The sequence below is a fragment of the Flavobacterium coralii genome, from assembly GCF_019891545.1.
GTDB classification, from domain to species: domain Bacteria; phylum Bacteroidota; class Bacteroidia; order Flavobacteriales; family Flavobacteriaceae; genus Flavobacterium; species Flavobacterium coralii.
Map to the genome: position 1 here is coordinate 402165 of NZ_JAHDIU010000001.1, position 57671 is coordinate 459835.

The following is a 57671-nucleotide window of genomic DNA, read 5'->3' on the forward strand; positions in this document are numbered from 1 at the left end:
CTTTGAGGGCCTAACCGCTAAAACCTGTTTTACCACATGAATCCGGTCCAGTTTTACCAGATACTCCGCCGTAATTTTCCGTTTGAACCCACGCTTAAACAAGATATATTCCTGCAAAAAATAAGCGCGTTCATTAACAGCGACAGCAAAGATGAGATTTTTGTGCTGAAGGGGTATGCGGGCACGGGTAAAACAACCATCATCTCTACACTGGTTAACCACCTTAAGGAAGCCAACAAAAAATATGTACTGCTGGCACCAACAGGCCGTGCAGCTAAGGTAATATCAGGGTATTCGCAAAAGCCGGCTTATACCATACACAAGCGTATTTATTTCCCGAAAAAGGGCAGTGGCGGTACTATGGGCTTTACACTACAGCCCAACAAGTTTACCAACACCATTTTTATAGTGGATGAGGCTTCGATGATATCGGACACGGCAAATGAGTCGAAAATGTATGAGAACGGTTCACTGCTGGATGACCTTATGCAGTATGTGTACAGCGGCAATAACTGCAAGTTGGTACTGATAGGCGACACGGCACAGTTGCCGCCTGTAAACTCTGATATCAGCCCGGCACTTGATGTGCAGATGTTAAGCACCAACTATTTTAAGGAAACGCAGCAAATAGAGCTTGATGAGGTAATGCGCCAGGATATCGACTCGGGCATATTGTATAATGCAACAGAACTGAGGGAGGTGCTTAAATCGGCATTTGTAGATACGTTTAAATTCCGGGTAAAAGGATTTAAGGATATTGTCCGCCTTATAGATGGCTTTGAGATAGAAGATGCCATTAATCAGGCTTACAGCAATTACAGCGTAGAAGACACTGCATTTATAGTGCGCAGCAACAAGCGTGCTAACCAGTACAACAAACAGATACGCTTTAAGATACTGGGACGCGAGAGCGAACTCTCGGCAGGCGACCTGCTTATGGTGGTTAAGAACAACTATTTTTGGCTGAATGAAAAATCAGAAGCAGGCTTTATAGCCAATGGCGATATTATCGAGGTACTGGAAATTTTCCGTATAGAAGAATTATACGGTTTTAAATTTGCCCGTGTAAAAGTGCGGATGGTTGATTACCCCAACCAGGCAGCGTTTGAGACAGTATTGCTTTTGGATACCATAGATAGTGAATCGGCATCGCTTACGTATGAAGAATCGAACCGCCTGTATAATGAGGTGATGCTGGATTATGAAAATGAAACCGGCTACCGTAAATTTTTAAAAGTAAAGAACAATCCGCATTTTAATGCATTGCAGGTAAAATTCAGCTATGCGGTTACCTGCCACAAATCGCAGGGAGGGCAGTGGCACACGGTGTTTGTAGAGCAGCCTTACCTGCCGCAGGGTATAGATAAAGATTACATCCGCTGGCTCTACACAGCCGTTACCCGTGCAAAAGATAAACTCTACCTTATCGGGTTTAAGGATGAGAGTTTTGAAGGGTAAGACAAGCCCCCCGGCCCCCAAAGGGGAAGTTTTTACCCATAATTACCGAATCTTTTATTCCGACCGTAGTAGAGGAATCTAAAAAAAATAAGATTTCTCGGCTCCGCTCGAACAACACCTTCTTGGAATGATGGCTTTTTTATGTTTAGTTTTCCATTCCGACCGTAGCAGAGGAATCTAAGAATCTGTAATAAGATTGCTCGGCTTTACTCGAAATGGAAGAATCGTGCTTACGTAATTTTTTTCTATGAGATTAAAATTCCCCCTTTGGGGGTTAGGGGGCTAAATAAATATTATTTTTACACCATGAAAATTATTGCTGTAATACCCGCCCGCTATGCCAGTACCCGTTTCCCCGCCAAGCTCATGCAGGATTTAGGGGGCAAGGCCGTTATCGTCCGTACCTATGAAGCTGCTGTAAAAACAGGCTTGTTTGACGATGTTTTTGTGGTTACCGATTCTGATATAATTTATGATGAGGTTGTTCGTAATGGAGGCAAGGCCATTATGAGCAAAAAAGAGCATGAAAGCGGCAGCGACCGTATTGCCGAAGCGGTAGAGCACATGGACGTGGATATTGTGGTAAATGTGCAGGGTGACGAGCCTTTTATAAACAAAGAACCGCTTGCCGATGTGCTTCAGGTGTTTAAAAGTGACTTTGCAAGGGAAACAGACCTTGCCTCGTTAATGATGCACATTACAGATGAAGAAGATATAAATAACCCCAACAATGTAAAAGTGGTGGTTGACCAAAAGAATTTTGCGTTATATTTTTCGCGTTCGGTAATACCATACCCACGTAATAAGGAAGCGGGGGTTAGGTATTTTAAGCATATCGGTATTTATGCATTCCGCAAGCATGCGCTCCTCGATTTTTATAACCTGCCCATGCAAAAGCTGGAAGCCAGCGAAAAACTGGAACAGCTACGCTATCTTGAATATGGCAAAAAAATAAAAATGGTAGAGACAAGCCACGCAGGCATTGGTATAGACACCCCCGAAGATTTAGAAAAGGCGAGGAAACTGCTGTAAAAGAAAACGATATAGCATAATACCTGTTAAATATTTACTAATATTTGTTTGGCTGTAATTTATTCTTTATCTAATTTTGTTCCCTGAATGAAGAAGTTACAACTAAAAATCTTTCTTTCCCTTATCGCTGTCCTTTTGGGCTCGGTTGGTAACCTTCATGCTTATGCAGGAAAAGAATTTTCTTTAGATACTTCATTAAAACTACTGCAACTGCAGGCCTATGGCGAGGATTTTTGTATTGAGGGTGAAGCCGAAAGCATATACTACAAAGAATCACTTACTGCTGCCGAAGGCCATCACGACAAGATTACTCCCTCAGATACCGAAATAGAGGAAGACAGGGCCGAATCGTTTACCAAAACCCCGGATGCCCTTACTTATTTTACTTTTGCATTTCATGATGAAATATCTCCCGGATATTTCTACCGCTGTATAAAGAGCTACACCTGCTCTCACTACTTTAACTACTTCCCTGTCCTGAAGCGCCATATCGTTTTCAGGGTATTCAGGATTTGATTTTTCTTTTCCGCAAGGGCTTTTAACACTGCCCTGCACTTCTTTAATATCTGCCCGCAGCTATAGCTGTTCAGGGTTAAGATATACTGCGTTTACGCATTTTACTTAGAAAAGCAATCACAAAATCATATCGTTAAACAAGCAAAATTATCATGAAGAAAATCCTCATGTTCGTTAGCCTGTGCGCATTATTGTGCAATACAGGCTGCAAAAAAGAAGAAGAAGAAAAGGAACAAGAAGCACAGTTCCTGGTTACCAATCCGGTAAAAAAAGATACCACAATTACTAAAGACTATGTTGCCCAGATACGCTCAATACAACACATTGAGCTGCGTGCGCAGGAAAGGGGTTACCTGCAGCAGATTCTGGTAGATGAAGGCCAGTTTGTAAAGCAGGGACAGTTGTTGTTCCGCATTATGCCTAACCTTTACCAAGCCGAAATGCAGAAAGCTAAAGCGGAAGCTAACTTCGCAGAAATAGAATACCAGAACACTAAAAAACTTGCCGAAAGCAATGTAGTGGCACCAAATGAACTGGCTATGGCTAAGGCTAAATTTGACAAGGCAAAAGCAGAATTACAGCTTGCACAGGTGCATTTGCAATTTACAGAGATACGCGCGCCATTTGATGGTATTATAGACCGCTTTATGGTTAGGCAGGGTAGCCTTGTAGATGAAGGAGACCTGCTCACCAATCTTTCTGATAATACCAAAATGTGGGTATATTTTAATGTACCTGAAGCGGAATACCTGGACTATAAACAAAATCTTGACAGCAACAGGCAGGATAATAAAGTAAGCCTGCTTATGGCAAACAACAAATATTTTGATTATCCCGGTAAAATAGAAACCATAGAGGCCGACTTTAATAACGAAACCGGTAATATTCCTTTTAGGGCCACTTTTCCTAACCCTAAAGGCCTTTTAAGGCACGGAGAGACCGGTAATATACATATCACCACACCATTAACTAACGCGCTGTTAATTCCGCAAAAGGCAACTTTTGAAGTACTCGACAAAAAGTATGTATATGTAATCAGCAAGAATAATACAGCACAGTCACGCGAAATAACCGTAGCACACGAACTGCCCCATATTTATGTAGTGAGCAGTGGCCTTTCTGAAGGCGATAAAATACTGCTGGAAGGTTTACGCCTTGTAAAAGAAAACCAAAAAATAGAATACAAAACCCTGAAGCCCGAAGCCGTATTAGCCGACCTTGAGCTATACGCAGAATAATAATGGCCATTTAAACAACAGATACTATGTTTAGTAAATTTATACACAGGCCCGTTTTTGCAATTGTAATTTCTATTATGATTGTTTTTGTGGGCTCGCTGGCAATAAAGCAACTACCAATATCGCAGTTTCCGCAAATTGCCCCAACAACAGTAAATATTTTTATTGCTTATCCCGGTGCCAGTGCCGATGTATTGGTAAAATCGACGCTTATAACACTTGAAAACTCTATAAACGGGGTAGAGGGGATGCGTTATATGGCAACCGATGCCACCAGTGCGGGCGAAGCCACATTACGGATAATTTTTGAACCGGGCACAGACCCCAACCAGGCGGTTGTAAGGGTTAAAACCCGTGTTGACCAGGTTATGCCGTTGCTGCCTGAGCTGGTGCAGCGCGAAGGGGTTGTTATTACCCCAATTCAGCCGAGTATGCTTATGTATGTAAACCTGTATGGTACAGGCAAAAACATGGATGAAAAGTTTCTGTATAATTATGCCAACGTTAAGATGATTCCTGAAATAAACAGGATAAAAGGCGTGGCAAGAACACAGATACTGGGTAGCCGTACTTATGCCATGCGGGTATGGCTTAATCCTGACAGGATGAGGGCCTATAACATTTCTGTAGAAGAAGTTATGGATGCCCTCGCCGAGCAGAGTATAATAGGCCGCCCTGGGCGTATCGGGCAAAGCTCGGGTATAGAGGCGCAGTCGTTAGAATATGTACTAACCTACAAAGGCAGGTTTAACGAACCTGAAGAGTATAACAATATTGTTATACGTGCCAATGCAAACGGAGAATCCATACACCTTAAAGACATTGCCACGGTTGAGCTGGGCAGTGAGTTCTTTGATATTTACTCAAACCTTGACGGCCATCCTTCAGCAGCTATAGTACTGAAACAGAATTATGGCAGTAATGCAAGTGATGTTATTGCAGAGGTTAAAGCTAAGCTTGAGGAAATGAAAGAAAGCTTTCCTCCGGGAATTGATTATAAGATCAGTTATGACGTATCACAATTCCTTGATGCCTCTATAGAACAGGTTATTGATACTTTAAGAGATGCCTTTATACTGGTGGCACTTGTAGTATTTATCTTTTTGGGCGACTGGCGTTCTACGCTTATCCCCATTCTTGCGGTACCGGTATCGCTTGTTGGGGCGTTTTTCGTGATTCAGTTCTTCGGGCTCTCTATCAACCTGGTAACACTGTTTGCATTGGTGCTTGCCATTGGTATTGTGGTAGATGATGCCATAGTCGTCGTCGAGGCAGTACATGCCAAGTTTGACGAGTTCCCAAACATATCGCCCTACATGGCTGTAAGAAAAGTGCTTGGCGAAATCAGCGGCGCTATTATAGCTATTACTGCGGTTATGGTTTCGGTATTCCTGCCTATATCATTTATGTCGGGCCCTGTGGGTACTTTCTACAGGCAGTTCTCCATCACTATGGCAAGTTCTATAGTTATATCGGCAATCATTGCGCTAACGCTTACACCTGTATTGTGTGCCATGCTGCTTAAAAACCACCACGGGCATCCTAAAAAAGGAAACCTGTTTACAAAAGCAATGGACAAGTTTAACAGCGGGTTTGAAAAGCTTACAGGCAAATATGTGGGTGTATTAAGGCGTATTGTAAACAGGCGCTGGCTAACCTTTGGCATTTTGCTTGCGTTTTGCGTGGGTATTTATTTCGAGAACGAGGTGCTTCCGGCAGGGTTTATACCAAGTGAAGACCAGGGTACTATATATGCTATTATACAAACACCTCCGGGTGCAACACTGGAGCGTACCAATAAAGTTTCGCAGCAGCTACAGAAAATTTGCGAAAAGGTAGATGGGGTAGAGTCGGTATCATCACTCGCGGGTTATGAAATTATGACCGAGGGCCGAGGCAGTAACGCCGGTACCTGCCTTATTAACCTTAAACCGTGGCACGACCGCGACCACACGGTTACCGAAATTATGGAGGAGCTTGAACATAAAACCAAAGGGCTGGGTGCCGTTATTGAGTTTTTTGAGCCACCCGCCATACCCGGTTTTGGTTCTTCAGGTGGTTTCTCTATGCGATTGTTGGATAAAAACGGTACCAGCGATTACCAGGATTTCGACAGGATTCAGAAGAAGTTCCTTGATGATCTGGGCAAGCGCAAAGAAGTTACAGGGTTATTCAGCTTTTTCGCGGCAAATTACCCGCAATATGAGTTGGTAATGGATAACGACCTTGCCATGCAAAAAGGTGTTTCTATAGGCAAAGCAATGGATAACCTTAACATCATGATAGGCAGTACCTATGAGCAGGGCTTTATTAAGTTTGACAGGTTCTTTAAGGTATATGTGCAGAGTGACCCTAAGTACAGGAGATTGCCATCTGACATCCTGAATATGTTCGTTAAGAATGAAGAGGGCGAGATGGTTCCGTACTCTGCATTTATGAAGCTGAAGAAAACACAGGGGCCAAACGAAATTACCCGTTACAATATGTACAACTCAGCCGCTATACAGGGGCTTCCGGCCAAAGGCTACACCACAGCCGATGCTATTGCCGCCATTAGGGAAGTAGCTAAGGAAAGCCTGCCAAAAGGATATGACATTGCGTGGGAAGGTTTATCGTATGACGAAGCCGGCAGGGGTAACGAATCACTTTACATTTTTCTTATCGTGCTGGCGTTCGTTTACTTTGTGCTTGCAGCTCAATATGAAAGTTTTATTATCCCGCTGGCAGTAGTATTTTCACTTCCTGTAGGTGTCTTCGGCTCATTCATGTTGCTCAAGATGATGGGGCTGCAAAATGATATTTATGCGCAGATAGGGCTTATCATGCTTGTGGGGCTCCTCGGTAAAAACGCGGTGCTTATAGTAGAGTTTGCCGTATTGAAGCATAAAGAGGGCTCAACCATACTCGAAGCCGCCATAGAAGGCGCAAAGGTTCGTTTCCGTCCTATCCTTATGACATCATTTGCTTTCATAGCAGGGCTTATACCACTTATCCTGGCTACAGGTGCCGGTGCCATTGGTAACCGTACTATTGGTGCCTCTGCGCTTGGCGGTATGCTTTTCGGTACCATTTTCGGGGTAATAATAGTGCCGGGGCTTTACTACATATTCGGCACGCTTGCCGACGGACGCAAACTCATTAAGTATGAAGATGACGGTTCTTTATCTGAAGAGTTTATCCACATGATTGATAATTTCCCTAACAATACAGAAAATGATGAAGATACTAAATAGCCGTAAATTAATAATAGCCATAACAGCCTGTACTGTTATCACTTTTACAGGCTGTAAACTGCCCTCTGTAGCGCAACGAGCAGAAAATAAAGAAGTACCTGCTGCCTATGCGGGTACTACTGCCGATACCCTTAATTCCGCAAAGCTGAAGTGGAAGGAGTATTTTACCGACCCAAACCTTGTTGCCCTGATTGAGGAAGCCCTTAAAAATAACCAAGAACTTAATATTACCCTTCAGGAAATAGAAATTTCCCGTAACGAAGTAAGAGCCCGTAAAGGGGAGTACCTGCCATTTGCAGGGATACGTGCCGGGGCAGGGGTAGATAAGGTTGCCCGTTATACTAATATAGGTGCAATGGAGGCGACTACCGATATCAGGCCCGGCGTGGAAATGCCGGAGCCGTTACAGGATTATTCGCTTGGTTTATATGCCAACTGGGAGGTAGATATCTGGAAAAAACTGCGCAACGCTAAAAAAGCTGCTCTTAGCCGCTATCTTTCATCTGTAGAAGGCAGAAACTTTATGGTGACTAATATCATAGCTGAAATTGCCAATTCCTATTATGAACTGCTAGCATTAGATAACCAGCTTGCAATTGTTCAGCAGAATATAGGCATACAGGCGAATGCCTATGAGATTGTTAAACTACAAAAAGAAGCAGCGCGTGTTAATGAACTGGCTGTTAAGCGTTTTGAAGCTCAGGTACTCAATACAAAAAGCCTTGAATTTACCATACAGCAGCAGATAACGGAAACTGAGAACAGGATCAATTTTCTTACAGGTCGTTTCCCTCAGCATGTAGAAAGAAGCGCGGTATTGATTACAGATATAGTGCCGCAAACGGTTCAGGCGGGCATCCCGGCACAACTGCTGGAAAACAGGCCCGATATCAGGCAGGCCGAAATGGACCTTGCAGCGGCAAAGCTTGATGTTAAGGTCGCCAGGGCAAGGTTTTACCCATCGCTTGGCATATCGGGCGGGGTAGGTTTCGGGGCATTCGACCCAAGCTTCCTGTTCAGGTCTCCTGAGTCGTTGCTTTACTCTCTCGCGGGAGATATAGCCGCACCTTTAATAAACAGGAATTCTATTAAAGCTGCATACAGCACTGCCGGCGCAAAACAAATGCAGGCGGTTTATAATTACGAACGTACATTGCTTAATGCATACATAGAGGTTACCAATCAACTGGCTATGATTAGCAATATGCAGAAAGCCTATAACCTTAAATCGCAACAGGTAGATGCGCTAAACCAGTCAATAGATATATCAAACAATTTGTTTCGCTCGGCAAGGGCCGATTATATGGAGGTACTTATGACGCAGCGTGATGCGCTGGAAAGTAAATTCGACCTGATAGAAGCCAAGCTGAAACAAATGAATGCAAGTGTAAATATTTACCGTGCCCTGGGCGGCGGATGGAATTAATATTGTTTTGTTAAGTTTGGATTGATTTTGTGTTGCCCCTGCACCGCTGTTGCAGGGGCTTTTTTATTGCAGGTGTTTGCATAATTTCCGCTTAGTGTTACATCATTTTGCAGTTAAGAAAATCTTTGTAAAGCTTTAACTGTAAAAGGGATATGGTAAGGGTAACTTTACTGTAAACCAAAAGATAGAAATTATGCTGGCAATGAATTACAGAGGGCCTTTTCGCGTGCGGGCCGATAAAAATATGCCGATGCCGGAGATAGAACATCCGGAAGATGCTATTGTGCGCGTGTTACGTTCGTGTATTTGCGGTTCTGACCTGCACCTGTACCACGGCCTTGTACCCGACACAAGGGTAGGCAGTACCTTTGGGCATGAGTTCATTGGTGAAGTGGTAGAGGTAGGCTCATCTGTGCAAAAGCTTAAAGTGGGCGACAGGGTTATGGTGCCATTTAATATTGCCTGTGGCAAATGTGCTTTTTGCAGGCAGGAGCTTTATGGCAACTGCCATGAAAGTAACCCTGAAGCGACTGCGGCGGGAGGTATTTTCGGCTACTCACATACCGCGGGAGGCTACCACGGCGGACAGGCAGAGTATGTAAGGGTGCCCTATGCAGATGTTAGCCCTACTGTTATACCTGACTGGATGGATCCGGACGATGCGGTACTGCTTACCGATGTGGTGCCAACAGGTTACCAGGCAGCCGAAATGGGCGGCATACAGACAGGTGATACGGTTGTAGTTTTTGGCGCAGGGCCCATAGGTATTATGGCCGCAAAATGTGCATGGCTGTTTGGGGCAGGACGTGTAATACTGATAGATCAGCTTGATTACAGGCTTGAGTTTGCTGAAAAATTTGCACAGTGCGAAGTATATAATTTCAATTTTATTGGAGACCCTGTTGTATTTATCAAAACACAAACGGATTCTCTTGGGGCAGATGTTTGTATAGATGCAGTAGGATGCGAAGCCGCAGGCAGCCTTGCCAACACCTTATTAGGGCGTAAGCTGCTATTACAGGGAGGTTCTACCACTGCGCTGCACTGGGCTATTAATTCCGTTAAAAAAGGTGGGATAGTGTCTATAGTGGGCGTTTACGGCCCAACAGACGCACTGGTGCCTATCGGTAATGTGCTTAATAAGGGTATAACCATCCGTGCCAACCAGGCCTCAGTTAAGCGTACTTTACCACGGCTGATAGAGCATGTTAAGAATGGTGTATTAAACCCAAAGGAAATGATAACACACCGTGTGCCGCTGGAAGAAGTGGCAGAAGCCTACCATATATTTTCTGCCAAAAGGGATAACTGCATTAAGCCGGTGCTGATACCGCCTTCGGCATAAATTACTAACGCTTAAAAACTAAGTTATGACAGACAAAACAAAACCATCAGATTTTAAAAATATTAGGGGAGCTGACTATAGCCACATCAAGGGATGGGGGATAGATGCCGACCCTAAAAACGACCCGACTTACCCTATAAAAAAACGTACGGATGAGGAGATATTGGGCTACACCTGGCAACGCCCTGCGCAACAGCCTGAAACCGTTGAAATACTAAAATCGGTAGAGCGGCCTAATATTACTGCTGTTTTTGGTACTGCGGCACCTCCGTCGGGCCTTAGCGGTATGATAAGGAGAATGGCCTATAAATACAGCGAATCGGATTTAAGGCGATGGATGCCGCTTATTTTAGCGGATCGTGTTAATATGGTGGAAGGTCTTATAGAAGACGCCGGTAAAGGGTACCTTCCAAACGTTTTTGCCGAGCGTGGCTGGAATGCCGAATTAAAATATAATAAAAAGGATTTTGTAATTAAAGTTGCAGCGGGTGCCGCGCTTACTGCGGCGGTTACAGCATTTTTAATATACAGGAGCAGGAGCAAAAAAGCTGCCGCACAATAATATAGTTCCCGGTTTTTTAGCCAAGGCAGCCTGATTGTACGGGCTGCTTTTTTTTTATGGCTGCCTGTACTGGTTAGCCCGCTTGTTTTCGGCTGCCATAGATACGGTTTCCTCAATTCTTTTCTGGCGGGTTTCAGGTTTTTTGGCATTTAATATCCATTCAAGAATTCCGCGTTTGACAGATCGCGGAAAGCTTTCCCAGTTTTTTAGTGCAGCTTTATTTTTATCCAGTAATTCCTGCATGTCGGTTGGCACAACAAGGTTTTCAACATCATCAAGGGCATTCCAGGTTCCGTTTTCTTTGGCAATCTCAACCATTTTAAGCCCTGCTTCCGCCATGCGTCCTTCAGCAGAAAGCTTTTCTATTTTTTCCTTGTTAATCCTGCTCCAGTTGCTTTTGGGATTTCGTTTAGCAAAAGACTGGTAATAACTGTTCTCATCATTCTTATTGCCTTTGCTGTCTATCCAGCCAAAGCACAACGCCTCATCTACAGCCTCGGGGTAATAAATGCTGGGTGTACCGCTTTCTTTTTTATAGATTTTCAGCCAGACCGACTTTTCTTTTTCATGATTTGCCTGTAGCCATTCACGCCATGCTTCACGGGTAGGGGCATAAAATATTTTTACGCCATCTTTCAGTTGTTCATCATCGTGCCCTACATTTTTGTTATTAGCTTTTTTAGTTGTCATAGCCTGATAGTTTGTTGTTTATCAGTAATAAAAGTAAAAATTATTTTGATAAATGTATGTCTTCAGGATGCATACAAGAGGCTTACTCTCGTGCCAACGCCTTCATGGCTGGTGATTTTTATTTCTATCGCTAATATTTCGCAAAGCCTTTTCACGATAGAGAGTCCTATGCCCGTACCTTTAACTTCTTTGTGCGCCTCTGATTTTGAGCGATAGAACGGGTTAAATATTTTTTCAAAATCCTTTTCGGGTATTCCGGTACCGTTGTCTTCTATAATAATTTCAGTTGCGCCCGCCTGTTGTGCTGCGGTAATTTTTATAGTGGTATTATCCTGCGAGTACTTTATGGCATTTCCTATAAGATTATCTAATATGGTGGAGAACAAGTATTCATCGGTATCAATATAAATATCATCATCAGCATTATATAGTATATGCAATGTTTTTTGCTTTATGTCAGCCGAGTGCCTTGCTGCAGCATCATATAGCAGCGGATTTATATTTACAGGTGCTTTCTTTACAAGCTGTTTCTGGCTTTCAAACCTTGCCAGCAACAGGAGCTGGTCTACAATGGCGTTAATGCGGTTTACTTCGGTAATACAAAAGCCTATTTTTTCTTCATACTCTTCACGGCTCCTGGGTTTGCGAACCAGCACCTCAAGCGTACCTTTAACTACAGCGAGAGGCGTACGCAGTTCGTGCGAGGCATCAGATGTGAATTGCTTTTCACGCACAACGGCTTTTTCAATCCTGTCGAGCAATGCATTTATGGTTTCAGACAGCGTATAAAGCTCATCTTTATTATCGGGCAGTATAATGCGGCTGCCTAAGTTCTCGCGAGATATTTTGCCCGCTGTGTCAATAATATCTTTTACAGGGCGCAGGCTTCTTCCTGCCAGCAGGCGGGCTACCGAGAAAAGCACGAGTAAAATAGCGGGGTAGGTAATCATCAATATATTCCTTAAGTTTTGAAGTAGCTGAACTGCATCTTTCATGGGTGTGGCAACAATGATGTAGCCAACTTTTTTATTGTCATATAATACAGGCATCTGGTATTGCCTGATTGCTGCCCCGTTGAGGCTGCTGTTAAAATAAAGTTCCTTTTTATCTTGTTGTTCCTGAAAGCTCAGGTTTGCTTTTTTAAGGTTCGGCGATTTAATAAATGTATTGCCTGATGTATCTGCAAACTGTATAAATACAGGATTAATATCGAGTGTGTTATGTTCCTTTTCCTGCCATTCTTCCTCAGCAATACTAAATCCGTCACTTTGAACCGTGATCTCGAGGACAAGATTATCAGCTTCGGTATTAAGGTCATTATCAAGATCGCTGTAAACACCTGTCCTTACGGTTAAATATATTACCACAAATACAATAAACACCAGTAACGCTGTACTGATGCTGAAGTATAATGCTATGCGGTTTTTAAAGGAAACCCGGTTCATGTTAATTCTCTATTATATAACCCACACCGCGCACGGTTTTTATCAGTTCGTCATCTTTTGTTAAGCCCATTTTTTTGCGGATTGTATTCATAAATACATCAATAACGCTGGTATCATAATCAAAATGTATGTCCCAAACATCATTAATTATATCTTTGCGCGTACAAACCCTGCCACGGTTTTTAATAAGGTAGTGCAGCAATTCAAATTCACGTTGTGTAAGGTATATTTCAGTTCCGTTTTTTGTTACTTTATGTGCGGAAGGATATATTACAAAATGCCCGAGTTTTACTTCTTCTGTAACTGCAGCACTCCGCAACTGGACTTTAATACGCTCCAGCAATTCTTCAAAACTGAAAGGTTTTTTTATATAGTCGTTAGCACCCGCACGCAGCCCTTCAATAGTTTCCTGCACAGTATCCTTTGCCGTTAAAAATAGTATGGGCATGCCGGCACCGCTCTCTCTTAATTGCCTGCAAACATCTATGCCACTTGTGCCGGGCAGCATCCAGTCGAGTAAAATAAGGTCGGGTTTTTCCTGTGCAGCCATTTCCAGCCCTGCATTACCGTTATCGGCAGTTGTAACAGTATAACCTTCTTCCTGCAATCCCTGCTGCAGGAAGTTAGTAATACCGTGTTCATCCTCTACAATCAGGATTTTCATATTCATTTTTATTTCGGAATAAAAGTAATAAAACTGCATTTGCTACTATAACCAAAGTATTAAACTAAAGTTGGTTAATTAAACCTTATGATGAACGTTATATAAAAGTTCCTTTATAATAATATAAACCCCCATAATAAGAACAAAATAGCCAAAACCTGTTTTAAGTTTTGCGCCTTCAATTTTTTTTGAAGCCGCTATGCCAATAAAAATTCCGGCTACAGATACAGCGGTGAAGGGAAGAAGAAACTGCCAGTCCACCGTTCTGCCAAATGCATCGCCTGCAAACCCTGCTAACGACTGTATGGCTATAATGAATAAAGAAGTGCCAACCGCTTTTTTCATTGGCATTCCTGCCAGGAATATTAATGCGGGGATAATAAGAAAACCGCCGCCTGCACCTACAGCTCCTGCAAGCAGCCCTGTACCAATACCACTGATTATCAATTTTCCTTTGGAGAATGTTGCATTACCTGCATTTGCAGGTACAGCGCGTATCATTTTCAGGGCCGCTATTAGCATTATTATTGCAAAAAGCAGCATTAATAATAATGCTTTGGTAATGGTATGGCCGGCTATAGTTACTATAACATTGGGTAGTACAGATATTACAAAAGCCCTGACAATATAAGCTGTAATTAGAGAAGGCAGCCCGAATAGCATTACAACGCTGAAATCAACATTTTTGAGAATGGCATTACGAACACCGCCCACAAATGCTGTACTACCCACCACAAATAATGAATATCCGGTTGCGGTAACGGAATCAAAACCTAGTATATATACCAGTATAGGCACTGTAAGTATAGAGCCGCCACTACCAACTAACCCAAGAGATATGCCAACCAAAAGCGCAAGTATATAACCTGATACGTGTAAAAAATCCATGTAGTTTATCTAAGTTTCATATCGGCTAAATTACTATTGCCTTGAGTTGTTAGCAGTAACAAAAGTTACAGTAATACTATTGTTTAAGCAGTTCTATATTATTGCGGTTTAATTTAATAAGCTTTTCATTTTCAAGTGCTTTAAGCAGTCTTGACACTACAACGCGCGATGTGTTAAGTTCATAGGCTATTTCCTGGTGGGTATTTACAATTACAGCAGACTTATTGACTTTTGCCTTTTCTTTCAGGAAGTTCAGCAGCCTTTCGTCCATCTTCATAAAAGCCAGATTATCAATTGCCGACAGCATTTCGCTCAGCCTTTTGTTGTAGCTTGTAAAAACGAAATTACGCCAGCTTTTATACCTGCCAAGCCATTCTTCCATTTTGCCTATGGGTATCATTGCCAGTGTACCTTGTGTTTCGGCTATGGCGCGAATTTCACTTTTGGTTTGGCCCATGCAGCAGGCCAGTGTCATGGCACATGTATCGCCTTTTTCAAGAAAGTACAGCAGGAGTTCGCCTTCCACTTTATCTTCACGCAGTATTTTTATGGCTCCGGTTATCAGTAAAGGCATCTGCCTTATGTATTGCCCTATTTCTATAAGGCGGTCACCTTCCTCAAAATCATTTATGTTTGCCACAGCCGAGATTTCCTCTATGAGTGCGGGTTCAAATATTCCGGCGTAGGCATCTGTAAGAAGTTCTTCCATAAATTTATAGCTGCGGGTAAATATACAAATTAATGAGGCAGATTATTTTTTAGCATTCCGTACGTCCATGTTCCTGCTACAGCACCTGCTATAACTACTATGACCGGCAAAAATCCTGCACCCAGCAGCGTGAACATCGGCCCGGGGCAGGCTCCTGCAAGCGCCCATCCTAACCCGAACAGTATGCCACCCAGCATATAACGGTAAAAGCCTTTTTCTTTAGGGATAAATTCTATCCTGCTGCCGCCAATATGATTAAGCCTTTTATATTTTATTACCTGTACCAATACTATACCTGACGTTAGCGCCGAGCCGATAATGCCAAACATGTGGAACGACTTGAATTGGAACATCTCATAAATGCGGAACCATGAAGCGGCTTCCGATTTAAACATCACGATACCAAAAAAGATCCCTATAAGCAGGAAAAGTAAGTTTCTCATTATTGTTTTAATTAAAGATTATTGGGAACAGCAGGTGTACCATAATTAACCCGCCAATAAAAAATCCGGCAACAGCTATAAGAGAAGGCAGTTGCAGGTTGCTTAACCCTGATATAGCATGGCCCGAAGTACAGCCACCCGCATAGCGGGCACCAAAGCCTATAAGAAAACCGCCTGTTAGCAACAGGACGATCGTTTTGACAGAGGTAAAAGCAGTATTGCCGAATAATTCGGCAGGGAGGTAGCTGCTGCCTGCGCTGCTGAAGCCCCTTTGCTTTAGTGATGCAACAACTTCAGGATTAATTTGCGGTACAGGATTATCTGATAAAAAATGTATGGCAATAAAGCCCCCTGCTATTGCCCCGGCAATAACCCATAAATTCCAACGCTGTCCGCGCCAGTCAAAGCAAAAAAAATCGCAGTGTTTTCCTGCCCCGAAAGCCGAGCAAAGGGTTCGCAGGTTAGAAGACATACCAAAGTTTTTACCTGCAAACAATAATGCTGCCATAGTAGCGGCTATAAGTGGCCCGGCAACATACCACGGCCAGGGTTCAAAAATCCATTTCATTTATTTTGGTGTTAGTGTGGAGCAAAATAAAGCTACCGAAACTAAACGGTCAGTATCTTTTGTTACAAAGCACAGGAATATCTATACTGTTAATTACCATATAATTATGATAAAATGAAGAGTGCTTTTACATATTAACAGCTAACTTCCATAAATCAAAAATGATTATTACTTCATTAAAATCCACTTATTAAAAATAAATTATTGATTATGTCAGAAAAAAGAAATTATGCCCTTATAACCGGGGCTACGGAAGGGATAGGTTATGAACTTACAAAACTTTTTGCAGCAGATAGCTACAACCTTATAATTGTGGCAAGGCATGCAGATGAACTTGAATCTAAAGCCGCTGAATTCAGGCAGCAGGGGGTTGAGGTAATTACAATTGCAAAAGATTTGTTTAAGAGGGAAGAAGTATTTGCTTTATGCCACGAAGTGCAGGCAAAAAACCTGCAGGTTGATGTGCTTGTTAATAACGCAGGGCAGGGGGTATATGGACTGTTTAAAGACACTGATATTGAGCGTGAATTGAACATAGTGGAGTTAAATATAGCTGCCACAATAATCCTGACGAAGCATTTTGTAAAACAAATGCTCGTGCGCAATGAAGGTAAAATTTTAAATCTTGCCTCAATAGCAAGCAAGGCACCGGGGCCGTGGCAATCGGTTTATCATGGTACTAAAGCATTTGTATATTCTTTTTCGGAAGGAATACGTTATGAGCTTAAAGACAGTGGCATTACAGTTACTGCACTTTTGCCCGGAGCCACAGATACCGACTTTTTCAACAAGGCTGATATGGAAGAAAGCACAATCGTACAGGACAAGTCATCTTTATCTGATCCTGCCGATGTGGCAAAAGACGGTTATGATGCACTAATGTCGGGCAAAGACAAAGTCATTTCCGGTTTCAAGAACAAAGCAATGGTTGGTATGGGTAATGTAATGCCCGATACAGCGGTTGCTGCAATGATGGACAAGCAGCAAAAACCTGCCGAAGATAAAGAAGATAAATCTTAATTAGTAACCGTTTTTGATTAAAAGGAAGCATTATGATTAAAGATAATACCATAAGCCGCCGTGCGGCTATAACAGGATTGGGGGCAGTATTTGCCAGTGCAGCAATAAGCCCTGCCATTGCAGGAAATTTTCAGGGAGAAGCAATATACCCTGCACTGCCCGAAGACCCAAGGACAAAATACCCGCAACCACCTTTTAAGGAACAGAAGCAGCCGTGGCCCGGCCTCGCATCTGAAATGGAACCAAAACCTGATCACGGAGAAAAAAGTTATAAAGGTTCAGGGCGGCTAAAGGGGCGTAAGGCTCTTATTACAGGTGGCGATTCGGGTATGGGCAGGGCGGCAGCCATTGCCTATGCAAGAGAGGGTGCTGATGTAGCCATTAACTACCTGCCGGCAGAAGAGCAGGATGCTAAAGAGGTTATTGCCCTTATAAAAGCGGAAGGCCGAAAAGCGGTAGCAATTCCGGGAGACCTGCGTGATGAGCAGTTTTGTAAAAGACTGGTAGAACAAGCTGTAACAGCTTTGGGCGGGCTTGATATATTGGTTAACAATGCAGCGAGGCAGCAGACAAAGAAATCGATACTTGATATTACTACGGAGGATTTTGACGCTACCATGAAAACTAACATATATGCGCCATTTTGGGTAACGAAAGCTGCATTGCCGCATTTAAAGCCCGGTGCATCTATAATAGGCACAACCTCGGTTCAGGCCACAGACCCAAGTGAGGACCTGTATGACTACGCACAAACAAAAGCTGCAACAACCAATTATATAAAATCACTTGCCAAGCAGCTTGGGCCTAAGGGTATCAGGGTTAATGGTGTAGCGCCGGGCCCTATATGGACACCGCTTCAGGTAAGCGGGGGCGCTACTATGGAGAAGCTAAGAGAGTTTGGCAGTGACACACCTTTAGGCAGGCCGGGACAACCGGCAGAGCTTGCCTCAATATATGTGCAACTTGCCGCCAATGATGCGAGTTATTCTACAGGTCAGATATATGGCGCAAGCGGCGGTACAGGTAATCCGTAATTCATACAATATTTTAAATAATTAATGCTTATCGTTAAAATGGTAAGCATTTTTTTATTTATAATACGGGCAAAATTATAGTGAACTCACTGCCTTCACCCAATTCACTTTTTGCACTTATTGCTCCGCCCATAGCTTCTATAAATTCCTTACTTATGGCAAGCCCAAGGCCGGTTCCTTCTTTCTCGGTGCCCGGCACCCTGAAGTATTTATCAAAAATGCGCGGCAGGTATTTAGGGTCTATGCCTATACCGTTGTCTTTCACGGTTATTTTCAGTTTGTTTCCTGTTGTTACTACAGCTACAATAATAACCGTGTTATCATACGAATAGCGTATGGCATTAGAAATAAGATTGGAAATTACCCATGTAGCCTTTTCGCTGTCTGCTGAAACCACAGGCAGGTTTTGCAGGCTTTCAAAATTTATTGTAATTGCTTTCTGCTCTGCCAGTTTACGGTTATTTTCTATTGCATCATGTATAACAGTATTTACTTCAACTGCTTCTGCCTTAACTTTGGTTATACCTGTTTCTACCTGAGATATATTCAGTAATTCTCCGGTAGTACGTAAAAGCCTGTCAGTATCTTCTTTTATGCTTTCAACAAGATCTTTCTGTTCTTCGTTCAGGTTTCCTGTCTGTTCGTTGCCAAGCAGTTGCAGGCTCATTTTCATTGATGCAATTGGCGTTTTAAATTCGTGTGACACCGTAGCTATAAAATTGGTTTTAGCAGCGTCAAGTTCTTTGTAAGCAGTAACATTGCGTAGTATTATAAAAGAGCCAATTTGCTTCTTTATTTCTTCACCAGTAGGTACAATACTTATGGGTACGAGCTGCTTCTCAAAATAACTTTCTTTGTTGTCGGCATAAATTTTTAGCGCAGGGTCTTTGGTGTTGAGTGCCATTTTTTGCAGGAGCGAGCGCATCAGGTCGTTGGTTACAGCAACCTGTTCTGCCTGCCTGCCAATGGCTTCCTCTTTTTTCAATCCTGAGATTTTTAGTGCCTGTTCATTAATAAAAAGTATTTTGTTCTGTTCATCCAAACCAATAACAGGGTCAGATAGGTTATTAATCAGCGTTTCCACCCGCTTTTTCTCCATCATAAGCCTGTCAAGGTTGCTATTACTGTATTCCTGGAGCTTTTCTGCCATAGTATTAAATGATTTTGCAAGAGATGCAAACTCATCATGTCCTTTAAAATAAATGCGCTGCGAGTAGTTTTTAGCGGCAATCTGCTTTATGCTTTCGGTAAGGTTTTTTATGGGGTTTGCTATATAGCCCGGCAGGTTAATCAATAATGTGAAACCCATTATAAAGCAGAACGCACTCGTAACCGATATCCACAATATAGAATTATCAGCAGTATTGCCTGCTGTATTGCTCTTGCGGAGTATGGCATCCATATTTAGTTTCATAATATCGTTCAGATCTTTCCTGATATTAGATATAAGTTGTACATTGTCAGGTTCTTGTTTAAGTTTGCTAAAGTGGCTTATAAGGTCTTGTGTCAGTTCTTCTTCGCCAATTTCGGTAATATTGGTGCTTTGTTTTTCCAGCAGCTTTTCAAAATCTGTTATATCTTCTTTATTCATAACGGCATCATCAAGCAGCTTGTGCATGTTGCGCGTATAATCGAGCGATATATAGTTGGCTTCCAGTATGTTTTTTGTATCGTCGGACAGCAGGTGCACCTGTCGTATTGCCAAAGCCGAAAGCAATGCAATAAAAAAGAAAAGTATGCCTACCGCAATGGTTAATTTGGTTTTAATTTTCATACAAATTATGAAAGTATAATAAGGTCAATATTGCTCGAAGTTAGCTTATTTAACAACGACTTGAATATGTTAGTTGATAAAATTACTTTAAAGAGTGTGATATGCGGCTTGCCTATGCATATCGTGGTAATTTTACGTGCTTCTGCCTGTTCGGTAATGGCAGAGGCAATATTACCGCTTTTACCACGGATAATCTCTGCACCTAATTCTGTAGCCATCCTGAAGTTATTTATCAGGTGGCGTTGCTTATCAAGCGCAATTTTATCATTACTTTCTTTAGGAGTTTCCACATACAACAAGTACCATTTGCTGTGGTAATAGTTAGCCAGCCTTGCAGTTTTGCGAATTACCGTTTTTGCCGTTTGGTGATTGCTGCTTATGCATGCCATAAAACGCTCCTGCCGGAGATTGCTGCCGGTAACTTCGGTTTCTACCTTTCGCTCTACCTGGCTGGCAACTTCTTTAAGTGCAAGTTCCCTTAATTGTAAAATATGCTCCGCTTTAAAAAAATTACCCAGTGCCGACTGGATTTTATCAGCAGTATATATCTTTCCTTCTTTAAGCCGTGTAATCAGTTCATCGGCAGTAAGGTCTATATTAACTACTTCATCGGCAGCTTTCAGCACACTGTCAGGAATACGCTCTTTAACCTCAATGCCCGTAATTTCTTTTATATCATCGTTCAGGCTTTCAATATGCTGAATGTTTACGGCACTTATCACGTTTATACCGGCATCCAGTATATCCATTACATCCTGCCAGCGCTTTTCGTTTTTGCTTCCTTCAATATTGGTATGTGCCAGCTCATCAACAATAACTACCTCCGGGCGCAGGTTAATTATAGCCTGCACATCCATCTCTTCAAGCTGTTTTCCTTTGTAAAATAAAGAACGTTTAGGTATTACAGGCAATCCTTCAAGAAGCTCATGGGTTTCTTTTCGGTTATGGGTTTCTATAAAACCTATTTTAACATCAATACCATTGCGGAGCAGGGTATGGGCTTCCTGCAGCATACGAAACGTTTTGCCTACACCGGCACTCATGCCGATGTAGACTTTAAACTTGCCTTTCCTTGATTTTTGGATAAGGTCAAGAAAACGTTTTGCATTTATATCTTTTTCTGTCATTAAAACGAAATTGCAAGTGCTGTAGTAACAAATGTATTGTTTGCGGTAGCATCTTCACCATCAATAAAAATGTCGTCTTTGCTGTTAAGGCTCCTTGCCTCAACACGCCAAACCACATTGCTGTAAATGTTATAGTCGAAGTTGGCAGAATACCCAAAAGTTTTAAATCCATTTTCGGTACCTGTAGCTATTATAACACCATTTTCATCGCTATAATACTCCCCGCGAACGGCAACAGCTATTTTATCAGACAGACGGTATTGAGCAATAAGTACTGGTGAGTACCAGGCATTGTAGCTTTCGCTTCCTTTCGCTTTCTGTTCCGCGCCAATATCAAAACCTGCAATCAGCCCGAATTTATCGCTAAGCTGAAACTGCCCGTAAAAATTATGAAAGTAACGCATGCGCTTATCTGCTTCCGGCTTATCATTACCTACAAACGAACTGCTGTTAAGTGTAACTTTAGCGTTTGGCCTATAGGTTAGCTGGTGCCCGAATGCAATTGTTTTATTACCATCAGGCCTTTGTATGCGCTGCCATCCGTTTAGCACGAGTCCGCTTACAAACCATTCGCCGGAAGGTGATGTATAAGATATTTTTGCCCCTGCCTCATAATAAGGCGAATTATCGGCAAGTATGCTACGGGTTAGTGTCCAGCAGTCTTTACCTATAGCACTTTCAAAACCAATATGCGATGCAAAAATACCCGCATCTATCCACAGGTTAGCATCTTTGGCAAGCTTAACACCGGCATTGGCTTCAAATACATTTTTAAGCACACCTTCTTCGGCAGCAAGGTTGGCATTGGCATAAGTACCTGCCATTAGTGCCAGGTTGCTCCTTACTTTGCCGTTATCATAAGCCGCTTTTATAAAACCCAGGTTCAGGGCGACCTCATTGTGGCGGTTGTGCGAATAAAAGAAAGGCGGGCGCGTATTATTTTCAGGCTCATTAAAATCATAAGCATAGTAAGTTTCTATATACCCGGTTATTTTAAGGTTAGGGTTTATTTGTAACGGAAGCATTTTAAGAGAATCTTCCTGTGCAAAAGCCCCGAAACTTACTACTGATAGTAAAGCTGTTATTTTTAGTTTTGTGTTCATTATAGTTTATTTAATGCTAAGTTAAGTTTTAATACATTTACTTTCTCTGTTCCTAAAAGCCCTAAAAACGGCTTTTCGGTGTTAGCGGCTATAACTGCTGAAACCTTATTCTCGGGCAGGTTACGTGCTTGTGCAACACGCTTAACCTGCACAAGTGCCGATGCCACGCTGATATGAGGGTCAAGCCCGCTACCGGAAGCGGTAACCAGCTCGGCAGGGACATCTTTACGCGACACACCGGGGTTTCTTAGCAGGAAGGTGTCAATACGCGCTTCTACTTCTGCAAGGTAATCAGGGTTAGAAGTGCCTTTATTACTGCCCCCGGAGCCGGCACCGTTATAATCTACGGCAGAAGGGCGGGGCCAGAAATATTTATCTTCAGTAAAAGCCTGTGCCACATTTACATGATAGGTTTTTCGGTTTTCGGTTATTATTTCGCCTTTGCCGCTGTTGGATGCAAGCTGTGCAATACCGAGGACACTGAGTGTATAAAATCCGCAGAAGAAAACTGCGCAGAATAATGTGAGCCTTATGGCAGGGATGATATTTGTTTTCATCTGAATATAATTTTTAAATGAATAATGCTACAAGCAGGTCTATCAGTTTTATACCGATAAATGGTACTATAATACCGCCTATACCATATATGAACAGGTTACGCCTTAGCAGCGCCGAAGCACCTATAGGTTTGTAAGCTACACCCTTTAAAGCCAACGGAATGAGTAGCGGTATAATAATGGCATTAAATATTACTGCTGAAAGTATAGCGCTTTCCGGGCTGTGCAGGTTCATAACATTTAGCCCCTGTAACGCTGGTATTGCGGTTATAAAAAGTGCGGGAATTATGGCAAAATACTTGGCTACATCATTCGCGATACTAAAGGTGGTTAGCGTTCCCCTTGTCATTAAAAGCTGCTTGCCAATTTCTACAATTTCAATAAGTTTGGTGGGGTCGTTATCAAGGTCAACCATGTTGCCTGCCTCTTTTGCTGCCTGTGTGCCGCTGTTCATGGCAACGCCCACATCCGCCTGGGCAAGGGCAGGGGCATCATTGGTGCCGTCACCCATCATGGCTACCAGCTTACCCTGCTGCTGCTCGTTTTTAATGTAGTTCATTTTATCTTCTGGCTTAGCCTCTGCAATAAAATCATCTACACCTGCTTTTTCGGCTATGTATTTTGCGGTTAGCGGGTTATCCCCTGTAACCATTACGGTTTTAACCCCCATTTTTCGTAAGCGTTCAAAGCGTTCTTTTATCCCGGTTTTAATGATGTCCTGAAGCTCTATAACGCCTAATACTTTTTCATTTTCGCAGACAACGAGTGGCGTACCGCCGTTCGCCGATATTTTATGTACTATCTCGGTAATATGCTCAGGAAAATTATTTCCCGATTTCTCTACAAGGTTTTTCATGGCATCATAAGCGCCTTTCCTTATGCGGGTACCGCCAAAGTCTATACCCGAACTTCTGGTTTCAGCTGTAAATTTTATAAACCTTGGGTTGTCAATCTTTACCGAATGTGAGTCGGTTCCTGATAGCTCAATGATCGATTTTCCTTCTGGCGTTTCATCTGCCAGGGAGCTTAAAACAGCTGCTTTTACAAAATGCTTTTCGTCAACCCCGTTTGCAGTATGAAAGTGGGTAGCTTTTCGATTACCGATAGTAATAGTACCTGTTTTATCTAACAGCAGCACATCAATATCGCCCGCGGTCTCAACTGCTTTTCCTGATTTGGTAATTACATTGGCACGCAGGGCCCTGTCCATACCCGCAATACCTATCGCAGAAAGTAAGCCCCCAATTGTGGTAGGAATAAGGCAGATAAACAATGATATAAAAGAAGCTATGGTAATGGTTATATTGGCATAATCTGCAAAGGGTTTAAGCGTTACACATACAATAATGAATACCAGTGTAAACCCTGCAAGGAGAATAGTAAGCGCAATTTCATTAGGAGTTTTTTGTCGCGATGCACCTTCAACCAACGCAATCATTTTATCAAGGAAACTTTCGCCCGGTTGTGTGGTAACTTCTACAACTATCCTGTCCGATAGTACTTTTGTACCTCCTGTCACCGAACTTTTATCGCCGCCCGCCTCACGTATTACAGGGGCGCTTTCGCCGGTAATGGCACTTTCATCTATTGTGGCGAGCCCTTCAGTAATTTCACCGTCAGCGGGTATAATATCGCCTGCCTCGCATACAAACAAATCTCCCTTACGTAATGTAGAAGAGGGTACTACAGTATATTCACTGCTATTGGCTCCTATTTTTTTTGCAGGTGTTTCTTCCCTTGTTTTCCTCAGGCTGTCTGCCTGAGATTTTCCCCTTGCTTCGGCAATGGCTTCGGCAAAGTTGGCAAATAACAAGGTTAAGAATAGTATGATGAACACTGTAAAGTTATAGGCAAAGCCTCCCTGGGATTGCTCGCCTGTTAAAATCCAGAGGCATACACACAGCATAACCGCCGTGCCTATTTCTACCGTAAACATAACCGGGTTTTTAATGAGTGTGGCAGGGTTTAGCTTTATAAATGATTGCTTTAGGGCTTGCTTAACCAAATCGCCCTGAAACAATGATGTGTTTTGAGATTTCATTTCTAAAATAAATTAGTTTGACATTGAGAAATACTCTGCAACCGGCCCGAGGGTTAGCGCAGGGAAAAATGACAGGGCAGCCACTATAAAGATGATAGTAAACACCATGAACCCAAAAGTTGCGTTGTCTGTTTTTAGTGTTCCTGAACTTTCCGGCACATACTTTTTAGCAGCGAGTATTCCCGCTATGGCAACCGGCCCTATGATAGGCAGGTAGCGTGCTAAAAGCATTACAATACCACATGCGTAGTTCCAGAAAGGTGTGTTGTCGCCCAGGCCTTCAAACCCGCTGCCGTTATTGGCAGATGATGAGGTAAACTCATACAGCATTTCGCTAAAGCCGTGGTACCCGGGGTTAGCAAGCCATGCGGCATATTCTTCGGGATTATTGGCATACAGGTAACTGGCAATGGCAGTTCCTGCCAGAATAAGCAGCGGGTGCAACAGCGCTACCATCATGGCAATTTTCATTTCGCGTGCTTCAATCTTTTTGCCTAAAAATTCAGGGGTACGTCCCACCATAAGCCCGCTTATAAATACTGCCAGTATTATGAAAATGTAAAAGTTTAAAAAACCGACACCTACACCGCCATAAAAGCAGTTAACCATCATACCGAGTAATGTAGTCGCTCCCGTTACGGGTGTCATGCTATCGTGCATGGCGTTAACCGAACCATTACTGGTACAAGTAGTATAAGTAGCCCAGTTAGCCGATGCCGCTGCGCCAAAACGTACTTCTTTACCCTCCATACTACCCATTTGCTGTGCAATACCCATGTTATCTATTGCAGGGTTGCCATTCATTTCACTTATTACAGAAGGAGTAAGCAGCAACAGGAACCCTAATGTCATTACACCATATATAGTCCAGGCCATTTTTCTGCGTTTAAGTACGTAGCCCAAAGCAAAAACCAACGCTATCGGAATCAGGAATATACTTGCCGTTTCTACTATATTAGTTAAGTAGTTAGGGTTTTCCATCGGGTTAGATGAGTTAGGGCCGTAAAAGCCACCACCGTTTGTACCCAGTTGCTTAATTGCCACGAAAGCTGCCACAGGCCCTCGGCTTATAATTTGCTCTTTACCCTCTATTGTGGTTACTGTATCTTTACCTTCAAACGTCATAGGCGTACCGTTAAAAGCCAGTATTAAAGCAACAACAAATGCAAGAGGCAGCAATATTCTTGTGGCTGAACGCACAAAGTAGCTATAAAAGTTGCCAAGGGTATCAGCTGTTTTCTCTTTCATGGCTTTATAAACCACCGCACAAATAGCTATACCTGTTGACGCGCTTATAAATTGCCACAGCATCAGTGTAAGTTGCCCTAAGTAGGAGAGTGCAGTTTCACCTGAATAATGCTGCAGGTTAGTATTGGTTACAAAACTTACCGATGTATTAAAGGCAAGATCTAAGCTCATTGAAGGGTTCAGGTCAGGGTTTAAAGGTAGCCATGCCATGTTGGTAAGCACGAGCATCGACAGGATGAACCACACAAGGTTAATAGTAAGCAGCGAGCCAAGGTGCTGTTTCCATGTCATCTCTTTATTGGGATTAATACCCCCGATTGTAAAGAAAAGCCGGTCTATAGGGTTGAAAACTTTATCAAGCCAGGTATTCTCATAATTAAAGACTTTACCAATATACCTGCCCAGCGGGATGGCCAGTAAGAGTACCAGCCCATAAGTGACTATTATGCCTAAAATTTCGCTGTTCATAGATTAAAATTTTTCAGGTTTAATGAGTACATAGGCGATGTAGCCAAATACTGCGAGAGAGAGGATAAAAAGTGCTGTCATGATTATAATTCTATTAGGGTTTTTATAAATGCTTCTTTAAGGGGCTGTGGCATCAGGTTTAGGTAATCTTTAAGCCGAAGCGCAGCGGAGTTCTCAATAAAATTGCAGATGAACTCGTTTTCGATGCAATGCCTGGTGTAAGCATGTTCTTCCTGATACAGCATGTTTACTACTTTAAAAGCTTCGGTAACTTTCTCAGTGTTGGCTGCATTATTAAGTAATGAGAGGCAATAGTCAGAAACTGCGTGCAGCATCTGGTAATCATTGGCATCATTGGTATCTGAATTTTGTAACGCTTCGGGCAGCCATTCGGTGATTGTCTTTTTAATCTTGGTTTCCATTTTTTCTATTAAATACCACTGGTGTTAATCTGTTTATGATATTCAGCCAGTAAATTTTCCGGCAGCAGCTGCGTTACTTTGTATTGGTGCTGAATCTCAATGAAAGTTGATACAGAGAAAAGGAAGATGTTGGAAATAGCATTTTTTATTGCCGTGTTTCCTTCTGTTAAATGTTTTTCAGCAATGGCAAAACATTTATTAATCCTTGAAATTTTTTTCTGCCTCAGGCAGTGCTTAGTAATTTCTGCAAGACGAAGTGTATTAGCTTCAATCGAATGTTTTAAGAAAGGCATATCTATATTTTTAATTTGTATAGCTTATGCCAAAACCTGTACCTGATTTATTCGTGTTTTATAACGTGTTGATTTTCAGTTATTAATTAGTGTTTGGAAGTTCTGTAAAACCAAAAACCCTATCAAAATGATAGGGTAGGGACTTTTAAAATAATAGTATATTAACCGATATTATATTCTTCAATCTTACGATATAAGGTAGTAAGAGCAATATTGAGCAGCCTTGCAGTTTCTGTTTTATTGCCATTAGTATAGTTTAATACTTTTTGGATGTGTAGTTTTTCTGCTGCGGCAAGTGAAAATGCTGATAAAGTTTTAGATGCTCCTGTTTCTGTTTTAGGCGCAAGTTGCTGCATTTCATAAGGCAGGCTCTCCGGCGTAAGCTGTGAACTATTTTCGAGTATTACACTTCGTTCCAGTACATTTTTAAGCTCGCGTATGTTGCCCGGCCAGTTATGCAGTTTTAGCAATTGAAGGAACTCTTTAGATATTCCTGTTATCTTTTTATTGGTTTTAAGGCTGAATGTTTTAAGGAAATTATCTGCTAACAGCTCAATATCGGAAGTGCGTTCCCGCAAAGGTGGCAGGTTGATAGCAAATATTGAGAGCCTGTAGTACAGGTCTTCCCTAAAATGGCCTGCCTCAATTTCTTTTAACAGGTTACGGTTTGTGGCAGCAACAATACGTACATCTACTTTGGTAACTTTGCTTTCGCCCACTTTTATAAATTCGCCATTCTCTATAACCCTGAGCAGCTTCGCCTGCAGGTCTATTGGCATTTCACCAATTTCATCAAGAAAAATCGTGCCTTTGTCAGCTTCTTCAAAAAGTCCTTTTTTGTCTTTTAATGCTCCTGTAAAGGCTCCGGCCTTATGCCCGAACATTTCACTTTCTAAAAGGTCGTGGCTAAAAGCCGAGCAGTTTATAGCAACAAAGCTTCTATCTTTCCTGTTACCCGACTGGTGTATGGCATTGGCAAATACTTCTTTACCCGTGCCGGTTTCGCCTGTAAGCAGCACAGTAGTATCTACAGAGGCTACCTTCTTTGCAAGATTTACAGCCTCCTGCATTTTTTTAGATTCACCAATAACAGCACTGAAAGAGTATTTAGCATCTACACGGCTCTCAAGATTTAAAATCCGTTTTGTGAGCCTGCCTTTTTCTATGGCTTTATGGATTAAAGGAATGATCTTGTTATTATCGTCACCTTTTACAATATAATCAAAAGCGCCATTTTTAATAGCCTGAACGCCATCAGGTATGTTGCCATAGGCTGTAAGCAAGATAACTTCTGTTGCGGGGTGTTTTTCCTTCAAAATAGCTGTCAGTTCAACACCGTTTCCATCGGGTAACTTAACATCGCAGAGTATAATATCAAATTCCTGTTGTTCCGCCGTTTTTAATCCCGAATTACAGTCTGTGGCCTGCACCACTTCAAAACCTTCCAAGCTTATAATACGCGCCATCAGGTTTCTAAGCTTTTCTTCGTCGTCTATAATAAGTATTTTATTCACGAGGTATTACTTTGGTGTAAATTTAAGCTTTTCATTAATTGTATGCCTGTAATCTATATGCTGAAATGTTTTGTGTTATAATAAGCTGCGGTTTAATATCAGGTATACATATTTTTAAATTCTTAAGCTATTGATAGTCAATAATACCCATCAATGTGTATATTTAAATTCACTTAGAAAAATATTTTTGTTATAAGAGATTTTTAAATCAATTTATTTATGCAAACTTCAACCCCTATTATTGATCTTCATGTGCATTCTACACTTAAACCCTACGGAAACAGTTTTTATGGAACAGATATCCGTAGCAGTACCGAATCATCATGCCTTTGGTTTGTAGATTACCGGGATCGGCGAGATGTTGTAGTAGAAGGTTTGTTCGGTATATGTCGGTACAGACAAAGCGATTTCAGGACATTAACCGATGCTCAGGTAAAAATAGCCTTTGTTTCCCTTTATCCTATCGAAAAGCAGTTTTTTTATATAAGAAACAAGAAGCTGAAACCACTTGAGGTTATAATAGCAGAATTCGCGAGCATGTTCGGTAAAAAAAGAATACATTTTATCAGGGATTCCAAATACAATTATTTTAATGATCTATGCAATGAATATATGTATCTCTGTGCGTTAAATCGGGTTTTAACTGAATCCAGAAAATATGAACTGCTTAAAGATTTTAATCATTTAAAAAGTGATGCTAACTTAATTGTAATACCCAGTAATGAAGGATGCCATGCTTTTTGTGATGGTGGAGATCCGACGGACGAAAAACAGTGGGAGAGAATGGAAGAAAATGTAGCAACTGTAAAATCATGGGAATCACCTCCTTTATTTGTAACCTTTGCCCATCATTTTTACAACGGGCTCTGTACACATGCAAGAAGCCTTTTTGATATGTCCGGAAAACTTCTGGATCAGGAATATGGAATGAGGGACAAAGGTTTTACTCCAATTGATAAAGAAGAGCCAATAAATGAGCGGGGGCATAAAATGATTTCTCTTCTTCTCAGCAGAGCCAATGGGAGGCGAATATTAATTGATGTGAAGCATATGTCTCTTGAAGCTCGTAAGGAATATTATAAAAAGATAGAAACAGAGTATATTGATGATATTCCTCCGGTTGTATGTAGCCATGGCGCGGTTGCATATAATAATGAAGAAATTAATATGCACCTTGATACAGATGTACGGATTATATATAAAACAAAGGGTATCATCGGTATAGAGATGGACCAGCGGATTCTTGGCTATAATAAGAACAGGTTTTGGAAGAGCATAAAGAGATTTTTCCGCCGACGCAACAGCGCATATGAAGATGCAGGCTATCTCTTCACACAGATTATTACTTTAGCGGAATATGCGTATAAGGAGAAAATATTTTATGATAATCCGTGGGAATGTATTGCGCTGGGGAGCGACTATGATGGAATAATAAACCCTTTAAATTCTTATCCGGACGCTATTTCATTAAGCCTATTATATGATAACTTAATAAAATATTTAAATGAATATTGGAAAAGTAACAGGGCAGTTATACCTCAAATGCATGGTGTGGATGCTGCTGATGTAATTTTTAATATCATGTATAGGAATGCCTACAACTTTATAATGACAAATTATAAATAGTTTAAAATAGTTAATAGCATAACTGATAAACCTGATACTAATGCTGTCCGCAATACTCGGAATCTTTTATCCTGAAGGCTGTCTCAAAATAGACAGCCTATTTTATATTATTACTTTCCGATACAAAAATTAGCAAAAATATTCCCTAAAAGTTCATCGTTAGATACCTGCCCGGTTATTTCACCGAAGTAATGTAAAGCCTGCCTTATATCTATAGCCAAAAGGTCAGCCGAAATGCCGGATTTCATTCCCCATTGTACCTTTTGTATCTCCTCAAATGCCTTTAATAATGAATCGTAATGACGGGTATTAGTAACTATTGTTTCATTATTGCGTAGTGCCCCGGTATTAATAAGAGAAAGTAATTCTGTTTTCAGTTCTTCCGTACCTTCATTGTTTTTTGCCGACATAAATATTGTTGTCGGAAGTGTTGCCTTTACCTCTTCGGTTTGCGAAGCAGTGTAAAGATCTTTTTTGTTGGCAACGACAATGATTTCTTTTTGAGGGAACTTCTCTTTGATTTTTAAAATTTCACTTTCAACAGTTTTTAATGCAATTTTATCTCCAATAAACGGACACATATAAATAACTACCTGTGCCTGTTCTATTTTCTCGAATGTCTTTTTTATACCTATACTTTCTACAACATCCTCGGTTTCCCTTATACCTGCAGTATCTATAAACCGGAAGCCAATCCCATTAATCACTATTTCATCTTCAATAGTATCACGGGTTGTGCCTGCAATTTCAGATACTATAGCACGTTCTTCGTTTAAAAGCGCATTCAACAACGTAGATTTCCCTACATTAGGCTCACCCACAATGGCTACGGGTATGCCGTTTTTTATTACGTTGCCTACAGCAAAAGAATCTATAAGCCTCTTTAGTACAAAAACAATTTTATCTAAAAGAGCATTAAACTGAGTCCGGTCAGCAAATTCTACATCTTCTTCTGCAAAGTCAAGCTCCAGCTCTATTAATGATGCAAAATTTAATAGCTCTTCTCTCAATCGTGCAATTTCATTACTAAAACCTCCCCGCATTTGTTGTATTGCTACCTGGTGCGATGCTTCATTATCACTTGCAATTAGGTCGGCCACTGCTTCTGCCTGAGAAAGGTCAAGCTTGCCGTTAAGAAATGCCCTTAAGGTAAATTCACCGGCATTAGCCATACGGCAGCCCTTACGCAATAATAGTTGCAATATCTGCTGCTGAATGTAGACAGACCCGTGGCATGAAATTTCAATTGTGTCTTCTCCGCTGTAAGAATTTGGCCCCCTGAAAACGGATAAAAGTACATTATCGAATATTTTACCATTTTCAACGATATTACCGAGGTGTATAGTGTGTGATTTACATTGCATTATATCTTTGTTCCTGACAGGTTCAAACACATTTGCAGCTATTTTGACGGCCTCAGGGCCGGATATGCGGATAACTGCTATGGCTCCTGAACCTGAAGGTGTTGCTAAGGCAGTTATGGTATCTTGAAGAGTCATTTATTTTTTCTGCAAAGATACATTTTTAAGCTGTATCTGCCTTTTAGATTACGTTCATAAATTTACTGATACGCCTGCGGTTAAGGCAGCTTTACCAAAAGGTACAGCGAATTATATTTGTGTTAATTTGTAAGAAAAAAAGTAGGAAATATAACGTGTTTTTCTTAAATTTAATCTATAAAATTAAAGCTATGAAGCGTATTTTGTTCCCTACTGATTTCTCTGAAGCTGCAAATGCAGCTTTTGTTTACGCATTACAATTTGCAGATTCTTTTGATGCTGAGGTAATTATATTGCATGTTTATGATTTGCCTATAGTGGAAGCGCCTCCGTTGCCGGAATCTACAAAAGAGATTTTTGATATTGTAGAGCTTAACCAGTTTGAAAGTTTCAGGGAAGAATTACCTGCTTTGCATAAAATTGCACAAAATAAAAAACTGGATCATATAAAATTACGTAATATACTTTTATACGGCGATCTTGTGTATAACATCAACAAGGTTTGCAACGAAGAAAATATTGATTTAGTGGTTATGGGAACCACAGGCGCAAGCGGTGTTAAAGAGGCTTTTTTAGGCTCTAACGCCGGGGCTGTAATAGCAAATACGCAAACTCCTGTACTGTGCGTGCCTAAAGCGGCGCAGTTTCATCATCAGGTTAAAAGTATAGCTTTTACAACCCAGTATAAAGATAAAGACAACGAAGCGCTGAGAAAAACGCTTGAATTGGCAGAAAAATTTAAGGCAAAGGTGTATTGCCTGTATATAAAAAATGATGATGACCCGGCAGATATTGAGGAGAGGATTAATGAATGGAAGATGTATTATAAAGACAACAATATCGACTTTTTTAATATTGCAGGAGATCATATAGAGCAAACAATATTGGATTTTATTGAAAATCAGCAGGTAGATATGCTGGTAATGCGTACCCACAAAAGAGGATTTTTTGAAAGCCTCTTCCACAGGAGCCTTACTAAAAAAATGGCATATCACACCAAAGTACCTTTACTGGTTTTCCACGAAAATTAAAAGAAGAAGAAGAAAATAGATGTAATAACCATTTTAAAACTTAAAAAATGTATGGTGTAACTAGACAATCAACTCCGCTTTCCCCCCTTACCCAAAATTACAGTTTATAATTTACTACATGCCTATAACGGGCAGTGCTATTATTAATATATTAATTATTAATAATGTAGTACAGACATGAACTTTAAAACTAAAAAGTCTGCTGACAACAGGATGGTGTTTGTAGACAAGTATGATAGAAGTATAGAAACTAATTTTGTTGATGTTTCTTATAATCAGGATAATTACGTTTTAGCGAAGCGCGACAATTCTCCGTTTTACGCTGTACTCGACCTTGACGGTAGGGAGGCAGATGAAGAACTAAATGTTGTTCACCGTTTTGAGAATGGGTTATTGCTTACTTATAAGCCTTTTACAAAACAGTACCGTTCGTCAGATAATTATACTTATGATGTAAATTATAATGTATATGCTGTATATGATTTTGATACAAAGCAGTCGGGCGTAGTTGGTATTATACAATCTGATAGTGTTTTAGAGCATAAAACTGCCCCCGCAGTACACAAGCTTAAAAGTTTTATGGGAAAAATTATCTATGCTTTTGATAATTTTATATTTTCTGAAATTTTTGGCGACGGACTGCTTATCACTGCCACCCATTTTAACTTTGCAGGTATGTTAACCTCCGGTAAAGCGGGAAGTATTTTTGATATGTATGCATCCAAGAAAATATGGAATGTTGCTGATCTTGCTTTGTGCTTAGAATTTAACGAAGAAACCAGTGTAGAGAATCTGCTTATAAACAGCCGTATATTTAAAGAAGTTGAATATACACTTTATACACTTGTATCCTATGCCGGTCAAAGTGAGGTTAAAAAGGAAACAGAACACGTTTCAGAGCAGCGAATTACTACTAAGACTGTTGAGAAAAAAGCTTCATCATTTACCCCGCAATCTCAAAAAGTGAGGAAAAATAAGTGGCAAATGCTCTTTGGAGGTGTTGTAGCATTCAGTTTTAACTAAATTTTAATAATTTTTTAGTATCTATTTGTATTTTATAGGATTTAAGCTATATTTGTGTCCCCAAAAATCCGTAAAATTATGTTTGCTATTATTAAAGCTATTTGTAAAAAACCTTATGTTTTTAAACGTGCTGATGCACGAACAATACATTCTTCATTAAAAATTAATGAGTTCATCTCTCCTCATTAAAGTACCTGATTCATACCTGCTGTTGTTTAAGATTTAAATTATTAGAGCGATATTGCTTTATTGTATCTAATATTTAAATATTAATAAAGAAAATAAATAACTCATATTTAAATATTTGTTAAAGTTTTTTTTATACTTTTACACCAAATTTACTAGCATAAATATTTGAAATAAAGCGATATAATTCAGGATTTCACTAATTGATTATTATTTATCGGCTAAAACGGGGGGCCTTTAAAAGTTAAACAATTTTAATATTATGAGGTATTTTTTCGACTACATTGAACACTTTTGGATATCCCTGAGTTCGTTCCCGTTTGTTATCCAGGTTGCCATTTTCTTTATTTTCTTCAGTTGCACAGCAACACTTACCTTTATGATTATTGTTTTTGTGGTAAGAAGGGATAAAGAAAGACGCGAGAAAATTGTAAAGGAACTCCGTCCGCGTATTTTCTCTTTCCTACGTAATATACTTATCGCGAAAGATGAGTATAGCGATGCTGAAGTTTACAGTATGTTTATAGAAAATTTCGGAGAGCTTTCGCGTAAAACCTATATTTCATTAATCCCTACGCTCGAAGATGTTGTTAAGCAGGAAAAGCAACATATGGAATCGCACAATTATGACAGCGTTATCAGTGGATTAAAAATTGACGACTATCTTGAAAAAAGGATTGATTTTTCTAATACCAAAATACGCCTTCGTGCATTTCAGTCGCTTTCAAGGCTCGACCTTACAATATCCGATTCCAAGATATTGCCGCATACCTATTCAAGAAACTCATCATTAAGAAAAGAGTCGAGGGCATCATATATTGGTGTAAGTAACAACGACCCTTTCAAGTTTTTTGATCAGGAAAATGACATGAACCAGTGGGACCAGATTAGCCTTATGCAGCAATTTGTGCTGCACCATCAGGAGAGCCTGCCTAACTTCAGTAAATGGATTAAGTATAGTAAGGATAAGCAGCAGATAAAATTCTTTATAAAACTTGTGGCATACTTCAGGCAAACTACTGCTGTAGAATCTTTAACAGAATATCTTAGCCATGAAGACCACCACGTTCGCCGTGAAGCTATCCTGGCAATGGGTACCATGCGTGTTAAAGAAATAGAATCTCGCCTTATAAGGATGTATAACAACCAGCCTTTTATATGCCAGAATGCCATTATTGAAGCAGTTTCATATATAAATTCAGGCAAGGCAATAGGATTCTTGAAAAGCGCTTATGAAATGGCAAGCAACCACGATGCGCGAAAGCTGATTGCCGAAGTGATTTACTTATATGGTAAGCAGGGCAGGGCATATTTTGAAGAGCTGCTTAAAACCGAGTCTGGCTTTAACCTGCTTATCTTAGAACATGTTAGAAATCCACTGATTCCTTCAGCATTACGCACCTATCATCAAATGCATGAAAATGATTCATTTACACCGATAGAAGCAAAAATGAGAATGAACGAACCAATATTGCCTCAAAAAGACATAGAATAAAAGCATAAAACAAATCCTCCCCCTCCCCAAAAATCATTTGCTCTATGGGTTTAACCTATAACTTTTTTGAATACTTTGTATTCTTTTACGCATCTTCTATGTTCCTTGTTTACCTCACACTCGGGATACTTTCCTTTGTGAATATAACGAGGTACAGGACCTATAATTCAAGGCTTGATGATCAGTTTCTTATTGATTCTCCACTAACTCCCGGTATTTCGGTTGTGGCACCGGCCTATAATGAAGAAAAGACCATTATAGTAAACGTTAAGTCACTCCTAACGCTTAATTACCCTCTTTATGAGGTGATTATTGTTAATGACGGTAGTAAGGACAGAACGCTGGAACTGCTTGTAGGCGAATTTGACCTTGTAGAAACGCCCTATGCCTATGTAGAGCGTATTAAAACCAAGCCATTTAAAAGGATATTTAAATCTACCAACCCAAAGTATGCTAAACTTACCGTGGTAGATAAAATGAATGGCGGTACCAAGGCCGATGCCTCAAACGCGGGTATAAATGCAGCACAGTATGACTACTTTTTATGTACGGATGTAGACTGTATATTAGAGCGTAACACCATGCTGCGGATGATAAAACCTATTCTTAACTCTAAAGAAAAGGTGATTGCCGTAGGTGCTACATTGCGCATGTCTAACAGCTGCGATATATCTGATGGTGTAATTGAAAGGGTTAAGCCTCCGCAAAGGCTTATACCGCGTTTTCAGGAACTGGAGTATCTGCGTGCCTACCTGTTTGGTAAAATGGGCTGGAGCCTTTTAAACTGTGTTCCTAACGTATCAGGCGGGCTTGGCCTTTTTAATAAGGAAGTGGCTGTAAATGCCGGTGGATATGATGGTGCCTCGCATGCCGAAGATATGGATATCATGGTTAAGATGGCTGCCTACATGATTAACAACCACCAAAAGTACAGGATAGAATATATACCGGTTTCCTGCTGCTGGACGGAAGGGCCGCCAAATGTAAAGATTTTAGGCCGACAGCGTGTTAGATGGGCTACAGGCCTCGCACAGATATTTTTCGTTCATCGTAAGATATTGCTTAACCCGCGATACAAAAGGCTGGGTATGATTACGTTTCCTTTCCAGATGATATACGAGTTCCTTGCTCCGATAATAGAGGCAACAGGTATTGTTTACTTTATTTACCTGGTGCTTAAAAATGATGTCAACTGGCCAATGGCAGGTTATATATTCCTTTATTCTTATTCGTTAGCCATAATGTTCGGTACATTGGTAATACTACTCGACAATTTTGTGAAAAGGCAGTATAAAACCGGCCGTGAAACATTTAAGCTATGGCTAATGGTATTCCTGGAGCCGTTTTTATACCACCCGCTGCTAATCTATTTCTCATTAAAAGGATATTTCAACTTTTACACCTCAAGGCAGATGGAGTGGGGCACAATGACGAGGCAGGGATATGAAAACACGGCAACACCAAAAATTAAAACAGAAGACTCAGCTAATGAATAAGCGCAATACTTTCGTAAAATATATCTGCTGCATTACACTTTTGGTAATGTGCAGTATGGCTTATGCACAGGGCTCTGACGAGTACTTTAAAATGGCAAAAGAGGTGGTTAAGGAAAAAGGGAACTTTGCCAAAGCTGCCGAATATTGCGAAAAAGCATTAGACCTTGCGCCGCTGGATATGGATATTAAAGAATATCTTGGAAAATGTTATATGGAGCTTGGAAGGCTTGAAGAGGCAAGAGTAACATTGCTTGATGTTTTGCAGCACAGCCCTCGCAGGACAGATGCACGCCATTATTTGATAAACATAGAAACCCAGACAGAGCGTTATGCAAGTGCGGTTTGTTATGTAAATGAACTACTGGAAATTACACCTTATAGTAAAACCCTTTGGCGCAGGAAAATAAACCTGTATAACCTTATGGATAACAGGGTAGAGGCTAACCGCGAAATAAGGCGTTTATACCAGATATTCCCCAACGACCCTGAAATAAAGCAGATGTTTAACAATGTTTTAAAGGAAGATGCCCTTAAAATGAATAAGGATGGCGACCTTAACAGTGCTGTTAAACAGTATCAGTCGGCGTTAATGGTTACTAAAGATGATGAGGAAATGTACCTTAGCCTCATTAACCTCTACCTGAAGCTTGGTAATACAAACGAAGCACTTAATACGGCAGATATGGGCCTATACCACCTGCCGGGAAGCAAAGAAATATTCAATAAAAAAATTGGCATATTGCAGGAACAGCACCGCTACCAGGAGGCAATAGCCCTTGTACAGGAGCAGCAGAAAAAAGCCCCTTCGGCTTATTATAGCAACCTGCTGATTTACCTTACCGCAGAAGCCGCACGTTACCATAAAAACTCAGATCCTTACGTGCTTTACGGGCAGCTTTATGACAGGGATAAGGGTAACGATGAAGCACATGATTACCTGCTTTCAACAGCAATATCCCGTGGTTATTACGCAGATGCGTTGGCTATCTTAGAACAGGATTTAAAATCGAATCCCAACGATAAAAACCTGCTTTCTAAGCAACTGCTGGTTTATGAACTATTAGGCAATAAAAATGGTATTCGCCGCACGCTTGGCAGGTTGTACGAATTATATCCTTCGGACAGTGATATACTTGCCAAATATAACGCGCTTGCTTTTGAAGATGCTAAAGTGCAGTTTACCGAGCAAAATTATAATGAAGCTTTACCCGTATTTATTCGTTTGTCTGAAAACCCTGACTACGGAAAATCAGCAAAGAATTATATCTACTCTATATACCTGGCTAAGAAAAATTATGCCCAGGCTATGGATATGATAGACCAGCAGATAAGGGAAAATCCGGGAGAGCAGCAATATATCTTACGTAAAATAGACCTGCTTGCCGCCATGAATGATTATGCCAATGCTTATGAAATGGCAAGGCAATATAAGGAGCAATACCCTGATAACCCGGAGTATAAATATATGTTTAAGGATATATCTGTAGCATATATAAAGTACCTTAACGAAAGAGAAGGTTATGCAACCATCAGGACCATTGCTGATGAACTTGTAGCGGAAGACCCGTATAACCTGCTGGCATACAACTATGCTATTGGTGCACGTATATCTATGGGGCAGTATGCAGAAGCTATGGAAATGATACAGGCGGCCCTTGTAAAGTTTCCTGATAATAAAGAAATGAGGCTAAAAGAGGCAGGGGTGTATTCGCAAATGGGCGAACATGAAAAAGCTGTTGCCGCCCTTCAAAAACTTACAGCTGATTATCCGTACAATCATGATATAAAAGGCTCTCTTGTAGAAGAAATGATGCTGCAGGCCAAAGCCTATGAAGATGCCGGAGAACCTTTTCAGGCTAAGGCTGTATATCATGAAGTATTGTTGGTAAAGCCTAATGATACCCTTGCGGCTATTAAACTGGCAAACATTTATATTGCAAGGCAGGAATATCCTGAGGCTATGAAGGTTATTGAAGATAGCCTTGATTTAAATAAAGACAACCCGGAACTGCTCTATAAAAAAGGTGTTATTTATGAGCTTATGGGCGACTTCAGGCGTGCGCGCGAGTTTCAGGCTAAATATGTACCGCCTGCACACAAATATGAAGAGCATAAAGACCACCTTGCTTATCTTGACAGCCAATTGCTAAAAAATCAGATTAATATAAGCTACCTTAAAGCTACTGCCGATTCAATATTTGTGCACACATCTGTAGCCACGCTGGAATATTTAAGGTTTGCAAGGCGCAATACTTTTATTGCCCGTGCAAACTATGCAGCAAGGCCAACAGGCGTTGGCGTTCAGGCAGAAGCAGACTGGTATTATACCTTTAAAACGGAGTCTTATAAAACTGCTCCTTATTTTATAGCTAATTTAGGATTTGCCAACCAGTTTTTCCCTAAATTTAAAGGAGCATTATCGTTGTTCAGCCCGGTTAAAAAAGTGTATATGGTAGAGCTTGGCGGTAAATTTGCGCGCCTGCCCGATGACAGGAACTTTATAACCGGTGTGTTGGGAGCCGAGCGGACATTTGACAGGCTTTGGGTTAATGCCAAGGTTATGGTAATGAGTGATACCGAAGACCTGTATAACAGCTTTTTTGCACAGGCAAGGTTTTACATGCAGAACGAAAAAGATTATGTAACCGCCATGACATCCATTGGTACGGCACCCGAAGATGAAAAACTGGAGTTTCAGATAGATACCTTTTTAACCTATGTTAATACTATGGTGGGTGCGGGTTATTTTCATCATTTAAGCCATCGTACAAGTTTTGGCGTTCTCGGCAACTGGTATAATTACCGCGTTAATGATAATGCCTACGTAAATCAGTATAACCTGTTTTTAACTATCAGGACTAAATTTTAAATCCTGCTTATTATGTATAAAAAAATTGCCATACTCTTATTAATACTGGCAGGCTGGGGCTGTGATGGCAATCCGAAGGACTTTACCATCTATAAAAAAGATGAAGTGTCTCCCGTTGTGGTAGTCACAGAGCCTTCTTTGCATCCTTTGGCAGAAGATCTTTGCGACCTGTTTGAGCAGGTTGCAGGCATACGACCTAAAATTGTAAATGGCGCGGCAAAAAAACAGGCAGCTATATATATAAGCACTTATAAAAAAAGAAGTAAGGAGGATGCCGCAATATTTTCTATTTCACATACAAAAAAAGGTTTAGAAATAGCAGGTACAGACAAAGAGGCTTTGTACTATGCCAACCGTTATTTGTTTTCAGAATATGCAGGGCTCCCCGCTTTTGAGGTGCAGCCATCGGATAAAAAAACAGATGAGATAAAAGTCCCTGCCGGCCTTGATATACATTTTGTTCCGGCATTTGAATATCGGGAGCCTTATTTCCCGGACAATTTCAATAAAGAATACCGACGCCGTAACATGACCCAAACTCTTGAAGAAGAGTGGGGGCTTTGGGGGCATAACATTGGCAAAGCGGTACCTTATAATGAAAAGATGTTTGCCGTTATTGATGGCGAAATAAACGAAGAACAATATTGCTTTACCAGCCCCGAACTTAAAGATGCGCTTGCAGCTTACATAAAAAATAACCCTGCGGGTACAGGTGCACAGCGGTTTATGATAATGCCCAACGACAACATGCTGGTATGCCAATGCGACAGGTGTACAGCAGCGGGCAACACTAAAAATAATGCAAGCCCTGCCGTTTTTTCGTTGCTTAACAAGCTGGCGAAACAATTCCCTGATAGGCAGTTTTTCAGCACGGCATATATGACCACGCAAAAATCACCTGATTTCAAACTTGAGAAAAATGCAGGTGTTATGTTAAGCAGTATGGATTTTCCTAAAGGTGTGGTTTTAGGAGAATCGGATAAGAAAAATGAAGTGGAAGCCGCAATTACCGGCTGGAAGAAAGTTACCGATAAGATTTACCTGTGGGACTATGCAGTTAACTTTGATAATTATTTTGAATTTTATCCCACCGTCAGTATTGCCCAAAAAAACCTTCAGTTCTACAAGAGCAGGGGAGTAACAGGTGTTTTTATGCATGGCAGCGAAGACCGTTACAGTGCATTTTCGGGAGTAAAATGTTACCTGTATGCAAAACTGCTCCAGGATACGGATACTAATATTAAGCGCCATGCAAGTAATTACTTCAGCTCGCTTTTTCCGCAGTCAGGCCGCCTTTTGTTCGATTATTACAGTAAAGCAGAACAGCTTGCTGCCGAATCTAAAAAGCAACATGATATCTATGGCGGCATGGCACAGGCACGCAAAAAATATGTATATGCTTCGGGCTTTGATGCTTTTTATGACAAGATTATACATCAGTACGATACTATTCAGGGGGAGGAAAGGAAATCCCTGCAACCGCTTTTACTTGCATTTACTTTTCAGAAACTGGAGCTGATGCGCACATCAGGTTTAAAAGACGGTGGCTATGCAAATATGCAGAATGATAAAGTACTGATAAAGCCCGAAACAGTAAAATTACTTGCAAGGCTTAAGCAACTGAAAGCAGAGACAGGTATTGAAGTTTATAACGAAACAGGTGCCACCTTAACCCAATATATTGAAGACTGGCAGCAATTACTGGATAAGGATTACAAAAATCTGCTATATAATAAAAAAGTGCAGGTATTGTCTGAAATGGATGAAGATTATGCCGACATCCGTATGCTGAATGACGGGGCTATCGGCTTTACCGATTATTACAACAACTGGATGCTTTTTACTAAAGATGCATTAAGGGTTAAGGCAGATGCCGCTCAGGTTAACGGTGCAACCTCGATAGTAATGAACTTTCTTCATGACCCGAGGCATAAAATATACCTGCCGCAAAGGGTAGTGGTGGCAATCAATAACCGTGAATATCAGACGACGCTCCCGGTAGCGGAAGATAAAAAGCCCACTATTGTTACTGTTACGATCCCAATAGAATTAAAGAGCGGGGATACAGAGGTGACAATAGGCGTAATGAAACAGCAGGAATATAAAAACAGGTCGGCTGCAACAGATGAGATTTATTTCAAAAAATAAAAGAAACAGCATGAAAAGCAAAATAAGTAAGTTAGCGCATAACTGTAAGGCCCTTATCTGCTTTATAACATTAATAGTTGTGAGCGGTTGCCAGGGCAGTGGCGAAAATGCTTTCCTTGAGCTTACCACAATGGAGATAGAAGACCCTGTGAGGCATTATTACCCTATACTTCAGGGGTTGGAACAGAATATAGTTATTAAGGTAACCAATACAGGAGAAAACCCTTTAAAACTGTTTAAGGTGCTACCTTCATGCGGCTGCACCATTGCAGAGTTTACCACCCATGCCATTGCGCCGGGTAATGAGGGTTTTATAGAACTAAAGTATAACAGCAATAAAAACATTGGTAAAGTTGGTGTTTACACAACTATAATTGCCAATACCGATAAACATTCGCACACAACCTATTTTGATATTCATGTAGTTCCGGATGCTTTATATACCAAAGATTATGAGGAGCTCTACCACATAGAACAGGAGAAAAAGGGCGGACTGCAGGAAATGGTGGAAGGGAAAACAAATGAGCGTGGCTATATAGTAGATTCTACCGAGGTACGTAAATATATGTAAGAAGTTATCATCCCGCTGCGGCGGGATTTTATATTTTTGTGCATATTCTAATTTCATGGATTTCTATACATCCCGGGTTAAATCGTTTTCAGCAGAGCTTACTAAATATAAAAAGCAGTATAATGCTATAAGTACAGCAAGGTTTTTAGTTGCTGTTATCTTTTTGGCATTTATATATCTGGCCATCAGGCAAGAAAGTACTTTAGGTTATATAATTCCGTCATTGTTGTTAGTTGTCATTTTTATAGTGCTGATTCGCCTGCATAGCATTATAGTTTTTAAAAAGCAGCGCGCTGCTACGCTTGTTGCTATTAATGAAGATGAACTTAACCATCTGTCACGCAGGGGCAGTAACTTTTACAACGGCAGCGAATTTGCTGACCCAAAACATCCCTACTCGCATGACCTTGATATTTTTGGAGATAATTCCCTTTACCAGCACCTTAACCGTACCGAAACCTACAGGGGCAGCCACAAGCTCGCACAAAGGCTGCTTACCCTGCTGCCTCAAACAGAAGTATTGATAACACAGGAAGCCGTAAAAGAGCTTGCTGCTAAACCGGAATGGAGGCAGGAAGTACAGGCACTTGGCAGGATAAAGAAAGACAGCAGCAGTACCTATAATACTCTTGTTGCGTGGAGCAAAACACCAACAGTAAAAATAGATGTATTAAGCACTGTACTATCTGTTGCAGGACCTGTGGCATTACTCGGTAGTTTTATTGGTTATTTAATAACCGGTAATGGAGAGTTGCTTTCTGCCTGTACATACATTTTCAGCTTTAACCTGCTTGCCACGATGGCTAAAGCCAAAGCTATAAAAAATGAAGCGGCGGGCACTACAGCAATTAATGAGATAGTAAACCAGTATCGGCTAATAATTAACAGTATAGAGCAGCAAAATTTCCGGTCTGAAAAGCTTAATGAAATTAAAAGCAAGCTGGGCAATGGCAATATGTCGGCTGGCAATCTTATAGAAAAGCTGGCATTGCTGTTTGGCCAATTAGATACTGTTGCCAATGTTTTTGCAGCTATTTTGTTTAACGGCTTGTTTCAGTACCACGTCCATATTTTCAGGGCGTTGCAGTTGTGGAAAAAAAAGCATGCTGCACAAATAACGCAGTGGCTGGATGCCATAGCCGAAACAGAAGCTTTAAGCAGTCTTGCCAATTTCAGCTATAATAATCCCGGTTATGCACTCCCTGAACTGAATAATGGGTATGCCATAAACTTTAAAAATCTTGCACACCCGCTTTTAAATCCGCAAAAAAGAATTGGTAACGATATAACATTTACTCCCGGCTTTACTATACTCACAGGCTCTAATATGTCGGGTAAGAGTACTTTTCTGCGCAGCCTCGGTATTAATATGGTTTTGGCAGGTGCAGGCGCTCCGGTATGCGCAGTATCGGCTGATGTACACCCATTGCCTGTATTGGTTTCCATGAGGCTTTCTGATTCATTGTCTGACAGTGAGTCTTATTTCTTTGCCGAAATTAAAAGGCTTAAGTTTATTATGGACGAACTCGACAGCAAACGCTCTTTTGTTTTGCTTGATGAGATATTGCGCGGCACTAATTCTGATGATAAACGCACAGGCACAATAGAGGTAGTCAAAAAAATGGTTCAGAAACAGGCCATTGGTGCCATTGCCACACATGATATTGAAGTCTGCAACATCGCAGATGATTATCCTGACAGCCTTGTAAACAGGTGTTTTGAGGTTGAGATTGCACAAGAAGAACTGCATTTTGATTATACACTCCGTAACGGTATTTGCCGCAATAAAAGCGCAACATTCCTCATGAAAAAAACAGGGGTAATTTAAGTTTAAGTTTTTATTAACTGATAAGGCTTTCTTAATTAAGGTGTTACCGGTTTAATAGTTAGTAACTTCATCAGGCTATTTACTAACATTTAAATTAAACTAAACTTATGCCTTTTTTAAGAACCAATTCAGTAAGCCTTTCCGGCAATTCAGAAGAAGTTAAATTATTTTATCAGGATGTAGGCAGGGGCAAGCCTGTAGTGCTCGTACACGGGTGGCCGCTAAACAGCGATATGTGGGAATACCAGTTTAACGAACTGCCCAAACACAACATACGCGTAATTGCATACGACAGGAGGGGTTATGGTAAATCGTCGCGCCCGTGGGACGGCTATGACTATGATACCTTTGCCGCCGACTTAGACCTATTACTGAAAGAGCTTGAACTTACTGATGTTACCTTAGTTGGATTTTCTATGGGCGGTGGCGAGGCTGCACGCTATGTATCTAAATATAATACAGAAGGCAGGGTTACCAAAGTTGCTTTTATAAGTGCGGTAACGCCTTTCCTGTTGCAGACTGACAATAACCCTACAGGTATACCGCAGGACCAGTTTGAAGGTATGCGCGAACAGCTTGAAGACGACCGCGCTAAGTTTCTGGCCGATTTTGGAAAGAAATTCTACGGCGTTCACCTGTTCAGTCACCCGGTAAGCGATGAGCACATGCACCACGACCTGATGATGTGCTTTCAGGCAGCGGGCTATGCCACTATAAAATCTATGAATGCATGGTCGACCACCGACTTTAGGGGCGATCTTGAAAACGTGAAGATACCGACACTCATAATTCACGGTAAGGCAGATGAAACAGTGCCTATTGATGCCTCGGCAGATGAAACCGTTAAGTACATCCCGCAGGCCAATTATATAGTATATGATGATGCCCCGCACGGGCTGCACTATACCCATAAGAACAAGTTTAATGATGATTTGATAAGCTTCATAAACTCATAATTTTTACTTATAACCGTAACCGCAATTTACCTGTAGGGCAAGTTGCGGTTTTTTAACAATAAAGAATCATGGCAATACAAACAATAAACCCTTATACCAACTTACCGGGAAAAGAATTTGATGAACTTACTGAAGAGCAGATAGAATCCAAAATTATATCAGCAGACACAGCATATAAAAGCTGGCGCGACACTCCTGTAAAGGAGAGATGCGCCATACTTGCTAAGGTTGCACAATTACTTCAGGATAAAAAAGACAAACTTGCAAAGCTGATTACAGAAGAAATGGGCAAGCTCATTTCTGAAAGCAGGGATGAGATAGACATCAGTTCGGCTATTTATAAATATTATGCTGATAATGCTGAGTCTTTTTTGCAGGACAGGCAGCTTGAGGTAGAAAAAGGCAGCGCCTATATTAAATATTCTCCCATAGGCATTATTTTAGGCGTAGAGCCTTGGAATTATCCTTTTTATCAGGTAGCGAGGCTTGCAGCGCCCAACATTGCAGCAGGCAATGTTATCATGATTAAGCATGCATCTATTGTACCGCAATGTGCACAGGCAATAGAAGATATTTTTAAAGAAGCAGGAGCACCTGAGGGCGTTTACACTAATTTATTCGTTTCAGGTAAAAATATAAGCCGTTTGGCAGATGACAAGCGTATTAAAGGATTATCATTAACAGGCAGCGAAGATGCAGGCTCAAGTCTTGCCGAAGCAGCAGGTAAAAACCTGAAAAAATCAGTACTGGAGCTTGGTGGTAATGATCCCTTTATTGTCCTGGATGATGCCGACTTAGACCATGCCGTTAAAATGGCTTTCGCGGGACGTATGAAAAATATGGGGCAGTCCTGCACAGCTGCAAAGCGTATGATTGTAGATGAAAAAGTAGCAGATGCTTTTACTGAAAAACTGGCTGAAAAAGTGAGGAATATGCGTGTGGGAGACCCATCTGAAGAAGATACTGAAATAGGGCCGTTAAGCAGTGAAGATGCAGCTAAAAAGCTGAACAAGCAAATTCAGGAAACAATAGAGCAAGGCGCAAAAGTGCTGTTAGGCGGTAAGCGTATGGACAGGGCAGGCGCATTTGTAGAGCCTACCATACTTACCGATATAAAACCGGGAATGACAGCCTACCATGAAGAGCTTTTTGGACCTGTAATTTCTATTTATAAAGTAAAAGGCGAAGAAGAGGCTGTAAAGCTGGCTAATGATTCTGACTTTGGATTAGGTGGTTCTGTTTACAGTAAAGATGTTGCAAGGGCAGAACGCGTGGCACATCAGATAGAAACAGGTATGGTATTTATTAATGAGCCAACAAGCTCCAGCCCCGAACTGCCTTTTGGCGGCATTAAACGCTCCGGCTACGGGCGTGAGCTGTCCGATTTAGGCATACACGAGTTTGTCAACAAAAAACTTATCAGGATAAGCGGTAAAGGCGGTTCTGAAAGAAAGACTGAATAGCGATAAAATCAAAAACCCGGTACATAAACAGTAACCGGGTTTTCTTTATTTAAGGTTGATTAAAAGCATTTTTAGCTGTTAAGCATTACAGGCATAACAAGCATGGTAACGGTTTCGCCTTCGTCAAGGCCGTCAACAGGGGTAAGAATACCTGCGCGGTTTGGTAACGACATTTCGAGCATTATCTCATCGCTGTGCAGGTTGTTAAGCATTTCTGTAAGGAAACGCGAATTAAAGCCAATCTGCATATCATCACCCTGATAGTCGCACGTAAGGCGTTCTTCCGCTTTATTTGAATAATCAATATCTTCAGCAGAAATATTAAGCTCGGTTCCCGCTATTTTAAGCCTTATCTGGTGTGTGGTCTTGTTAGAGAAGATAGCCACACGGCGCACAGAACTCAAAAACTGAACGCGGTTAATAAGCAGCTTGTTAGGATTTTCCTTTGGTATAACCGCCTCATAGTTAGGGTATTTACCGTCTATTAGTCGGCAGGTAAGCACATAGTTATCAAAAGAAAAAGTAGCGTTGCTGTCGTTATATTCAATTTTAACCTCTGCATCAGATGTTGCAAGGATACCTTTAAGGATATTAAGCGGTTTTTTCGGCATGATAAAGTCTGCCACCTGAGATGCCTTAACATCAGTACGGGCATACTTAACCAGCTTATGGGCATCTGTAGCCACAAACGTTAAGCCTTCCGGCGAAAACTGGAAAAACACGCCTGACATTACCGGGCGAAGGTCATCATTACCGGCTGCAAATATGGTTTTGCTTACTGCCGTTGCAAGCACCTCTGCAGGCACAAGGGTAGAAGAAGGGTCTTCAAGCACTACGGCTTTGGGGAACTCTTCTCCGGCTGCATAGGCAAGTGCATATTTACCCGAGTTAGAGCTTATTTCTATAGTGTTGTTATCTTCAACCGTAAAGGTAAGCGGTTGCTCCGGGAAGGTTTTAAGTGTTTCCAGCAACAGTTTTGCGGGTACCGCTACGCTGCCCTGGCTGTCAGAATCTATTTCTAATGTTGCCGACATTGTCGTTTCAAGGTCTGAAGCCGAAACGGTTAGCCTGCTGTTATCCAATTCAAAAAGGAAATTATCCAAAATAGGCAGGGTATTGCTGCTGTTGATAACGCTGCCTAATACCTGCAACTGTTTAAGCAAATAAGAGCTGGATACTATAAATTTCATCGCTTTATTTTATAATTAGGTGTAAAATCGTGAAAATTTTACATTTCACAAATATATCGTAATCCTGTTTAATACTGAAACTTTTTTATTAACACTAAGCAGTGTATTTGCGCCTGCGCAGATAAGTAAATACCGCCCCGAAAACAATCAGTATCACTATTGGTAATCCGACGGTTATAAACTGTGCCATAGTATAGCCGGTATAAACTCTTTCCTTGTCAAGCATAGGCAGGCTTACTTCCTTACCACGTATGTTAATAAGTCCGTTATCATCTAAAAGATAATTAACGCAGTTCATCAGGAACTCTTTATTATCATACATGTTATTTGTCCACTTATCATAACCCAACTCCAGCGGCTGGTAATTTTGCCCAAGTTGGTTCTTTATCACATCACCGTCAGATATTATAATCATTTTATTATCTGCACCTGTAGTTTTATAAGTATCATCTTTAAAAGGCAGTATCCGATTTTCGTACATTGACTGGAATTTACCTTCCAACAATACCGATACAGGAATAAAACCATGATTTTCATAATCCTGTGGCTTTGTTTCTTCAGCAACCATATCAAGGTTAACCTCTACAGGCGTGCCTATTGGTTTGGAGTATTGCGAGGTATTAAGCAGCACTGTTTTTTTAATGCCATTTTTAAGCGTATCGATAGGATTGGTAAATTCAAACTTAACACCGCCCATGTTTTTAACTATCGGATGGCCTGCATCTTTATTGTAAGTAGTGTCAGGATATACAAAAGGTGAAAAACGCCACGGATATTCCTGGTACTGCGTGCCGCTGCCCTGTGCGCCTACTGCAAGTTTTATAGGTGTAGATACTTCGTCTTTTATAATATCAGGCTGTAGCCTGAAACCATACTTAAAGAACATATCGGCCAGGTTAAGGTCGCGCGGGTAGGCGAGGGTAGTACCTGTTTCGTTATACAGGCTGTCCATATCAATCTGTACGGCATCTACCATCCAAAGGGTTTTACCGCCGTTAATTATAAACTGGTCGAGCACTTCCTTTTCTTCTTCGCTGAATTTTTGTGTAGGCTTGGCTATAATGGCAAGGTCAAATTCTTTTAGCTGTGCCAGTATTTTTTGCGGGTTTGCCGCAACAGAATCAAGTGGAAATGCGGCTATAAAATAGCTTTCGCGTACCTGCTTTAAAAAATCGGCCATGAGCAGGTCGTGCATCTCACCGTTTCCTTTTATAACTGCGATTTTCTTCTCTTTCTCCTTTGTAATTTTATTCAGGCCGTCGGCAAGCGCATACTCAAGGTGCTGTACAGAACTCTCCACCTTTTCGGCAGTAGAGGCTCCTATCTGGTTTTTCAGTAACGGAATTTTTGTGCTCTTATCACCATAAGTAGCTATTGCCCAAGGATACACCATTTCCTGTGTTTGTTTGCCCCTGTAATCCATCGTCACACTAATTGGCATCAGGCCATTCCCCTTGAAGGATTCAAATATAGCCTTATCCAAATCAGCTATTCCATAAATACTTTTTTTTATCTCTCTTTCTTCTTCTTCGGAACGAATTGTATTATCAAGTTTAAATAGATTGTAGATAAGTAAAAATTTTTCTTCATCTGCGACTGAATCACCCAGAGGATTAAAAAATCTAAACTTTATGTTAGAATTATACGCATGAAATTCTTCAAGTAACTGGCGGGTTTCATCCTGTAGTTTTTTAAACTCACCCGGAAATTCTCCCTCTAAAAATATATCTACATATAAAGGCTCATCTACATTTTCTACAAGTGAAAGTGTGGTTTCCGATAGTGTATAGCGATTATCATGTGTAAGGTCGAAACGCTTAAATACAAAGCTGCCCGCAAAATTAAGTACAAGCAAAACAATAACTGTAACGGCGAGTTGCCTCAAACTTTTTTTCTTTCCTGTTTCCATTACCATTTAAGCGATTTAAGTTTGTAAACAGTTAAAGACAGGAACAGCACTGCTATACTTATAAAGTAAATTACATCTCGGGTGTCTATAACACCACGGCTCATGCTTTTAAAATGGCTGTCCATTCCGATAGAAGATATTATACTTCCTGCTGCGCCACCTGCATAGCCGGAAAGCCCCTCAAAACCAAAGTAAAAAAGGAAACAAAGGAAAACTGCTGCTATAAAAGACACAATCTGGTTGTCAGATAATGAAGAACTAAAGATGCCAATTGCAGTATAACCCGCTATCAGGAACAGCAATCCGAAATATGAGCCCAGTGTGCTGCCCATATCAATATTACCCTGCGGCAGCCCAAGGTCAGATATTACAAATACATAAACTATTGTTGGCAAAAGCGCCAGTAGTATCAGCACAAATGCCCCAAAAAACTTACCGGTGGCAATTTCCCAAACGGTTAGCGGTTTTGTAAAAAGCAATTCTATGGTACCCTGCTTTTTTTCATCAGAAAAACTGCGCATGGTTACTGCCGGTATTAAAAATATAAGTATCCACGGTACCAGCGTAAAGAAGGGCGTAAGATCGGCAAAGCCGCTGTTCAGGATATTAAAGTCACCATCAAAAACCCAAAGGAAAAGCCCGTTGAGCAGCAGGAATACCGCTATGACCAGGTAACCGATGGGCGATCCGAAAAAAGATTTTATTTCTCTTAAAAGTAAGGCTTTCATTAAACTGTAAGTCTTAAAAATTTGATTGTAAAGTTACAAGTATTCTCTGTAAAAACTAATCGAGTGTTACCAGCCTGTCAACACTCCAGGCTTCGGGCTTATCGCGAAACAGTTTTTTTGTGAACGACCATACCTCTTTAAACAATTCCGAATTGCGGTAGTTTTCAAGGTCGTTTTCGTTTTCCCAATAGCTGTAAGTGAAAAATACAGTAGGGTTGGCTTTGTCGCGGTACAGTTCTAAAAAACGGTTACCGGGGTAATTTCGTATGTGCTGCTTCACTTCTTCAAAATTCTGAAGAAAGGCTTCCACCTTATCAGCCTCAAAACTCATTTTTACAATTCGTATAAACATATTTTACTTATGTACATTATCTAAATACAATATTTACCACATCGCGGTACTTAAGCCCCAAGAGCGTGCGTGCGGTACCAACCGTTAACGGGTTACTGCGGAATATAGCAATTTCAAGATAGCCTGCTTCATTAAAAATAGCCAGCTTTTCGCCCTCATAATCTTTTAAGGAGAATCTTTCGTTTACAGTAAAATCAGAATAACCCTCTTTAACCGCTTTTATTGTCTTGTTTCCAAAAGTAATCTCGTAGCCGCGCCCGCGCCCAACTTCTTTAAAAAGCCTTTTGGTAATGTTGGTAATGCAATTGCCAAAATGGTCTATATATACTACATATCCTTTAATGGTGGTGTTGTCGTGGCTTATAACCGGCTGTAACTGGTTTACGGGTTTAACCTCTGTTGTTTCCCTGCCAATCACATTAAGCAGTCCGCCACGGGAGAGGTGGCAGGCTACTTTTACAAACACATCCATTTCTGTTGCATCGGTGCCAAAACGGTCGTGCACAGTAATTTCAACCACTTTTTCGGGAACAATTTTTTGGGATAAAATACTGGGAATGCCATTATCGGCACACACAAAAAAATGCCCGTCCCATTCCATGGCAATATGCCTGTTCTCTTTGCTGAGTTCAGCATCAACGCCTATAAGGTGAACGGTGCCTTTCGGGAAGCTGCTGTATGCCGCACTTATTATGTAGCTGGCCTCGGCAATATTAAAAAGATCTACATCGTGCGATATGTCTATAATAACCGCTTCAGGATAGTCTGAAAGGATTTTTCCCTTAAGGGCGCCCACAAAATGGTCTTTCAGGCCAAAGTCGGTTGTAAGGGTAATTATTGACATAAAATTGTGTAAAACTTTTATTAGGCGCGATTAAAATTTCACTAAATTTGAATGCAAAGCTACTAATTATATAGCGATATTTTTAATTTAAAAAAACTGCTTTTGAACGAAAGGACAATTGAACTTACAGACATAGCCCCGAAAGATTTTTGGGGCGCACAGGATGCCCACCTGGAAACCATAAAAAAATATTACCCCAAATTAAAAATAGTGGCACGCGGCACAACTCTTAAAGCCTTTGGCGAGAAAGAAATGCTGGACGAGTTTGAAAAGCGGTTTAAGAGGCTGATGGTGCATTTTTCACGTTACAACAGGATAGATGATAATGTTATAGAGCGCGTTATACAAAGCGACCAGCAGGTAGAGCAGATGGATGCATCTGACAAGATACTGGTGCACGGGCTTGGCGGTAAACTTATTAAAGCCATGACCCCTAATCAGCAAAAGCTGGTTGACCTGATGCAGAAAAATGATATGGTTTTTGCAGTAGGCCCTGCCGGTACGGGTAAAACCTATACGGGTGTTGCACTGGCCGTAAAAGCGCTTAAAGAAAAGCAGGTAAAGCGTATTATACTTACCCGCCCTGCGGTAGAAGCAGGTGAGAACCTGGGCTTTTTACCGGGAGATATGAAAGAGAAGCTCGACCCTTACATGCAACCGTTGTATGATGCGCTGCGCGACATGATTCCACCCGAAAAACTGGAAGATTACCTGCTTAAAGGTATAGTTCAGATAGCGCCGCTAGCGTTTATGCGTGGACGTACGCTTGACAATGCTTTTGTAATATTGGATGAAGCCCAGAACACCACCCATTCGCAAATGAAAATGTTCCTTACGCGTATGGGTAAGCAGGCTAAATTTATGATTACGGGCGATCCGGGACAGGTTGACCTTCCGCGCCGTGTAATAAGCGGACTTAAGGAGGCTTTACTGGTATTAAAAGATATAGAAGGAATTGGCATGATTTACCTTGATGATAAAGATGTGGTACGCCACAGGCTGGTTAAAAAGGTTATTGATGCGTACAAGGCTATTGAGAATCATGATTAAAACATAGTCTAAAGTTTAAAAGTGTAAAGTCGTAAAGTAACCATTGAAAGTGTAAACTTTCGGTGGTTTTTGATTTATTTTTATGAAGTTCATCAAAAAAGCAGGGTTAGCCTTTTTACTGATAGCTACAGTAATTTTGATAGCAGGATGTTTCTTTTTGTTTGATGCCAGTTTTGGTACTCATGGTGTAATCAGGACCATTGGCTGGGCGTGGGAATTTTCAGGAGTTCTTCCAGTAGTATTTATATTTACTCTTTTGCTCTCTTTTTTGGGTTATGTAATAATGTATGCTATAAAAGCAAGGTTCAGTAAAAAGGTTTTAATCTTCAATATTACATTTCTTGCTGCTTCTGTAATATGTTCACTCTTTTTGAAGATAACCGATAGCCTGGTTTTTGTTTTAACTATTGGTTTAATTCTTTCAGCAATGCTGATGTTATATACTAACATTATTATTGCGTTGGTAAGGAAAAGAAGTGAATAAACTTACCAAACTTTATTACTTTTGCAGCTTAACTGCTAACACACAACAACTGTTATGAACACCATAACCAAAACAGATTTTAATTTCCCGGGGCAAAAGTCGGTTTATCGTGGCAAAGTACGCGAGGTTTACAATATTAACGACGAACTGCTGGTAATGATAGCTACCGACAGGCTTTCGGCTTTTGATGTTATTATGCCAAAAGGCATTCCATACAAAGGGCAGATACTGAACCAGATTGCCACGAAATTTATGCGCCTTACCGAAGATGTAGTGCCTAACTGGCTGCTTGACACACCCGACCCTAATGTTGCCGTGGGGCTTGTATGCGAACCTTTTAAAGTAGAGATGGTTATTCGCGGTTATCTTAGTGGCCATGCTGCGCGCGAGTATGCTGCAGGAAAGCGCATTCTTTGCGGGGTTGAACTGCCCGAGGGAATGAAAGAAAATGATAAATTCCCTTCGCCGATTATAACGCCCACTACTAAAGCGGATAATGGCGAGCACGATATGGATATATCGCGTGAGGATATTATAACTAAAGGGATAGTTAGCGAGGAAGATTATAAAGTACTTGAGAAATATACCCGCGACCTTTTTAAGCGTGGTACCGAGATTGCTGCATCGCGAGGGCTGATACTGGTTGATACCAAGTATGAATTTGGGCGTACTAAAGATGGAAGGATAGTACTTATTGATGAAATACACACACCCGACTCTTCCCGTTACTTTTATTCAGAAGGTTATGAGCAGCGCCAAAACAGGGGAGAAGTCCAAAAGCAGCTTAGTAAAGAATTTGTTAGGCAGTGGCTTATTGCAAACGGTTTTCAGGGTAAAGAAGGACAACAGATACCCGATATGGATGAAGCGTATGTAGAAAGCGTTTCTGAAAGATATATAGAGCTTTATGAAAATATCATCGGCGAGAAGTTTTCTAAAGCTGATATATCCGATATCCACAAAAGAATTGAAAAAAATGTGCTCGATTATTTAAATAAATAATCTATAAAAAATATGTACTTCATCGCCCTGCTAATGCGGGGCGATGCTTTTTTTGTATGCAGGCATAACAAGATTAAAGCTGTTAAATATTTGTTAAAATAGTGTTTTTGGGTAACGTTAGCCTTTGTATATGCGTCTATTATTTTAAACGGCCTAATCAACCGTTGCTTAATAAGCAAGTAATAAACAAACATATTTTTTAATCATCAAATCATCATCAATCATGAAAAAAGCGATCATTTATTTAAGCCTGGCTCTTGTAGCCTTCAGTAGCACAACATTTGCTGCTAATGTTTCAACTGCCCAAAATGTTGAGTTTGTTAGAGAGTACAAAAACATGACACCGCTTTGTGTTGCCATATGCAAAGGCGATCTTGAAACGGTAAAAAAGTTTATTGAGTACGGGGCAGATGTAAACGAAAAATCGAACGGCGCAACACCCCTGATGCTTGCAGCCCGTTACAATCAGGTAGAAATGATAAAGCTGCTTTTAGAGAACGGTGCTAACTTAAGGCTGGAAGACCAGAAAGGTTTTACTGCCATTAAGTATGCAGAGCTTTCTAATGCTAAAGAAGCGCTTGCAGTACTGAAGGAAGCCAAAAATGCGTAAGCATTCCTGAACAAAAACAGTCTTAAATGAAAAAGCATCTGCCTCGGCAGATGCTTTGTTTATTAGCTGAAGTAAGAATACGAATCTTCATTCTTCATTTTAAGCAGCATTTCATAAATAAGTCTTATTACATTCTCAACATCGTCGCGGTGCACCATCTCTACGGTTGTATGCATGTATCGCAACGGTAATGATATAAGCGCGCTTGCCACACCACCGTTACTATACGCAAAAGCATCAGTATCGGTACCTGTAACGCGTGATGAAGCCAGCCTCTGGAAAGGTATTTCGTTAGCAGTGGCAGTATCAATAATCAGTTCGCGCAGTTTGTTTTGCACAGCAGGGGCATAGGTAATAACAGGACCTTTGCCTATAACAGTATCGCCTTCAATACGCTTGTCTATCATAGGCGTTGTTGTATCATGGCAAACATCGGTAACTATAGCAGCGTTGGGGCGGATTGTTTTGGTAATCATTTCGGCACCACGAAGCCCTACTTCTTCCTGAACAGAATTGGTTATATACAACCCGAAAGGCAATTTCTTTTTATTTTCATGCAGCAGGCGTGCCACTTCGGCAATCATAAAGCCGCCTATACGGTTATCTATAGCGCGGCAAACAAATTTGTTGTCATTTAATACCATAAACTCATCAGGATAGGTTATTACACAGCCCACATGAACACCAAGCTTTTCTACTTCTTCTTTGGTAGAACAGCCAAGGTCTATAAAAATGGTTTCAAGCTTTGCAGGCTCTTCCTTGCTGCGGTTACGGGTATGTATGGCCGGCCAGCCGAACACACCTTTTACAATTCCGTTTTTGGTATGGATATTGACACGCTTAGACGGGGCAATCATATGGTCTGACCCACCGTTACGGATTACATAAACAAGTCCGTTATCGGTAATGTAGTTAACATACCACGATATTTCGTCGCTGTGGCCTTCTATAACAACCTTGTAAGGGGCGTCGGGGTTAATAACTCCAACCGCAGTGCCATAAGTATCGGTGATAAAAGTATCTACATACGGCTTCAGGTATTCCATCCATATTTTTTGCCCTTCGGCTTCAAAACCGGTAGGAGAGGCGTTATTAAGGTATTTTTCGAGAAAGGTAATTGAGTTGTCGTTTAAAACAGATTTTGAAGACATAGATTATTTTTATGATTTTTCGCTAAATTAATAATTTGAAAACAGAGTTACGTATAAATGCATATTTTTGAATTAAATTTTAAGAACATGAAAACACGGTTTTTATTCCTGTTGCTGGCTATCATTTCAGTTTCTGCAAATGCGCAGGAAATTGTTACTGATACCGTGAAGAATGTAACAGAGAATGATTCCATTTTTTTTAATATGGAGATGCAGGAAATAGTTATCTCTAATGTAAAGGACACGCTTAGTCCTGACGAGAAAAAGAAACTGCTTATACTTAGGCGCAGGGTGCTTAAGGTTTACCCTTACGCCAAAATAGCAGCCGACAGGCTAACGCTGCTTAACCGCAATATGGCGAAACTTAAAACCGAGAGGGAAAAGAAGAAATATGCCAAAATTGTGCAGAAATATCTTGAAGAAGAATTTGAAGGACAGCTAAAAGACCTTTCACGTAAAGACGGGCAAATACTTGTAAAGCTGATACACAGGCAAACGGGAGAAACTACTTTTAACCTCATAAAAGAGCAAAAAAGCGGCTGGAAGGCTTTTTGGTCTGACCGTATGGCACGAGTATTTGATATTAATCTCAAGACTAAATATGACCCTGCTAATGTGCCTGAAGATTATATGATTGAAGGCTTTTTGCTTAAAGCTTTTGAGGAGCACAGGCTGCAGCGCCAGGAACCCGCTTTTGATATAGATTATAATGCCATTACCGAAAACTGGCGCGAGCGAAATAAGTCCTGAATATTTAAGGGTTCCTTAATAAACAATTACCATAATTTTAATGCTGTCCCCCGTTTTTTGGCGCAAATTTGCAGAAGCAAACAAGCACTAAGAAATGGAGTCAGTAATGGGCAGGCCAAAAAAAGCCAGGATACAGGCAGAACCGAAAAACAACAGCCTCGAACTTAAATCGCTGTTAGTATCGAGAGGTATAGATATTACCCGTTATGAACCCATAGGCGCGGGGTTTTACCACCAGTATGAAGATTGTTTTAATGCCTCGGTTATCTGTATTGACAGGGTGAAATTTATGCAGGGCGTAGATTATATGGTAAAAATAATTCTTGATGATTTTACCAACGAAGAATATACACGTTTCCGTAAAAATTTTGAAGTGATAATCAACCCTGAATACAGGAGTTATTACAACCTGAATATCAGTGATATATTACTTCCGGGACAAATACGGGAAAACCTAATATAATTAAACAATTATTAAATAAATGCGATAAATGAGGTAGGGAATTTCTTTTTTTGGTTGTTTTAACACTAAACAATCAAAATTTTTAACTTATGAAAAAGAAATTACTTACACTATTTGCTTCGGTTTTGT

52 protein-coding genes (1 of these 52 only partly in view) are annotated in these 57671 nt (G+C 40.8%); 28 read left to right on the top strand and 24 right to left on the bottom strand.

What is annotated here, in order from left to right; all coding sequences use genetic code 11:
• The first annotated feature begins 36 nt into the window (after positions 1 to 36).
• The 8 genes from KJK34_RS01875 (at position 37) to KJK34_RS01910 (ending at position 10810) form a co-directional block, all read left to right on the top strand.
• Entirely contained in the window at positions 37 to 1458 is a 1422-nt protein-coding gene (locus tag KJK34_RS01875) for an ATP-dependent DNA helicase (RefSeq protein WP_223052144.1), read from the top strand.
• A gap of 306 nt (positions 1459 to 1764) precedes the next feature.
• The gene (kdsB, locus tag KJK34_RS01880) at positions 1765 to 2490 is read left to right on the top strand and encodes a 3-deoxy-manno-octulosonate cytidylyltransferase (RefSeq protein WP_223052145.1); all 726 of its coding nucleotides are present in this window, start codon (positions 1765 to 1767) and stop codon (positions 2488 to 2490) included.
• An 87-nt stretch (positions 2491 to 2577) separates the two neighbouring features.
• Positions 2578 to 3006, top strand: coding sequence for a hypothetical protein (locus KJK34_RS01885; protein WP_223052146.1), 429 nt, complete (start codon positions 2578 to 2580; stop codon positions 3004 to 3006).
• Between the two features lie 152 nt (positions 3007 to 3158).
• On the top strand, positions 3159 to 4244 hold the full coding sequence (locus KJK34_RS01890) for an efflux RND transporter periplasmic adaptor subunit (RefSeq protein WP_223052147.1): 1086 nt from the start codon (positions 3159 to 3161) through the stop codon (positions 4242 to 4244).
• Between the two features lie 26 nt (positions 4245 to 4270).
• The gene (locus KJK34_RS01895; protein ID WP_223052148.1) at positions 4271 to 7477 is read left to right on the top strand and encodes an efflux RND transporter permease subunit; all 3207 of its coding nucleotides are present in this window, start codon (positions 4271 to 4273) and stop codon (positions 7475 to 7477) included.
• A complete protein-coding gene (locus tag KJK34_RS01900) occupies positions 7458 to 8903 on the top strand; it encodes a TolC family protein (RefSeq protein WP_223052149.1) in 1446 nt (481 codons plus the stop codon). Before KJK34_RS01895 ends, KJK34_RS01900 begins: the two co-directional genes overlap by 20 nt.
• Positions 8904 to 9096: 193 nt before the next feature.
• Positions 9097 to 10248 (top strand): zinc-dependent alcohol dehydrogenase, encoded by a 1152-nt coding sequence (locus tag KJK34_RS01905; protein WP_223052150.1) that lies wholly within the window; start codon positions 9097 to 9099, stop codon positions 10246 to 10248.
• A 25-nt stretch (positions 10249 to 10273) separates the two neighbouring features.
• The gene (locus tag KJK34_RS01910) at positions 10274 to 10810 is read left to right on the top strand and encodes a hypothetical protein (protein ID WP_223052151.1); all 537 of its coding nucleotides are present in this window, start codon (positions 10274 to 10276) and stop codon (positions 10808 to 10810) included.
• Positions 10811 to 10864: 54 nt separating this feature from the next.
• Here the strand turns inward: KJK34_RS01910 and KJK34_RS01915 are convergent, their stop codons facing one another.
• From KJK34_RS01915 to KJK34_RS01945, 7 genes are all read right to left on the bottom strand, one after another.
• Positions 10865 to 11500, bottom strand: coding sequence for a YdeI/OmpD-associated family protein (locus KJK34_RS01915; protein ID WP_223052152.1), 636 nt, complete (start codon positions 11498 to 11500; stop codon positions 10865 to 10867).
• A 62-nt stretch (positions 11501 to 11562) separates the two neighbouring features.
• Positions 11563 to 12945 carry a sensor histidine kinase gene (locus KJK34_RS01920; protein ID WP_223052153.1) on the bottom strand — a complete coding sequence of 461 codons (1383 nt, stop codon included), beginning with the start codon at positions 12943 to 12945 and terminating at the stop codon, positions 11563 to 11565.
• 1 nt (position 12946) lies between these two features.
• Positions 12947 to 13609, bottom strand: a complete 663-nt coding sequence (locus tag KJK34_RS01925) for a response regulator transcription factor (RefSeq protein WP_223052154.1) — start codon at positions 13607 to 13609, stop codon at positions 12947 to 12949.
• A 78-nt stretch (positions 13610 to 13687) separates the two neighbouring features.
• On the bottom strand, positions 13688 to 14497 hold the full coding sequence (locus tag KJK34_RS01930; RefSeq protein WP_223052155.1) for a sulfite exporter TauE/SafE family protein: 810 nt from the start codon (positions 14495 to 14497) through the stop codon (positions 13688 to 13690).
• A gap of 76 nt (positions 14498 to 14573) precedes the next feature.
• Positions 14574 to 15206 carry a Crp/Fnr family transcriptional regulator gene (locus KJK34_RS01935; protein ID WP_223052156.1) on the bottom strand — a complete coding sequence of 211 codons (633 nt, stop codon included), beginning with the start codon at positions 15204 to 15206 and terminating at the stop codon, positions 14574 to 14576.
• Positions 15207 to 15235: 29 nt separating this feature from the next.
• Positions 15236 to 15649 carry a DUF6691 family protein gene (locus KJK34_RS01940; RefSeq protein ID WP_223052157.1) on the bottom strand — a complete coding sequence of 138 codons (414 nt, stop codon included), beginning with the start codon at positions 15647 to 15649 and terminating at the stop codon, positions 15236 to 15238.
• 7 nt (positions 15650 to 15656) lie between these two features.
• Positions 15657 to 16217, bottom strand: a complete 561-nt coding sequence (locus KJK34_RS01945; protein ID WP_223052158.1) for a YeeE/YedE family protein — start codon at positions 16215 to 16217, stop codon at positions 15657 to 15659.
• A gap of 210 nt (positions 16218 to 16427) precedes the next feature.
• Here KJK34_RS01945 and KJK34_RS01950 point away from each other — a divergent pair, with 210 nt between their 5' ends.
• Complete coding sequence (locus tag KJK34_RS01950; RefSeq protein WP_223052159.1) at positions 16428 to 17237, top strand: SDR family NAD(P)-dependent oxidoreductase; 810 nt, start codon at positions 16428 to 16430, stop codon at positions 17235 to 17237.
• 32 nt (positions 17238 to 17269) lie between these two features.
• Positions 17270 to 18271: an SDR family oxidoreductase gene (locus tag KJK34_RS01955; RefSeq protein WP_223052160.1), complete on the top strand. Its 1002-nt coding sequence runs from the start codon at positions 17270 to 17272 to the stop codon at positions 18269 to 18271.
• 58 nt (positions 18272 to 18329) lie between these two features.
• Here the strand turns inward: KJK34_RS01955 and KJK34_RS01960 are convergent, their stop codons facing one another.
• The 10 genes from KJK34_RS01960 to KJK34_RS02005 all read right to left on the bottom strand — a co-directional run bounded on the left by KJK34_RS01960 (position 18330) and on the right by KJK34_RS02005 (position 28818).
• Positions 18330 to 20045, bottom strand: a complete 1716-nt coding sequence (locus tag KJK34_RS01960; protein WP_223052161.1) for an ATP-binding protein — start codon at positions 20043 to 20045, stop codon at positions 18330 to 18332.
• A 5-nt stretch (positions 20046 to 20050) separates the two neighbouring features.
• Positions 20051 to 21172, bottom strand: a complete 1122-nt coding sequence (locus tag KJK34_RS01965) for a sensor protein KdpD (protein WP_223052162.1) — start codon at positions 21170 to 21172, stop codon at positions 20051 to 20053.
• Complete coding sequence (locus tag KJK34_RS01970) at positions 21172 to 22275, bottom strand: porin (RefSeq protein WP_223052163.1); 1104 nt, start codon at positions 22273 to 22275, stop codon at positions 21172 to 21174. Before KJK34_RS01970 ends, KJK34_RS01965 begins: the two co-directional genes overlap by 1 nt.
• Complete coding sequence (locus KJK34_RS01975) at positions 22275 to 22832, bottom strand: K(+)-transporting ATPase subunit C (protein WP_223052164.1); 558 nt, start codon at positions 22830 to 22832, stop codon at positions 22275 to 22277. Before KJK34_RS01975 ends, KJK34_RS01970 begins: the two co-directional genes overlap by 1 nt.
• Before the next feature lie 13 nt (positions 22833 to 22845).
• Positions 22846 to 24873 carry a potassium-transporting ATPase subunit KdpB gene (gene kdpB / locus KJK34_RS01980; RefSeq protein WP_223052165.1) on the bottom strand — a complete coding sequence of 676 codons (2028 nt, stop codon included), beginning with the start codon at positions 24871 to 24873 and terminating at the stop codon, positions 22846 to 22848.
• A gap of 12 nt (positions 24874 to 24885) precedes the next feature.
• Positions 24886 to 26589 carry a potassium-transporting ATPase subunit KdpA gene (gene kdpA, locus KJK34_RS01985; protein WP_223052166.1) on the bottom strand — a complete coding sequence of 568 codons (1704 nt, stop codon included), beginning with the start codon at positions 26587 to 26589 and terminating at the stop codon, positions 24886 to 24888.
• Between the two features lie 3 nt (positions 26590 to 26592).
• Positions 26593 to 26670 (bottom strand): potassium-transporting ATPase subunit F, encoded by a 78-nt coding sequence (locus tag KJK34_RS01990; protein ID WP_223052314.1) that lies wholly within the window; start codon positions 26668 to 26670, stop codon positions 26593 to 26595.
• 2 nt (positions 26671 to 26672) lie between these two features.
• Positions 26673 to 27011: a DUF7674 family protein gene (locus KJK34_RS01995; protein WP_223052167.1), complete on the bottom strand. Its 339-nt coding sequence runs from the start codon at positions 27009 to 27011 to the stop codon at positions 26673 to 26675.
• Between the two features lie 8 nt (positions 27012 to 27019).
• Positions 27020 to 27304, bottom strand: a complete 285-nt coding sequence (locus KJK34_RS02000) for a DUF7674 family protein (RefSeq protein WP_223052168.1) — start codon at positions 27302 to 27304, stop codon at positions 27020 to 27022.
• A 161-nt stretch (positions 27305 to 27465) separates the two neighbouring features.
• Positions 27466 to 28818 carry a sigma-54-dependent transcriptional regulator gene (locus tag KJK34_RS02005; protein WP_223052169.1) on the bottom strand — a complete coding sequence of 451 codons (1353 nt, stop codon included), beginning with the start codon at positions 28816 to 28818 and terminating at the stop codon, positions 27466 to 27468.
• 219 nt (positions 28819 to 29037) lie between these two features.
• Here KJK34_RS02005 and KJK34_RS02010 point away from each other — a divergent pair, with 219 nt between their 5' ends.
• Positions 29038 to 30444 (top strand): membrane dipeptidase, encoded by a 1407-nt coding sequence (locus KJK34_RS02010; RefSeq protein WP_223052170.1) that lies wholly within the window; start codon positions 29038 to 29040, stop codon positions 30442 to 30444.
• A 110-nt stretch (positions 30445 to 30554) separates the two neighbouring features.
• Here KJK34_RS02010 and mnmE read toward each other — a convergent pair whose 3' ends face one another.
• Positions 30555 to 31943, bottom strand: coding sequence for a tRNA uridine-5-carboxymethylaminomethyl(34) synthesis GTPase MnmE (gene mnmE / locus KJK34_RS02015; protein ID WP_223052171.1), 1389 nt, complete (start codon positions 31941 to 31943; stop codon positions 30555 to 30557).
• A 191-nt stretch (positions 31944 to 32134) separates the two neighbouring features.
• Here mnmE and KJK34_RS02020 point away from each other — a divergent pair, with 191 nt between their 5' ends.
• The 10 genes from KJK34_RS02020 (at position 32135) to KJK34_RS02065 (ending at position 47009) form a co-directional block, all read left to right on the top strand.
• Complete coding sequence (locus tag KJK34_RS02020; protein ID WP_223052172.1) at positions 32135 to 32974, top strand: universal stress protein; 840 nt, start codon at positions 32135 to 32137, stop codon at positions 32972 to 32974.
• A gap of 177 nt (positions 32975 to 33151) precedes the next feature.
• Positions 33152 to 33997, top strand: a complete 846-nt coding sequence (locus KJK34_RS02025) for a hypothetical protein (RefSeq protein ID WP_223052173.1) — start codon at positions 33152 to 33154, stop codon at positions 33995 to 33997.
• 448 nt (positions 33998 to 34445) lie between these two features.
• A complete protein-coding gene (locus KJK34_RS02030; RefSeq protein ID WP_223052174.1) occupies positions 34446 to 35678 on the top strand; it encodes a HEAT repeat domain-containing protein in 1233 nt (410 codons plus the stop codon).
• A 44-nt stretch (positions 35679 to 35722) separates the two neighbouring features.
• Positions 35723 to 37174, top strand: coding sequence for a glycosyltransferase family 2 protein (locus KJK34_RS02035; RefSeq protein WP_223052175.1), 1452 nt, complete (start codon positions 35723 to 35725; stop codon positions 37172 to 37174).
• Positions 37167 to 40043 (top strand): tetratricopeptide repeat protein, encoded by a 2877-nt coding sequence (locus KJK34_RS02040; protein ID WP_223052176.1) that lies wholly within the window; start codon positions 37167 to 37169, stop codon positions 40041 to 40043. The genes KJK34_RS02035 and KJK34_RS02040 overlap by 8 nt, the downstream gene beginning before the upstream one ends.
• Positions 40044 to 40055: 12 nt before the next feature.
• Positions 40056 to 42191: a DUF4838 domain-containing protein gene (locus KJK34_RS02045; protein ID WP_223052177.1), complete on the top strand. Its 2136-nt coding sequence runs from the start codon at positions 40056 to 40058 to the stop codon at positions 42189 to 42191.
• Positions 42192 to 42201: 10 nt separating this feature from the next.
• The gene (locus KJK34_RS02050; protein WP_223052178.1) at positions 42202 to 42762 is read left to right on the top strand and encodes a DUF1573 domain-containing protein; all 561 of its coding nucleotides are present in this window, start codon (positions 42202 to 42204) and stop codon (positions 42760 to 42762) included.
• A gap of 55 nt (positions 42763 to 42817) precedes the next feature.
• The gene (locus KJK34_RS02055; RefSeq protein ID WP_223052179.1) at positions 42818 to 44590 is read left to right on the top strand and encodes a MutS-related protein; all 1773 of its coding nucleotides are present in this window, start codon (positions 42818 to 42820) and stop codon (positions 44588 to 44590) included.
• Positions 44591 to 44697: 107 nt separating this feature from the next.
• A complete protein-coding gene (locus KJK34_RS02060; RefSeq protein ID WP_223052180.1) occupies positions 44698 to 45546 on the top strand; it encodes an alpha/beta fold hydrolase in 849 nt (282 codons plus the stop codon).
• A 68-nt stretch (positions 45547 to 45614) separates the two neighbouring features.
• Positions 45615 to 47009: an NAD-dependent succinate-semialdehyde dehydrogenase gene (locus KJK34_RS02065; RefSeq protein ID WP_223052181.1), complete on the top strand. Its 1395-nt coding sequence runs from the start codon at positions 45615 to 45617 to the stop codon at positions 47007 to 47009.
• A 71-nt stretch (positions 47010 to 47080) separates the two neighbouring features.
• Here the strand turns inward: KJK34_RS02065 and dnaN are convergent, their stop codons facing one another.
• The 5 genes from dnaN to KJK34_RS02090 form a co-directional block, all read right to left on the bottom strand.
• Positions 47081 to 48199, bottom strand: a complete 1119-nt coding sequence (dnaN, locus tag KJK34_RS02070) for a DNA polymerase III subunit beta (protein ID WP_223052182.1) — start codon at positions 48197 to 48199, stop codon at positions 47081 to 47083.
• Between the two features lie 94 nt (positions 48200 to 48293).
• On the bottom strand, positions 48294 to 50108 hold the full coding sequence (gene gldG, locus KJK34_RS02075) for a gliding motility-associated ABC transporter substrate-binding protein GldG (protein ID WP_223052183.1): 1815 nt from the start codon (positions 50106 to 50108) through the stop codon (positions 48294 to 48296).
• Positions 50108 to 50836, bottom strand: coding sequence for a gliding motility-associated ABC transporter permease subunit GldF (gene gldF / locus KJK34_RS02080; protein WP_223052184.1), 729 nt, complete (start codon positions 50834 to 50836; stop codon positions 50108 to 50110). The genes gldG and gldF overlap by 1 nt, the downstream gene beginning before the upstream one ends.
• A 55-nt stretch (positions 50837 to 50891) precedes the next feature.
• On the bottom strand, positions 50892 to 51188 hold the full coding sequence (locus tag KJK34_RS02085; RefSeq protein ID WP_223052185.1) for a putative quinol monooxygenase: 297 nt from the start codon (positions 51186 to 51188) through the stop codon (positions 50892 to 50894).
• Between the two features lie 16 nt (positions 51189 to 51204).
• Complete coding sequence (locus tag KJK34_RS02090) at positions 51205 to 52032, bottom strand: SAM hydrolase/SAM-dependent halogenase family protein (RefSeq protein ID WP_223052186.1); 828 nt, start codon at positions 52030 to 52032, stop codon at positions 51205 to 51207.
• Between the two features lie 102 nt (positions 52033 to 52134).
• Between KJK34_RS02090 and KJK34_RS02095 the strand changes: the two genes are divergently transcribed.
• The 4 genes from KJK34_RS02095 (at position 52135) to KJK34_RS02110 (ending at position 55178) form a co-directional block, all read left to right on the top strand.
• Positions 52135 to 53082 carry a PhoH family protein gene (locus KJK34_RS02095; RefSeq protein WP_223052187.1) on the top strand — a complete coding sequence of 316 codons (948 nt, stop codon included), beginning with the start codon at positions 52135 to 52137 and terminating at the stop codon, positions 53080 to 53082.
• 82 nt (positions 53083 to 53164) lie between these two features.
• Positions 53165 to 53566, top strand: coding sequence for a hypothetical protein (locus KJK34_RS02100; protein ID WP_223052188.1), 402 nt, complete (start codon positions 53165 to 53167; stop codon positions 53564 to 53566).
• A gap of 54 nt (positions 53567 to 53620) precedes the next feature.
• The gene (locus tag KJK34_RS02105; RefSeq protein WP_223052189.1) at positions 53621 to 54568 is read left to right on the top strand and encodes a phosphoribosylaminoimidazolesuccinocarboxamide synthase; all 948 of its coding nucleotides are present in this window, start codon (positions 53621 to 53623) and stop codon (positions 54566 to 54568) included.
• A gap of 223 nt (positions 54569 to 54791) precedes the next feature.
• Positions 54792 to 55178 (top strand): ankyrin repeat domain-containing protein, encoded by a 387-nt coding sequence (locus tag KJK34_RS02110; protein WP_223052190.1) that lies wholly within the window; start codon positions 54792 to 54794, stop codon positions 55176 to 55178.
• A 62-nt stretch (positions 55179 to 55240) separates the two neighbouring features.
• Here the strand turns inward: KJK34_RS02110 and KJK34_RS02115 are convergent, their stop codons facing one another.
• Positions 55241 to 56329 carry a M42 family metallopeptidase gene (locus tag KJK34_RS02115; protein WP_223052191.1) on the bottom strand — a complete coding sequence of 363 codons (1089 nt, stop codon included), beginning with the start codon at positions 56327 to 56329 and terminating at the stop codon, positions 55241 to 55243.
• 87 nt (positions 56330 to 56416) lie between these two features.
• On the opposite strand from KJK34_RS02115, the gene KJK34_RS02120 reads away from it, so the two are divergent.
• The 3 genes from KJK34_RS02120 to KJK34_RS02130 form a co-directional block, all read left to right on the top strand.
• Positions 56417 to 57079 carry a DUF4294 domain-containing protein gene (locus KJK34_RS02120; protein WP_223052192.1) on the top strand — a complete coding sequence of 221 codons (663 nt, stop codon included), beginning with the start codon at positions 56417 to 56419 and terminating at the stop codon, positions 57077 to 57079.
• A 94-nt stretch (positions 57080 to 57173) separates the two neighbouring features.
• Positions 57174 to 57542, top strand: coding sequence for a hypothetical protein (locus KJK34_RS02125; protein WP_223052193.1), 369 nt, complete (start codon positions 57174 to 57176; stop codon positions 57540 to 57542).
• 89 nt (positions 57543 to 57631) lie between these two features.
• Positions 57632 to 57671 carry the 5' end (the start) of a T9SS type A sorting domain-containing protein gene (locus KJK34_RS02130; RefSeq protein WP_223052194.1) on the top strand. 2135 nt of this gene lie beyond the right edge of the window, so the window shows 40 of its 2175 coding nt (coding positions 1-40); its start codon is at positions 57632 to 57634; the stop codon falls past the right edge of the window.

Excerpts from the sequence above, each read along its gene's own strand:
- KJK34_RS01875 (WP_223052144.1), top strand. The coding sequence starts at position 37 with ATGAATCCGGTCCAGTTTTACCAGATACTCCGCCGTAATTTTCCGTTT.
- kdsB (WP_223052145.1), top strand. The coding sequence starts at position 1,765 with ATGAAAATTATTGCTGTAATACCCGCCCGCTATGCCAGTACCCGTTTC.
- KJK34_RS01885 (WP_223052146.1), top strand. The coding sequence starts at position 2,578 with ATGAAGAAGTTACAACTAAAAATCTTTCTTTCCCTTATCGCTGTCCTT.
- KJK34_RS01890 (WP_223052147.1), top strand. The coding sequence starts at position 3,159 with ATGAAGAAAATCCTCATGTTCGTTAGCCTGTGCGCATTATTGTGCAAT.
- KJK34_RS01895 (WP_223052148.1), top strand. The coding sequence starts at position 4,271 with ATGTTTAGTAAATTTATACACAGGCCCGTTTTTGCAATTGTAATTTCT.
- KJK34_RS01900 (WP_223052149.1), top strand. The coding sequence starts at position 7,458 with ATGATGAAGATACTAAATAGCCGTAAATTAATAATAGCCATAACAGCC.
- KJK34_RS01905 (WP_223052150.1), top strand. The coding sequence starts at position 9,097 with ATGCTGGCAATGAATTACAGAGGGCCTTTTCGCGTGCGGGCCGATAAA.
- KJK34_RS01910 (WP_223052151.1), top strand. The coding sequence starts at position 10,274 with ATGACAGACAAAACAAAACCATCAGATTTTAAAAATATTAGGGGAGCT.
- KJK34_RS01915 (WP_223052152.1), bottom strand. The coding sequence starts at position 11,500 with ATGACAACTAAAAAAGCTAATAACAAAAATGTAGGGCACGATGATGAA.
- KJK34_RS01920 (WP_223052153.1), bottom strand. The coding sequence starts at position 12,945 with ATGAACCGGGTTTCCTTTAAAAACCGCATAGCATTATACTTCAGCATC.
- KJK34_RS01925 (WP_223052154.1), bottom strand. The coding sequence starts at position 13,609 with ATGAAAATCCTGATTGTAGAGGATGAACACGGTATTACTAACTTCCTG.
- KJK34_RS01930 (WP_223052155.1), bottom strand. The coding sequence starts at position 14,497 with ATGGATTTTTTACACGTATCAGGTTATATACTTGCGCTTTTGGTTGGC.
- KJK34_RS01935 (WP_223052156.1), bottom strand. The coding sequence starts at position 15,206 with ATGGAAGAACTTCTTACAGATGCCTACGCCGGAATATTTGAACCCGCA.
- KJK34_RS01940 (WP_223052157.1), bottom strand. The coding sequence starts at position 15,649 with ATGAGAAACTTACTTTTCCTGCTTATAGGGATCTTTTTTGGTATCGTG.
- KJK34_RS01945 (WP_223052158.1), bottom strand. The coding sequence starts at position 16,217 with ATGAAATGGATTTTTGAACCCTGGCCGTGGTATGTTGCCGGGCCACTT.
- KJK34_RS01950 (WP_223052159.1), top strand. The coding sequence starts at position 16,428 with ATGTCAGAAAAAAGAAATTATGCCCTTATAACCGGGGCTACGGAAGGG.
- KJK34_RS01955 (WP_223052160.1), top strand. The coding sequence starts at position 17,270 with ATGATTAAAGATAATACCATAAGCCGCCGTGCGGCTATAACAGGATTG.
- KJK34_RS01960 (WP_223052161.1), bottom strand. The coding sequence starts at position 20,045 with ATGAAAATTAAAACCAAATTAACCATTGCGGTAGGCATACTTTTCTTT.
- KJK34_RS01965 (WP_223052162.1), bottom strand. The coding sequence starts at position 21,172 with ATGACAGAAAAAGATATAAATGCAAAACGTTTTCTTGACCTTATCCAA.
- KJK34_RS01970 (WP_223052163.1), bottom strand. The coding sequence starts at position 22,275 with ATGAACACAAAACTAAAAATAACAGCTTTACTATCAGTAGTAAGTTTC.
- KJK34_RS01975 (WP_223052164.1), bottom strand. The coding sequence starts at position 22,832 with ATGAAAACAAATATCATCCCTGCCATAAGGCTCACATTATTCTGCGCA.
- kdpB (WP_223052165.1), bottom strand. The coding sequence starts at position 24,873 with ATGAAATCTCAAAACACATCATTGTTTCAGGGCGATTTGGTTAAGCAA.
- kdpA (WP_223052166.1), bottom strand. The coding sequence starts at position 26,589 with ATGAACAGCGAAATTTTAGGCATAATAGTCACTTATGGGCTGGTACTC.
- KJK34_RS01990 (WP_223052314.1), bottom strand. The coding sequence starts at position 26,670 with ATGACAGCACTTTTTATCCTCTCTCTCGCAGTATTTGGCTACATCGCC.
- KJK34_RS01995 (WP_223052167.1), bottom strand. The coding sequence starts at position 27,011 with ATGGAAACCAAGATTAAAAAGACAATCACCGAATGGCTGCCCGAAGCG.
- KJK34_RS02000 (WP_223052168.1), bottom strand. The coding sequence starts at position 27,304 with ATGCCTTTCTTAAAACATTCGATTGAAGCTAATACACTTCGTCTTGCA.
- KJK34_RS02010 (WP_223052170.1), top strand. The coding sequence starts at position 29,038 with ATGCAAACTTCAACCCCTATTATTGATCTTCATGTGCATTCTACACTT.
- mnmE (WP_223052171.1), bottom strand. The coding sequence starts at position 31,943 with ATGACTCTTCAAGATACCATAACTGCCTTAGCAACACCTTCAGGTTCA.
- KJK34_RS02020 (WP_223052172.1), top strand. The coding sequence starts at position 32,135 with ATGAAGCGTATTTTGTTCCCTACTGATTTCTCTGAAGCTGCAAATGCA.
- KJK34_RS02025 (WP_223052173.1), top strand. The coding sequence starts at position 33,152 with ATGAACTTTAAAACTAAAAAGTCTGCTGACAACAGGATGGTGTTTGTA.
- KJK34_RS02030 (WP_223052174.1), top strand. The coding sequence starts at position 34,446 with ATGAGGTATTTTTTCGACTACATTGAACACTTTTGGATATCCCTGAGT.
- KJK34_RS02035 (WP_223052175.1), top strand. The coding sequence starts at position 35,723 with ATGGGTTTAACCTATAACTTTTTTGAATACTTTGTATTCTTTTACGCA.
- KJK34_RS02040 (WP_223052176.1), top strand. The coding sequence starts at position 37,167 with ATGAATAAGCGCAATACTTTCGTAAAATATATCTGCTGCATTACACTT.
- KJK34_RS02045 (WP_223052177.1), top strand. The coding sequence starts at position 40,056 with ATGTATAAAAAAATTGCCATACTCTTATTAATACTGGCAGGCTGGGGC.
- KJK34_RS02050 (WP_223052178.1), top strand. The coding sequence starts at position 42,202 with ATGAAAAGCAAAATAAGTAAGTTAGCGCATAACTGTAAGGCCCTTATC.
- KJK34_RS02055 (WP_223052179.1), top strand. The coding sequence starts at position 42,818 with ATGGATTTCTATACATCCCGGGTTAAATCGTTTTCAGCAGAGCTTACT.
- KJK34_RS02060 (WP_223052180.1), top strand. The coding sequence starts at position 44,698 with ATGCCTTTTTTAAGAACCAATTCAGTAAGCCTTTCCGGCAATTCAGAA.
- KJK34_RS02065 (WP_223052181.1), top strand. The coding sequence starts at position 45,615 with ATGGCAATACAAACAATAAACCCTTATACCAACTTACCGGGAAAAGAA.
- dnaN (WP_223052182.1), bottom strand. The coding sequence starts at position 48,199 with ATGAAATTTATAGTATCCAGCTCTTATTTGCTTAAACAGTTGCAGGTA.
- gldG (WP_223052183.1), bottom strand. The coding sequence starts at position 50,108 with ATGGAAACAGGAAAGAAAAAAAGTTTGAGGCAACTCGCCGTTACAGTT.
- gldF (WP_223052184.1), bottom strand. The coding sequence starts at position 50,836 with ATGAAAGCCTTACTTTTAAGAGAAATAAAATCTTTTTTCGGATCGCCC.
- KJK34_RS02085 (WP_223052185.1), bottom strand. The coding sequence starts at position 51,188 with ATGTTTATACGAATTGTAAAAATGAGTTTTGAGGCTGATAAGGTGGAA.
- KJK34_RS02090 (WP_223052186.1), bottom strand. The coding sequence starts at position 52,032 with ATGTCAATAATTACCCTTACAACCGACTTTGGCCTGAAAGACCATTTT.
- KJK34_RS02100 (WP_223052188.1), top strand. The coding sequence starts at position 53,165 with ATGAAGTTCATCAAAAAAGCAGGGTTAGCCTTTTTACTGATAGCTACA.
- KJK34_RS02105 (WP_223052189.1), top strand. The coding sequence starts at position 53,621 with ATGAACACCATAACCAAAACAGATTTTAATTTCCCGGGGCAAAAGTCG.
- KJK34_RS02110 (WP_223052190.1), top strand. The coding sequence starts at position 54,792 with ATGAAAAAAGCGATCATTTATTTAAGCCTGGCTCTTGTAGCCTTCAGT.
- KJK34_RS02115 (WP_223052191.1), bottom strand. The coding sequence starts at position 56,329 with ATGTCTTCAAAATCTGTTTTAAACGACAACTCAATTACCTTTCTCGAA.
- KJK34_RS02120 (WP_223052192.1), top strand. The coding sequence starts at position 56,417 with ATGAAAACACGGTTTTTATTCCTGTTGCTGGCTATCATTTCAGTTTCT.
- KJK34_RS02125 (WP_223052193.1), top strand. The coding sequence starts at position 57,174 with ATGGAGTCAGTAATGGGCAGGCCAAAAAAAGCCAGGATACAGGCAGAA.